This window comes from Gordonia malaquae NBRC 108250 (genome assembly GCF_000344135.1).
Classification (GTDB): domain Bacteria; phylum Actinomycetota; class Actinomycetes; order Mycobacteriales; family Mycobacteriaceae; genus Gordonia; species Gordonia malaquae.
In genome coordinates this window covers 229,912-276,671 of the sequence record NZ_BAOP01000002.1, presented here as the reverse complement: position 1 = coordinate 276,671, position 46,760 = coordinate 229,912, and the positions used below count along the sequence as shown (strand labels likewise).

Annotated in this window: 43 protein-coding genes (1 of these 43 running past the window's edge); 32 read left to right on the top strand and 11 right to left on the bottom strand. The window is 66.6% G+C overall.

All coding sequences use genetic code 11. The annotated features are described in order from the left end of the window. Window positions 1-311: 311 nt before the first annotated feature. Window positions 312-608 (top strand): EthD family reductase, encoded by a 297-nt coding sequence (locus tag GM1_RS01890; RefSeq protein ID WP_008376139.1) that lies wholly within the window; start codon window positions 312-314, stop codon window positions 606-608. A gap of 23 nt (window positions 609-631) precedes the next feature. Here the strand turns inward: GM1_RS01890 and GM1_RS01885 are convergent, their stop codons facing one another. From GM1_RS01885 to GM1_RS01875, 3 genes are all read right to left on the bottom strand, one after another. Beyond that, window positions 632-1,690 (bottom strand): isochorismate synthase, encoded by a 1,059-nt coding sequence (locus GM1_RS01885; RefSeq protein WP_008376138.1) that lies wholly within the window; start codon window positions 1,688-1,690, stop codon window positions 632-634. After that, on the bottom strand, window positions 1,687-2,397 hold the full coding sequence (locus GM1_RS01880) for an SDR family oxidoreductase (RefSeq protein ID WP_040519248.1): 711 nt from the start codon (window positions 2,395-2,397) through the stop codon (window positions 1,687-1,689). Before GM1_RS01880 ends, GM1_RS01885 begins: the two co-directional genes overlap by 4 nt. A gap of 88 nt (window positions 2,398-2,485) precedes the next feature. Further along, window positions 2,486-3,703, bottom strand: a complete 1,218-nt coding sequence (locus tag GM1_RS01875; RefSeq protein ID WP_008376134.1) for an acetyl-CoA C-acetyltransferase — start codon at window positions 3,701-3,703, stop codon at window positions 2,486-2,488. Between the two features lie 201 nt (window positions 3,704-3,904). Between GM1_RS01875 and GM1_RS01870 the strand changes: the two genes are divergently transcribed. Further along, window positions 3,905-4,708: an SDR family oxidoreductase gene (locus GM1_RS01870; protein WP_008376132.1), complete on the top strand. Its 804-nt coding sequence runs from the start codon at window positions 3,905-3,907 to the stop codon at window positions 4,706-4,708. A 7-nt stretch (window positions 4,709-4,715) separates the two neighbouring features. Here GM1_RS01870 and GM1_RS01865 read toward each other — a convergent pair whose 3' ends face one another. Continuing rightward, window positions 4,716-5,600: a PaaI family thioesterase gene (locus tag GM1_RS01865; RefSeq protein WP_008376131.1), complete on the bottom strand. Its 885-nt coding sequence runs from the start codon at window positions 5,598-5,600 to the stop codon at window positions 4,716-4,718. Between the two features lie 96 nt (window positions 5,601-5,696). Between GM1_RS01865 and GM1_RS01860 the strand changes: the two genes are divergently transcribed. The 9 genes from GM1_RS01860 to GM1_RS01820 all read left to right on the top strand — a co-directional run bounded on the left by GM1_RS01860 (window position 5,697) and on the right by GM1_RS01820 (window position 16,256). After that, window positions 5,697-6,479, top strand: coding sequence for a TIGR03084 family metal-binding protein (locus GM1_RS01860; protein ID WP_008376129.1), 783 nt, complete (start codon window positions 5,697-5,699; stop codon window positions 6,477-6,479). 1 nt (window position 6,480) lies between these two features. Then, on the top strand, window positions 6,481-8,178 hold the full coding sequence (locus tag GM1_RS01855; RefSeq protein ID WP_008376127.1) for an acyclic terpene utilization AtuA family protein: 1,698 nt from the start codon (window positions 6,481-6,483) through the stop codon (window positions 8,176-8,178). A 116-nt stretch (window positions 8,179-8,294) separates the two neighbouring features. Then, window positions 8,295-9,455: an acyl-CoA dehydrogenase family protein gene (locus GM1_RS01850; protein WP_008376126.1), complete on the top strand. Its 1,161-nt coding sequence runs from the start codon at window positions 8,295-8,297 to the stop codon at window positions 9,453-9,455. A gap of 34 nt (window positions 9,456-9,489) precedes the next feature. Next, complete coding sequence (locus tag GM1_RS01845; RefSeq protein ID WP_008376124.1) at window positions 9,490-11,085, top strand: acyl-CoA carboxylase subunit beta; 1,596 nt, start codon at window positions 9,490-9,492, stop codon at window positions 11,083-11,085. A gap of 8 nt (window positions 11,086-11,093) precedes the next feature. Then, window positions 11,094-13,091 carry an acetyl/propionyl/methylcrotonyl-CoA carboxylase subunit alpha gene (locus tag GM1_RS01840; protein ID WP_008376123.1) on the top strand — a complete coding sequence of 666 codons (1,998 nt, stop codon included), beginning with the start codon at window positions 11,094-11,096 and terminating at the stop codon, window positions 13,089-13,091. A gap of 20 nt (window positions 13,092-13,111) precedes the next feature. Beyond that, entirely contained in the window at window positions 13,112-14,269 is a 1,158-nt protein-coding gene (locus GM1_RS01835) for an acyl-CoA dehydrogenase family protein (protein ID WP_008376121.1), read from the top strand. A 1-nt stretch (window position 14,270) separates the two neighbouring features. After that, complete coding sequence (locus tag GM1_RS01830) at window positions 14,271-15,068, top strand: enoyl-CoA hydratase family protein (protein ID WP_008376119.1); 798 nt, start codon at window positions 14,271-14,273, stop codon at window positions 15,066-15,068. Then, window positions 15,047-15,670, top strand: a complete 624-nt coding sequence (locus GM1_RS01825; RefSeq protein WP_008376118.1) for a TetR/AcrR family transcriptional regulator — start codon at window positions 15,047-15,049, stop codon at window positions 15,668-15,670. The genes GM1_RS01830 and GM1_RS01825 overlap by 22 nt, the downstream gene beginning before the upstream one ends. 118 nt (window positions 15,671-15,788) lie before the next feature. After that, entirely contained in the window at window positions 15,789-16,256 is a 468-nt protein-coding gene (locus tag GM1_RS01820; RefSeq protein WP_008376117.1) for a hypothetical protein, read from the top strand. Between the two features lie 619 nt (window positions 16,257-16,875). Here GM1_RS01820 and GM1_RS01810 read toward each other — a convergent pair. The 3 genes from GM1_RS01810 to GM1_RS01800 form a co-directional block, all read right to left on the bottom strand. After that, on the bottom strand, window positions 16,876-17,988 hold the full coding sequence (locus tag GM1_RS01810; RefSeq protein ID WP_008376115.1) for an NDMA-dependent alcohol dehydrogenase: 1,113 nt from the start codon (window positions 17,986-17,988) through the stop codon (window positions 16,876-16,878). A 30-nt stretch (window positions 17,989-18,018) separates the two neighbouring features. Next, window positions 18,019-19,515 carry an aldehyde dehydrogenase family protein gene (locus GM1_RS01805; protein ID WP_008376113.1) on the bottom strand — a complete coding sequence of 499 codons (1,497 nt, stop codon included), beginning with the start codon at window positions 19,513-19,515 and terminating at the stop codon, window positions 18,019-18,021. 148 nt (window positions 19,516-19,663) lie between these two features. Next, window positions 19,664-21,271: a helix-turn-helix domain-containing protein gene (locus GM1_RS01800; RefSeq protein ID WP_008376112.1), complete on the bottom strand. Its 1,608-nt coding sequence runs from the start codon at window positions 21,269-21,271 to the stop codon at window positions 19,664-19,666. Between the two features lie 98 nt (window positions 21,272-21,369). On the opposite strand from GM1_RS01800, the gene GM1_RS01795 reads away from it, so the two are divergent. Next, complete coding sequence (locus GM1_RS01795) at window positions 21,370-22,254, top strand: exodeoxyribonuclease III (protein WP_040519313.1); 885 nt, start codon at window positions 21,370-21,372, stop codon at window positions 22,252-22,254. On the opposite strand, the gene GM1_RS01790 is transcribed toward GM1_RS01795, so the two are convergent. After that, window positions 22,255-23,991, bottom strand: a complete 1,737-nt coding sequence (locus tag GM1_RS01790; protein WP_008376108.1) for a cytochrome c biogenesis protein DipZ — start codon at window positions 23,989-23,991, stop codon at window positions 22,255-22,257. A gap of 138 nt (window positions 23,992-24,129) precedes the next feature. Here GM1_RS01790 and GM1_RS01785 point away from each other — a divergent pair, with 138 nt between their 5' ends. The 7 genes from GM1_RS01785 to GM1_RS01755 all read left to right on the top strand — a co-directional run bounded on the left by GM1_RS01785 (window position 24,130) and on the right by GM1_RS01755 (window position 30,973). Continuing rightward, window positions 24,130-24,798, top strand: a complete 669-nt coding sequence (locus tag GM1_RS01785; protein WP_008376106.1) for a fasciclin domain-containing protein — start codon at window positions 24,130-24,132, stop codon at window positions 24,796-24,798. A 46-nt stretch (window positions 24,799-24,844) separates the two neighbouring features. Next, window positions 24,845-26,188 (top strand): TIGR01777 family oxidoreductase, encoded by a 1,344-nt coding sequence (locus GM1_RS01780; RefSeq protein ID WP_008376105.1) that lies wholly within the window; start codon window positions 24,845-24,847, stop codon window positions 26,186-26,188. 105 nt (window positions 26,189-26,293) lie between these two features. Continuing rightward, on the top strand, window positions 26,294-27,574 hold the full coding sequence (locus GM1_RS01775) for an NAD(P)/FAD-dependent oxidoreductase (protein WP_008376103.1): 1,281 nt from the start codon (window positions 26,294-26,296) through the stop codon (window positions 27,572-27,574). Continuing rightward, a complete protein-coding gene (locus GM1_RS01770) occupies window positions 27,571-28,320 on the top strand; it encodes a DUF1365 domain-containing protein (RefSeq protein ID WP_008376101.1) in 750 nt (249 codons plus the stop codon). The genes GM1_RS01775 and GM1_RS01770 overlap by 4 nt, the downstream gene beginning before the upstream one ends. Continuing rightward, the gene (locus tag GM1_RS01765; protein WP_008376099.1) at window positions 28,317-29,597 is read left to right on the top strand and encodes an SAM-dependent methyltransferase; all 1,281 of its coding nucleotides are present in this window, start codon (window positions 28,317-28,319) and stop codon (window positions 29,595-29,597) included. Before GM1_RS01770 ends, GM1_RS01765 begins: the two co-directional genes overlap by 4 nt. Window positions 29,598-29,688: 91 nt before the next feature. Continuing rightward, on the top strand, window positions 29,689-30,252 hold the full coding sequence (sigK, locus tag GM1_RS01760; RefSeq protein WP_223291407.1) for an ECF RNA polymerase sigma factor SigK: 564 nt from the start codon (window positions 29,689-29,691) through the stop codon (window positions 30,250-30,252). Then, window positions 30,245-30,973, top strand: a complete 729-nt coding sequence (locus GM1_RS01755; RefSeq protein ID WP_008376096.1) for an anti-sigma factor — start codon at window positions 30,245-30,247, stop codon at window positions 30,971-30,973. Before sigK ends, GM1_RS01755 begins: the two co-directional genes overlap by 8 nt. A 3-nt stretch (window positions 30,974-30,976) precedes the next feature. Here GM1_RS01755 and GM1_RS01750 read toward each other — a convergent pair whose 3' ends face one another. Then, window positions 30,977-32,224: a CynX/NimT family MFS transporter gene (locus GM1_RS01750; RefSeq protein WP_008376094.1), complete on the bottom strand. Its 1,248-nt coding sequence runs from the start codon at window positions 32,222-32,224 to the stop codon at window positions 30,977-30,979. Between the two features lie 57 nt (window positions 32,225-32,281). On the opposite strand from GM1_RS01750, the gene GM1_RS01745 reads away from it, so the two are divergent. The 7 genes from GM1_RS01745 to GM1_RS21475 all read left to right on the top strand — a co-directional run bounded on the left by GM1_RS01745 (window position 32,282) and on the right by GM1_RS21475 (window position 40,614). Next, on the top strand, window positions 32,282-32,947 hold the full coding sequence (locus tag GM1_RS01745; protein WP_008376092.1) for a FadR/GntR family transcriptional regulator: 666 nt from the start codon (window positions 32,282-32,284) through the stop codon (window positions 32,945-32,947). A gap of 356 nt (window positions 32,948-33,303) precedes the next feature. Then, window positions 33,304-33,675: a 30S ribosomal protein S12 gene (gene rpsL / locus GM1_RS01740; RefSeq protein ID WP_008376090.1), complete on the top strand. Its 372-nt coding sequence runs from the start codon at window positions 33,304-33,306 to the stop codon at window positions 33,673-33,675. A gap of 3 nt (window positions 33,676-33,678) precedes the next feature. Further along, window positions 33,679-34,149 (top strand): 30S ribosomal protein S7, encoded by a 471-nt coding sequence (gene rpsG / locus GM1_RS01735; protein WP_008376088.1) that lies wholly within the window; start codon window positions 33,679-33,681, stop codon window positions 34,147-34,149. 103 nt (window positions 34,150-34,252) lie between these two features. Further along, window positions 34,253-36,370, top strand: coding sequence for an elongation factor G (gene fusA, locus GM1_RS01730; protein ID WP_008376086.1), 2,118 nt, complete (start codon window positions 34,253-34,255; stop codon window positions 36,368-36,370). Between the two features lie 175 nt (window positions 36,371-36,545). Next, window positions 36,546-37,736: an elongation factor Tu gene (gene tuf / locus GM1_RS01725; RefSeq protein WP_008376084.1), complete on the top strand. Its 1,191-nt coding sequence runs from the start codon at window positions 36,546-36,548 to the stop codon at window positions 37,734-37,736. 84 nt (window positions 37,737-37,820) lie between these two features. Further along, on the top strand, window positions 37,821-38,636 hold the full coding sequence (locus GM1_RS01720; RefSeq protein ID WP_008376083.1) for a hypothetical protein: 816 nt from the start codon (window positions 37,821-37,823) through the stop codon (window positions 38,634-38,636). Window positions 38,637-38,709: 73 nt separating this feature from the next. Then, a complete protein-coding gene (locus GM1_RS21475) occupies window positions 38,710-40,614 on the top strand; it encodes a vWA domain-containing protein (protein ID WP_008376081.1) in 1,905 nt (634 codons plus the stop codon). Window positions 40,615-40,630: 16 nt separating this feature from the next. Here the strand turns inward: GM1_RS21475 and GM1_RS01710 are convergent, their stop codons facing one another. After that, window positions 40,631-41,575 (bottom strand): EamA family transporter, encoded by a 945-nt coding sequence (locus GM1_RS01710; protein ID WP_008376080.1) that lies wholly within the window; start codon window positions 41,573-41,575, stop codon window positions 40,631-40,633. A 55-nt stretch (window positions 41,576-41,630) separates the two neighbouring features. Here GM1_RS01710 and GM1_RS01705 point away from each other — a divergent pair, with 55 nt between their 5' ends. From GM1_RS01705 to GM1_RS22595, 4 genes are all read left to right on the top strand, one after another. Next, on the top strand, window positions 41,631-42,383 hold the full coding sequence (locus GM1_RS01705) for an alpha/beta fold hydrolase (RefSeq protein WP_040519243.1): 753 nt from the start codon (window positions 41,631-41,633) through the stop codon (window positions 42,381-42,383). Window positions 42,384-42,421: 38 nt separating this feature from the next. After that, a complete protein-coding gene (locus tag GM1_RS01700; RefSeq protein ID WP_040519301.1) occupies window positions 42,422-42,877 on the top strand; it encodes a flavodoxin domain-containing protein in 456 nt (151 codons plus the stop codon). 75 nt (window positions 42,878-42,952) lie between these two features. Then, on the top strand, window positions 42,953-43,345 hold the full coding sequence (locus tag GM1_RS01695; RefSeq protein WP_008376074.1) for a VOC family protein: 393 nt from the start codon (window positions 42,953-42,955) through the stop codon (window positions 43,343-43,345). Window positions 43,346-43,465: 120 nt separating this feature from the next. Continuing rightward, entirely contained in the window at window positions 43,466-43,699 is a 234-nt protein-coding gene (locus tag GM1_RS22595) for a hypothetical protein (RefSeq protein ID WP_008376073.1), read from the top strand. A gap of 95 nt (window positions 43,700-43,794) precedes the next feature. Here GM1_RS22595 and GM1_RS01690 read toward each other — a convergent pair whose 3' ends face one another. Continuing rightward, window positions 43,795-44,712 carry an oxygenase MpaB family protein gene (locus GM1_RS01690; RefSeq protein WP_008376071.1) on the bottom strand — a complete coding sequence of 306 codons (918 nt, stop codon included), beginning with the start codon at window positions 44,710-44,712 and terminating at the stop codon, window positions 43,795-43,797. Window positions 44,713-44,813: 101 nt separating this feature from the next. Between GM1_RS01690 and GM1_RS01685 the strand changes: the two genes are divergently transcribed. Beyond that, window positions 44,814-45,869, top strand: a complete 1,056-nt coding sequence (locus GM1_RS01685; RefSeq protein WP_081604216.1) for an o-succinylbenzoate synthase — start codon at window positions 44,814-44,816, stop codon at window positions 45,867-45,869. Between the two features lie 188 nt (window positions 45,870-46,057). Continuing rightward, a protein-coding gene (locus GM1_RS01680; protein ID WP_008376068.1) for a cytochrome P450 crosses the window boundary here: on the top strand, window positions 46,058-46,760 show its 5' portion. It continues 638 nt past the right edge of the window; 703 of the gene's 1,341 nt are visible here — the first part of the coding sequence; it begins with the start codon at window positions 46,058-46,060; the stop codon falls past the right edge of the window.

Genomic DNA, 46,760 nt, shown 5'->3' with positions numbered 1-46,760 from the left:
GCCGCTATGAGGGTTGGAGACTGGAGCATCCTTGGTGGGATCGGATCCTGACGATGATCGTGTTCATCGCGGTTCTCATCGGCCTCGATCAGCTGCTGGCGATGGTCTGGTAGTCCAGCGAATCGTCCCAGTCTCCATCTCGGCTTCGGAATGCTGGGATTCACCGACAGTCAGCGAAGTGTGCTGCAGCCGTTCATGCTGGAGGCGACCGGCCGCGACTACGTCGCAGACGTCGGAACCCTTCGGTCGGAGCAGCGCGACGGCGCGCACACGCATTGACCGGCCCGCACGCGAACAACTCAGGAGCGCCCATGTATCGAGTCGCAGTCATCTACGGCCAGCCCACCGACGCGGCGGCTTTCGACGAGTACTACCACGACACCCACATGCCGATCGCGCAGAAGATGCCCGGACTGCAGGGCGCGACGGTCACCAAGTGCGAGACGCTCGACGGCAGTGAACCCGCGTTCTACATCATCACCGAGTTGCAGTTCGAGTCGCGCGAAGCGGCGGCTGCGGGCCTCGGGTCCCCGGAGGGGCGAGCGGCGGGCGCGGACGTGGCCAACTTCGCCACCGGCGGGGTGCAGATGGCGTTCCTGCCCGGGTGACCGGTGAATGGGGTCGTCCCAGTTCAGGTCGAGACAGCGGCGAGGAACGTCGACAGCTTTCCGGACGTCTCGGCGAGTTCGGCGTCAGGTTCTGAGCCGACGACGATCCCGGCGCCCGCGTAGGCGCGGATCCGGTCCGACCACACGTCGCCGCACCGGATGCTGACGGCCCACTCGCCGTCGCCGTGGGCGTCGGACCATCCGACGGCACCGGCGAAGAAGCCGCGGTCGAATGATTCGGCCTCGCTGATCAGGTCGTATGCCGCCATTCGCGGGGTGCCGCAGACGGCGGGTGTCGGGTGCAGCAGTGCGGCGAGTTCGCCCACGGGCAACTCCGGATCTCGGAGTTCCGCGGTGATCTCGGTGCCGAGGTGCCACATGCTGTCGGTGCCGAGCAATCCCGGTTCGGGAGCGCTCAGACGCGCGCAGTACGGGGCGAGCACGTCGCAGATGGCGTCGACCACGTACGCGTGTTCGCGGCGGTCCTTCTCGGACGCCGTGAGCGCGTCTGCACGGGCGCGGTCGGTCGCCGAATCCGGAGAGCGTCGCGCTGAGCCGGCCAACGGATGAGAACGGACGCTCGTTCCGGATTTGGCGATCAACAGTTCGGGGCTGGCGCCGACGAGATGTCGGCCGTCGGCCACGGGCAACGCGAAGACATATGCTGCCGGATTGTCGGCGGCCAGACGTCCAGCGATCGCCAGCGGATCGCAAGGCTCGGTGCACGACAGATCGCGATACCGCGCGAGCACCGCCTTCTCGACGTCTCCGTCGGCGAAAGCCTCGAGCAGCAGGCGGACGCCGTCACGGTAGTCGTCCGGCGACGACTGGCCTCCATCGCGAAACTCCGATTCCTCGATCGCCCGGCGCTCCGGTTCAGGACCGATCGGGAGAACAATCGTCGACGCCTGATCACGACGGAAGGGAAGTGCGGCGAACACCCGCCCGCGGTGGGCGTCGGCGGCCGCGGCCTGCATTGATTGTGCGAACCGGGTGTGATCGAGTGCGGCCGGTCCTTCGCTGAGCAGGGCGCTCGCCGACAGGTCGACGCTCGCCGACCTCCATCGCATCGCCGCCGTCATAGCGTTGCACCTCCGTCCACGTACAGCTCCTGAAGGGTGATGTGGCGGGCGTCGTCGCTGATCAGGAACGCCACGGTGGCTGCGATGTCTGTCGGTTCGGCGATCCGGCCGAGTGGGATGCCGAGCCGATGAGCGGCGAGGTCGCCGCGAAGTGTCGCTTGTTCGTCAGCAGGCGACGACCACAGGCTCTCGAGCATCGGCGTTCGTGTGGAACCCGGCTGAACGACGTTGCCTCGGACGCCCGACGCCGCGTTCTCCAGCGCGAACGAGTGAGTGAGCATGGCGGCGGCGGCCTTTGTCGCGCCGTAGGCGCCCAATGACATGCGCGGTGTTCCTGCAGCGTTTGACGCGACAGTCACCACTGCGCCTCGATTGTCGACGAGTTGTTCGGCGAACCCCTGCAGGGCGTGGAGTACTCCGAGCACGTTGACGTCGAGCATGGCGCGGATGTCGCCGGCGGAGATGTCGGCGACACGGGAAGGCCGGAGGACGCCTGCCACATTGACCAGGGCGGAGCATCCGCCCAGATCGGCGACGCGTGCGGCGACCCGCTCCACGTCGGTCAGCGACGTCACGTCGCACGCCCACGAGGTGTCGCTGTCGTCGACGTCGAGCCCGATCACCGTCCAGCCTCTGTCGTTGAGGGTGGAGACGCACGCGGCCCCGATCCCTCCTGCGGCTCCGGTCACGACAACGGTTCTGCTCACAAAGGTGAGCCTAGCCTAAATGTTGCCGGTGGGGGTGGCCGGGTGCTGCGGGAAGAGGCCGAGGCCGTCAGCTGTCAGCTGCTGGAGGTCAGCTGAGCCGCTCCAGGACCATCGCCATGCCCTGGCCGCCGCCGACGCACATGGTCTCGAGACCGTACTGCTTGTCGTGCGTGCGGAGGTTGTTGAGGAGAGTTGCGGTGATGCGCGCACCGGTCATGCCGAAGGGGTGACCGAGGGCGATTGCGCCTCCGGACACGTTCAGTCGATCCTCGTCGATCTTCAGCTCGCGTGCGGAGCCGATGACCTGCACGGCGAAAGCCTCGTTGATCTCGACCAGGTCGATGTCGTCGATGCCGAGCCCTGCGATCGCAAGGGCGCGCTTGGACGCCTCGATCGGGCCGAGGCCCATGATCTCCGGCGACAGGCCGGACACGCCGGTCGACACGATGCGCGCCAATGGCGTCAGGCCGAGTTCCTTCGCCTTCGTGTCCGACATGATCACGAGTGCGGCAGCGCCGTCGTTCAGCGGACAGGCGTTGCCTGCGGTGACCGTGCCGTCCGGGCGGAAGACGGGCTTGAGTCCGCTGATGCCTTCGTATGTCGTGCCTGCGCGCGGGCCGTCGTCGGTGGAGACGACGGTGCCGTCGGGCAGCGTCACCGGCGTGATCTCCCGATCGAAGAATCCTGCCGCAATCGCCGCTTCGGCCCGGTTCTGCGAGCGGACCGCCCAGCGGTCCTGCTCTTCACGGGTGATCCCGGTGATCTGGGCGACGTTCTCGGCCGTCTGGCCCATTGCGATGTATGCGTCGGGGACGTTGCCAGACTCGCGCGGATCGGTCCACTCCTGGCCGCCCGCGGCGAGTTCCTTGGTGTGGGCTTGCGCGTCGTCGTAGAGCGGATTCTGGGTGTCGGGGAGGGAGTCGGAGTTGCCCTTCACGAAACGCGACACCGTCTCGACGCCTGCCGAGATGAACACGTCGCCTTCGCCTGCCTTGATCGCGTGCATCGCCATTCGTGTGGTCTGGAGTGACGACGAGCAGTAGCGCGTGACGGTGGTGCCGGGGATGGAGTCGTAGCCCAGTTCGATGGCGACGTTGCGGCCCAAGTTGAAACCCTGCTCGCCGCCGGGGAGGCCGCATCCGAGAATGAGGTCATTGACGTCGTTCGGGTCGAGGGACGGGACCTTGTCGAGTGCGGCCTGCACCATCTGGGCGGCCAGATCGTCGGGCCGCATCCCGACGAGTGATCCCTTCATGGCGCGGCCGATGGGGGAGCGGGCGATGGAAACGATGACGGCCTCGGGCATGGTGACTCCTGGGATAGAGCAACTAGTGGAATATGCATACGCATAGTTTCTATGCTGGTGCATATATCTAGTCAGACGGTTGACGCGTTTGTCAAGGATTGGTTTTGTAGCCATTGACCTGCGCTGATCGAATGTGGCACGCTGCGGGAACGGCTGCCGAGTGAGCGGTCGGTCATCGGATCAGTCGTTGGAGGAGGAGTTATGAAGGTCTCGGGCAAAGTCGCCGTCGTCACCGGAGCGGGCAGCGGAATCGGTGCCGCCATCGCCCGGAGGCTCGTCGCCGACGGAGCGCGAGTCGTCCTCTCCGACCTCGACGAGGTCGGCATGGGCGAGGTGATCGCCGGGATCGAGTCCCAGGCTCCGGGCGCCGCCGTCGCCGTGCGTGCCGATGCATCCTCGGCGGCCGACATCGCCGATGTCATCGCCCGTGCCGAAGAGCGATTCGGGCCCGTGGACCTCTACTTCGCCAACGCGGGGATCGGGGCGGGCGACGGACTCGAGCAGGACGACGCCGTGTGGGACCTGGTGATCGACGTGAATCTGCGCGGCCACATCCGTGCGGCGCAGCTGCTGGTCCCCGGGTGGGTGGAGCGCGGCGAGGGCTACTTCGTCAGCACGGCCTCGGCGGCGGGTCTGCTCACCCAGATCGGCTCGGCTCCGTACGCGGTCACCAAGCACGCCGCCGTCGGGTTCGCCGAATGGCTGTCGGTCACGTACGGCGATCAAGGCGTCCGAGTCAGCTGCCTGTGCCCGATGGGCGTCAACACGAAACTCCTCACCGACGACGCGGCGCTGTCGACAACCGCGGCCAAGGCAGTCACGTCGGCCGGCGCGGTCCTCGAACCCGCCGACGTCGCCGACGCCGTGCTCGCCGCGATGGACGAGGAGCGGTTCCTGATCCTTCCGCACGCCGAGGTGCTCGAGATGTACCGCCACAAGGGTTCGGACTACGACCGCTGGATCCGCGGCATGCGCCGTTTCCAGAAGGTGCTGCAGGGAGAGTGATTCTCGCTCAGAGGTCGAAGCGGACGTCCGCGGTGGCACGGGCCAGGAGTGTCCCCTCGTCGTCGCGGAGTTCGGCGTCGAAGATCGAGAGCCTTCGGCCGAGCTTGACCGGCGTGGCGCGGACGTGAACGCTCCGTCCGTCGACCTCTGGTGAGCGAAGGAAGGCGACGGTGAAGTCGACGAGTTGATACTGGCCGCCCGGCCGCATCGCGGACTGGGCGGCGAATGAGCAGCCCTGTGCGACTATCGCGCCGATGACTCCGCCGTGCATGGTGCCCATCACGTTGCCCATCCACTGCTCGCCGACGCAGCTGAACGTCAGGCCGTCATCGGCGACCGCGGTGATCGACCCGTTGAGCAACTCGCTGAGTGGACCGATCGGCGCGTCTCCTGCCACGATCCGGTCGATGACGGCGCGTCCGGACAGGTCGGGGTCGGGTGCGCCGACGATCGCCGCCTCGTTCGGCGTCACGGGTGCCGGCAGGTGAGGGACGCCGTCGCCCGCGACGACCAACTCCCGCTGAACGCGCACGTTGCGGGCATTGCCGATGCACAGAAGTCGTCCGGCGTCGCCGGTGATGTCGACGGTCGTCGACCCGTACAGCTTGTTGTGCAGGCGCAGATCGGCGACTGCGGTCAGCCGCTCGGTCACGTCGGGTCGGTCGAGCATCGACATGGACAGTCGTGCCTGCATCGTGGTGGCGCTCTGGTCGGCGACCCAGAACGGGTAGCCGCCGAGGTCGTCGAACAGCACCGCGAGAGCGGGCAGGTCAATGAGGCCGCGGTGGTCGGTCATCCGCGTGCCGAGGGCCTGCGTCATCTGGACCATCGGACTGTCGTCTTCACGCCCGACGGCGAAGGCGTGGAAAGCGTCTGTGGGCGTGAAGGTCATGGCTCGTGTTTAGCACATTCCTGAGCGAACGCTTACTCGGTGAAGAAACAATCAGGCGTGCTTGATTTATTGTGGCGGCTGTGTGACGCTCGACGCATGTCGATTGCAGAGGACCTGCGGGACGAATACGAGTCGTTGGACGGTCTGGTCGCGGAACTGACCGACGACCAGTGGGCCACGCTCACGCCCGCGGAGGGATGGACCATCGCTCATCAGATCGGGCACGTCGTGTGGACTGATCGCGTCTCGTTGCTGGCGGCCACTGATCCGGACGAGTTCGCGGCGCAGCTCGCTGAAGCAGGTCAGGATCCGCTCGGCTTCGTCGACGCTGCGGCGGAGGCAGAGGCGCAGCGGACTCCAGCTGAACTCCTCGCCGACTGGCGACGCACTCGCGAGCAGTTGCTGATCGCGCTCGCAGCCGTCGAAGACGGGGTGAAGCTCCCGTGGTTCGGTCCTCCGATGTCAGCGCCGTCGATGATGACGGCGCGCATCATGGAGACGTGGGCGCACGGACTCGACGTCGCCGACGCTCTCGGTGTCCAGCGCACGCCGACCGACCGGATACGGAACGTCGCGCACATCGGTGTCCGCACCCGCGACTTCGCGTACATGGTGAACGGACAGAACGCGCCCGCCGAACCGTTCCGCTACGAACTGACCGGTCCCAGCGGCGCGGTCTGGACGTGGGGCCCTGAGGACGCATCGAACATCGTGCGCGGCAGCGCCGTGGACTTCTGCGAACTGGTCACCCAGAGGCGTGCGGTGGCCGACCTCGATCTCGAACTGATCGGCGACGATGCGCGCGCCTGGTCGCGCATCGCTCAATGCTTCGCCGGTCCGCCCGGAACCGGCCGCGCACCCTCCACGGAAGGCAACTGACATGACGAACGCCGTCCGCATCGGCAACGCGTCCGGTTTCTACGGCGACCGGCTCACCGCCGTGCACGAGATGCTCGAAGGCGGTCACCTCGACTATCTGACCGGCGACTACCTCGCCGAGCTCACGATGCTGATCCTCGGTCGCGACCGTCTCAAGGACCCGTCGCGCGGATACGCCAAGACCTTCCTTCGGCAGATGGAGACGAGCCTCGGACTGGCCGTCGACAAGGGTGTCAAGATCGTCGTCAACGCTGGCGGACTCAACCCGCACGGCCTCGCCGTCGCGCTTCGTGAGCTGTCGGAGAAGCTGAGCGTGGATGCACAGATCGCCTTCGTCAACGGCGACGACCTGCAGCCGCGCGCGGCTGAACTCGGTCTCGGAACCCCGATCACGGCCAACGCCTACCTCGGTGGGTTCGGGATCAAGTCCGCTCTCGATCGTGGTGCCGACGTTGTGGTCACCGGCCGGGTGACGGACGCGTCGCTCACCGTGGGAGCTGCGGCCTCGGCCTTCGGGTGGGGCTACAAGGACCTCGACGCGATCGCGGGTGCGATCGTGGCCGGCCACATCATTGAATGCGGCACCCAGGCCACCGGCGGCAATTACTCCTTCTTCAAGGAGATCCCGATGGGCCGCCTCGGATTCCCGATCGCGGAGGTGGCCGCCGACGGGTCGTCGGTCATCACCAAGCACGAAGGAACCGGTGGGGCGGTCACCGTCGGGACCGTCACGGCGCAGCTGCTGTACGAGATCCAAGGCCCGCGGTACTACAACCCCGATGCGACCGCACTCCTGGACACCATCGAGGTGACGCAAGAAGGGCCCGACCGCGTCGGCGTCAGCGGCATCCGGGGCGAGGCCCCGCCGTCAGAGCTGAAGGTGTCGCTGAATCACCTCGCAGGCATCCGCAACCAGATCGACGTGGTCCTCACCGGGCTAGACATCGAAGACAAGGCAGCGCTGTTCCAGGAGCAGTTCGAAGCCGCCCTGCCGACCTCGCCCGCCGAACTCACCTGGGAACTGTCTCGCCTGGACCGGCCGGACGCAGACACCGAGGAGCAGGCCAGTGCCCTGCTCCGGTGCGTCGCTCGCGACACCGACCCGAACGCAGTCGGCCGCGCCTTCAGCGCGACCGCCGTTGAACTGGCGTTGGCCAGTTACCCGGGCTTCACCCTCACCGCCCCGCCCGGGAACGGCGCACCGTACGGCGTGTTCGTCCCCGGCTACGTCGACGCAGGCGTGGTGGAGCATCGGGTGACCCAGCCGGACGGAGTCTCCGTCCTCATCGAACCGTCGCCAATGCGGACCGAACCGACGCGTGACGTGAGCGTGCCCGACTCCGGACCGATCGGCGACTGGGGCCCGACCCGACGTGCTCCGATCGGTGAGATCGTCGGCGCGCGGAGCGGCGACAAGGGCGGGAGCGCGAACATCGGGGTCTGGGTCAGGTCGGACGACGAGTTCGCCTGGCTCGATCAGACGCTCACCGTGGACCGGATCAAGGAACTCCTCCCGGAGATCGCGGCCCTGACCGTCCATCGATACCGACTGCCCAAGATTCGCGCCCTCAACTTCGTCATCGAAGGCGTCCTCGGGCGCGGTGTCGCCGAGAACGTCCGCTTCGACCCACAGGCCAAGGGGCTCGGCGAATGGCTCCGCTCCCGCGTCGTCGACGTGCCTGAGCGGTTCGGTCGCTGACCTTTCGACTCGCAAGCTCACTCAAGGAGCGGGGAAGACGCTCGCTCAAGGAGCACGACAGAAGCTCGCCTCAAGGAGCAGGAACAAGCTCGCTCGTGGAGCGGGAGAGGAAATTCATGCCCATTCCCAGTGACATTTGGGATTCCGAACAACGTCGTGACCTGCGCAGTCTGGCCGCAGACTTCGCGACCAAACACATCCTGCCGTTCCAGGACCAGTGGGAACGCGACGGACTGATCCCGCGAGAACTCCACAAGCAGGCGGGTGAGCTCGGCCTCCTCGGTCTCGGCACACCCGAGGAGAAGGGCGGAAGCGGCGGCGACGGGATCGACGCGCTCATCGTCTGCGAGGAACTGCACTACCGCGGTGTGTCCGGCGGTGTGTTCGCGAGCCTGTTCACGTGCGGCATCTCCACGCCGCACATCGCGAACAACGGGACCCCGGAACAGATCGCGAAGTGGGTCGCGCCGGTCCTCGCCGGCGACAAGATCAGCAGCCTCGCGATCACCGAGCCCAGCGGCGGCAGCGACGTCGGCCACCTGCGCACCACGGCGAAGCGCGACGGCGACCACTTCATCGTCAACGGCGCCAAGACGTTCATCACCTCGGCGGTGCGCGCCGACCACATCGTGGCCGCAGTCCGCACCGGCGGAGACGGCGCGGCAGGCGTGTCCCTCCTCGTGATCGAGAAGGGGACACCCGGCTTCAACGTCGACCGCAAGCTCGAGAAGATGGGGTGGTTGGCGTCCGACACCGGCGAACTGTCGTTCGTCGACTGTCGGGTGCCGGTGGAGAACCTCATCGGCCCGGAGAACTCGGGCTTCGCGCAGATCGCGCAGGCCTTCGTGTCCGAGCGGGCCGCGCTCGCCGTGCAGGCGTACGCGCAGGCCCAGCGGTCGCTGGACCTGACCCTGGAATGGGTACGCAACCGCGACACGTTCGGCAAGCCGTTGATCAAGCGCCAGTCGGTGCAGGACACGGTCACCGAGATGGCCCGCAAGGTCGACGTCGCACGCACCTACACGCGGTCTGTCGTCGACCGGCACATGATGAACGGCGATCCGATGCTCGCGGAGATCTGCTTCGCCAAGAACACCGCCGTCGAAGCAGCCGAATGGGTCATCGACAAGGGGGTCCAGCTGCACGGCGGCATGGGCTACATGCGGGAGTCGGAGATCGAGCGCCAGTACCGCGACATCCGCATCATCGGAATCGGCGGCGGAACCAACGAGATCCTCACGGGTCTCGCGGCCAAGGTGCTGGGGTACCAGGGATGAGCACGACCGCACGAGCGAAGGGAAAGGGCACACGATGACTGTTCTGAGAAGCAAGATCGACACCACGTCCGACGAGTTCGTCGCGAACGTCGAGGCGATGAACGCCAAACTCGCCGAACTCGACGTCGAGTTCCGCAAGGTGCTCGTCGGCGGTGGTGAGAAGTACGTGGAGCGACACCGCAAGCGCGGGAAGCTGACGGCGCGTGAGCGTATCGAGCTGCTGATCGACGAGGACTCGCCGTTCCTCGAACTGTGTGCGCTCGCCGCACACGGATCGCAGTTCACCGTCGGCGCCTCCGTCGTGGTCGGCATCGGCGTGGTCGAGGGTGTCGAGTGCCTGGTCGTCGCGAACGACCCGACGGTCAAGGGCGGCACGTCGAACCCGTGGACTCTGCGCAAGGTGCTGCGCGCCAACGACATCGCGATGCAGAACCGTCTGCCGGTGATCTCGATGGTCGAGTCCGGAGGCGCCGATCTCCCGACGCAGAAGGAAGTGTTCGTCCCCGGCGGACGCATGTTCCGCGACCTCACCCGACTGTCGGCGGCAGGCATCCCGACGATCGCCCTCGTCTTCGGCAATTCGACGGCCGGCGGCGCGTACATCCCCGGCATGAGTGATCACGTCGTGATGATCGACGATCGCTCGAAGGTGTTCCTCGGAGGTCCGCCGCTGGTCAAGATGGCAACCGGCGAGGAGAGCGACGACGAAGAACTCGGCGGCGCCAAGATGCACGCTCGGGTGTCGGGTCTCGGCGACTACCTCGCCGCCGACGAGCAGGACGCGGTCCGCATCGGACGTCGGATCGTCGCACGCCTCAATTGGCGCAAGCAGGGACCGACGCCCTCAGCGGTCGTCGAGCCCCAGTACGACGCCGAGGATCTCTTGGGCATCGTTCCGTCGGACCTCAAGATCCCGTTCGATCCGCACGAGGTGATCGCGCGCATCGTCGACGGAAGCGACTTCGACGAGTTCAAACCCGAGTACGGCACATCGCTGGTGACCGGGTGGGCCACCGTCCACGGGTACCCGGTCGGCATCCTCGCCAACGCACAGGGAGTCCTCTTCTCCCAGGAAGCTCAGAAGGCGACTCAGTTCATCCAACTCGCCAACCGCAGTGACACTCCGCTGCTCTTCCTGCACAACACCACCGGCTACATGGTGGGCAAGGAGTACGAACAGGGCGGCATCATCAAGCACGGCGCGATGATGATCAACGCGGTGTCGAACTCGACGGTCCCGCACATCTCGATCCTGATGGGCGCCAGCTACGGCGCAGGCCACTACGGCATGTGCGGCCGCGCCTACGATCCGCGGTTCCTGTTCGCGTGGCCGAGCGCCAAGAGTGCCGTCATGGGCGCGGCACAGCTCGCGGGTGTCATCTCGATCGTCTCCCGTGCGGCCACCGAGGCCCGCGGCGGCGTCGTCGACGAAGAGGCGGACGCAGGCATGCGCGCCATGATCGAAGCTCAGATCGAGATCGAGTCGGTCCCGACGTTCCTGTCCGGAATGCTCTACGACGACGGTGTGATCGACCCGCGCGACACCCGAACGATTCTCGGCCAGACCCTGTCCGCCATTGCTACCGCCCCGGTCGAGGGCACCAGCAACTTCGGCGTCTTCCGGATGTGAGGCATCAGATGACCAACCCGATCACCCCCACGCCGATCACGTCAGTCCTCGTCGCGAACCGCGGTGAGATCGCGTGCCGCGTGTTCACCACCGCGAAGGCGCTCGGCCTGCGGACCGTGGCCGTCTACTCCGATCCCGACGCCGACGCCCCGCACGTCCGGCAGGCCGACGCCGCCGTTCACCTGCCGGGCTCGACATCGGCCGAGACCTATCTGCGGTCGGAGCAGATCATCGCCGCCGCGCAGGCGGCGGGCGCCGACGCGATCCACCCCGGCTACGGATTCCTGTCGGAGAACGCCGAGTTCGCCGAGGCAGTCGTCGCCGCCGGGCTCACCTGGATCGGTCCGCCCGCGGGCGCGATCACTGCGATGGGGTCCAAGGTGAACGCCAAAGAACTGATGGCGGCCGCGGGAGTCCCCGTGCTGACCGACATCGACCCGGAGAACGTCACCGCCGACGATCTTCCGCTGCTCATCAAGGCCTCCGCGGGCGGCGGCGGACGCGGAATGCGTGTCGTCCGCGACCTGTCCGAACTCGCCGACCAGGTCGCCGGCGCACGCCGAGAAGCCGAATCGGCATTCGGCGACCCGACAGTGTTCTGCGAGCCGTACATCGAGCGTGGGCACCACATCGAAGTCCAGGTGATGGCCGACGCGCACGGCACGGTCTGGGCGGTCGGCGAGCGTGAATGCTCCATCCAGCGTCGTCACCAGAAGGTGGTGGAGGAGGCGCCTGCACCCCTCGTCGAGCGGATCGGCGGCGACATGCGGGAGCGCCTGTACGCCGCGGCGCGCACGGCCGTCGAGTCCATCGGCTACCGAGGTGCGGGCACGGTGGAGTTCCTCGCCGATGAGAACGGGAAGTTCTTCTTCCTGGAGACGAATACTCGGTTGCAGGTGGAGCATCCGGTCACTGAACTGACCACCGGCACCGACCTCGTCGAATGGCAGATCCGCGTCGCCGAGGGCGAAGCGCTGCCTGCGCAGGAGCCGACCACATCGGGCCACTCCATCGAGGTCCGTCTCTACGCGGAGGACCCGGCGAACGATTGGCAGCCGCAGTCGGGCACGATCACCACGATCGACCTGCCCGCCGACGCCCGTTTTGAACTCCTCGACCGGTCCGGCGTGCGTGTGGACTCCGGCATCGCCGACGGCAGTGAGATCTCGACGTTCTACGATCCGATGCTCGCCAAGGTCATCTCGTTCGCGCCAACCCGCGATCGCGCGGCGGCCATCCTCGCGAGGGCACTGTCGGACGCGAAGATCCACGGCCTCGTCACCAACCGCGACATGCTCGTCAACACTCTGCGCGACGAGACGTTCCTGTCCGGCGAGACCGACACCGCGTACCTCGACACCGTCGGGCTCGACGTCCTGTCCGCACCGCTGGCCTCCGACGACGCCACGCGAGTCGCCGCCGTGGCAGCTGCTCTCGCTCAGTCGGCTGCCAACCGTTCGTCGGCCCGCATGCTCGGTTCGCTCCCGTCGGGATGGCGCAACATCGCCTCCGACTTCCAGTCGAAGAGCTACACGACCGCTGCGGGCGACGAGATCGTCGCACGGTATCGGATCGGGCGGACCACAACAGAGGTCCCCGATCTCGCCGACACCGCCGTCGTATCGATCGCTCCGACCGAGGTAGTCCTGTCAACGGCGGGCGTGACGCGCCGGTACCGGGTCACCGTTGTCGGAGACGCGGTGCACGTCGACTGGCCCGGAGCTTCGGTGTCGTTGACGCGGGTCCCGCGCTACGTCGACCCGGCCGCGCAGGAGCGCCCGGGATCACTGCTCGCCCCGATGCCCGGCGCCGTGATCCGTGTTGCGGTCGGCGAGGGTGATCGTGTCACCGCGGGGCAACCGCTGCTGTGGCTCGAGGCCATGAAGATGGAGCACACCATCAGTGCACCCGCCGACGGCATCGTGTCGGTGCTCGCGGTGGAAGTGGGCCGCCAACTGTCCGTCGGCGATGTGCTCGCCGTGATCTCGTCCGAATCCGACGACTGAAGAGTAGGGGAACAACACCCATGAGCTTTATCGAGACAGAAGAACGCGCTGCCCTGCGAGAGGCTGTTGCCGGGTTGGTCAAGAAGTACGACCACCAGTACTTCATCGACTGTGCGCGTGCCGGTCGCAAGACTGACGAACTCTGGAAGGAGGCAGGCGAGCTCGGCTTCATCGGCGTCAACCTGCCGGAGGAGTACGGCGGCGGCGGTGCGGGCATGTACGAGCTCGCGATCGTCATGGAGGAGATGGCGGCCGGTGGCAGCGGCCTGTTGATGATGGTCGTGTCGCCTGCGATCTGCGGCAACATCATCGCTCGGTTCGGCACCGACGAGCAGAAGCAGAAGTGGATCCCGGGACTGGCAGACGGCTCGATCACCATGGCGTTCGGCATCACCGAACCCGATGCCGGCTCCAACTCGCATCAGATCACGACAACAGCCCGGCGCGACGGGGACGAGTGGCTGCTGTCCGGTCGGAAGGTGTTCATCTCCGGTGTCGACCAGGCCGAAGCAGTCCTGATCGTCGCCCGTACCGAGGACTCGAAGACGGGTCGCCTCAAGCCGGCGCTGTTCATCGTGCCGACCGACGCACCCGGCTTCGAAGCCCAGGTGATCGAGATGGACATCATCAACCCGGAGAAGCAGTTCACCCTCTTCCTCGACGATGTCCGTCTGCCGTCTGACGCTCTTGTCGGTTCCGAGGACGCCGCGCTGTCGCAGCTGTTCGCGGGCCTCAACCCGGAGCGAATCATGGCGTCGGCGTCGGCCGTCGGCATGGGGCGCTACGCACTCGAACGTGCCGTCGAGTACGCCAACGAGCGGAGCGTCTGGAAGACGCCGATCGGCGCGCACCAGGCGATCGCCCACCCGCTCGCGCAGGGCAAGATCGAGCTCGAGATGGCGAAGCTGATGATGCAGAAGGCCGCGACGCTGTACGACGCGGGCGACGACTGGGGGGCGGCGGTGCCGGCCAACATGGCGAAGTACGCCGCAGGCGAGGCGACCGCGAAGATCGTCGATCAGGCAGTGCAGACGCTCGGCGGAAACGGGCTGACAGTCGAGTACGGCCTCGCCGCGATGCTTCCGCTGTCTCGACTGACGCGGATCGCGCCGGTGAGCCGCGAGATGATCCTCAACTTCGTCTCGCAGACCTGCCTCGGTCTCCCGAAGTCGTACTGAGATGGCCGACGACATTCTGGTCCGGAGCGAGGTGGACGCGGCGGTCGCCGTGATCACCCTCGACTCGCCAGGCAATCGGAACGCGTTGAGCTCGGTGCTCGTGTCCCAACTGCGGTCGGCCTTGGCCGATGCTGCCGCAGACGAGGACATTCGCGCGGTTGTGCTCACCCACACGGGTGGAACGTTCTGCGCGGGAGGCGACCTGCGCGAGGCACTGGGTCGGGGACTCAGTCCCGAGGAGGCCACAGCCGAAGGCGCCGAGGCGATGATCGGTTTGATGAGCGCGATGCTCGAGATCACCAAACCGGTGATCGCCGTTGTGAACGGGCACGTTCGTGCAGGCGGGTTCGGACTCCTCGGAGCGGCCGACATCGCGCTCGCCGGTCCTGCTGCCACCTTCGCGCTCACCGAGTCGCGGCTGGGTCTCGCGCCGTCGATGATCTCGATCGTGCTGCTGCCGAAGATGACGTCGCGTGCGGCTGGACGTTACTTCTTGACCGGTGAGACGTTCACCCCGCAGCAGGCGGAGTCGTTCGGCCTGGTCAGCAAGGCCCTCGGATCAACCGACGAGGTGTCGGACGAACTGCACGCGATCTGCGAGGGCATCCGAAAGGCGTCGCCGCAGGGGCTGGCGGCGTCGAAGCGTCTCACAACGGCCGCGCTCCTCGCAGACTTCCGCGAGAGCGCATCCGCGCGGGCATCTGAGTCGGCGGCGCTGTTCGCCTCCGACGAGGCGCGCGAGGGGATGACGGCGTTCCTGACCAAGCGGAAAGCCGCGTGGGACGCGAGTTCGTCGTGACCCAGCCGTCGCGGGAACCACAGCAGGACCGCTCCCGGATCACCCGGGAGCGGCTCCTGTCCTCGACCCTCGACATCCTCGCCGAGCACGGGTGGGCGTCGGCCACGGTCGCGCGGGTCGCTGAGGAGGCCGGGGTGTCGCGCGGGGCTGCGCAGCATCACTTCCCGACAAAGGAAGCGTTGATCACCGCGGCGCTGGAGGAGATGTTCACGCAGCTCACCTCGATGGCGGAGTCCCGCGCCGAACTGCCGGCTGGGCCCGAACGGATCCGGCTCGTCGTCGACCGCGCCGTCGACATCTACACCGGTCGCGAGTTCAAAGCCGCCCTGCAGGTGTGGGCAGCTGCGGCGTCCGACGAATTGCTTCGTGAACAGATCACACCATTGGAAGCGAAGTTCGCGCGTGCCGCGCACCGGATGACGCTCAACGGTTTCGACCCCGATGGAACCGATCCGCGCGCCTTCCGACTCGCCCAGGCCACCCTCGACCTCGCGCGAGGTCTTGGGCTGGCCGACACTCTCACCGACGACTCCAAACGCCGCGCCCAAGTGGTCGACACCTGGACCGAGCAGCTGACCACAGCACTGACGCTGACCGACTGAGCGTGTGATCTGTTCGATGCAATTCGCTCGAGGTTGGTCCGAACTGTGGAATCGAGACGCCCACGCGTCGAGTCGGGCGATCTAGTCTGAGCTTCCAATCGAGCCGGAGGTATGTCAGATGAAGTACAGAAAGTTCATGATCGCGCTGCTGGGTTCTGTAGCAGCTGTTGCGATGTTGATCGCGCCGGGAACCGCCGAGGCGTCGCCCACTGTGCCGATTGGACAGCATCAGGCGAAGAACGTGGGTCCGGCGGGCGCCAAGTTCACCGGCGTGTGGGTCGGGCACACGCGAAAGATGTCGCTGAACAGGAACGGCTGGGGCTACATGACTGTGTTCTCCGGCGCGTCGAACGGTGCGAAGCATCTCGTCTCGTGGGGGACGTATTCGAACGGGAACCGTATCCGCGTGCGACTCAACAAGCGGGTTCAGACCTGGGGCGCAGGCGTTCCGATGCGCAGCGGGCGCGCCTACACCGGCGGCCTCGTGCGTTCGACAAGAGACGGAACCGTGTTCATGAACCTCAGTGGTTTCGCCACGTGGTGCAATCAGCAGCGATTCGGATATGCCATGGAGTGCGGTGCGTGATCCCGGCGCGCAACCCTGCCTCATATCGCACGCCCCTGCCTCAACTCGTCTTCCCTGCCTGAGCTCAGGCAGGGAAGACACAATGAAGCAGGTGAGTGAGAGATGAAGCAGGGGAGTTCGTGCTTCAGCTCAGGAAACGTGCCTCAACATCACTGACCAGCCTGAGCTCAGGCTGGTCAGTCACGTTGAGGCACGTTTGTGAAGTTGAGGCACGGGACTGGGGCCCGCGGGGCAGCCGTGATCTCATCGCCTGGATCTCAGCGGATCTCGTGCCCACGACACACGTTGTCGGTCAAACGGTCGACAGTCGCGGCTCAGGCGGCTAGCGTCGAGCACATGAGCCTCCCGGTCACCCACTCGACGATCGAGTCGTCGAAACGACGCGTTCGGATGTGCCGTTCCTGATGCGGTGCGTCGACAACACGCCTGTCGTCGCGGCATCGACAAGGCTGCCGCTGTTCGATCGGATGGTCGTGGCGAGTGAGAGACTGCGCGACGCGCCGCCGGATGCCGACCTTCACCGTTTTGTAAGTCGGTCGCACCGTTTCTGAACCCGCAACCGCGAGAGCGGGTGCCGCCGATCGGACGATCAGCGGCGCCCGCTCACTCGGTTTCTGGTCTAGGACGCGTGGTCGATGACGCCGCGGACGTTCAGACCGTTGCGAAGGTCCTCGTATCCCTGGTTGACGTCTTCGAGTGAGTAGCGCTTGGTGACCAACTCGTCGAGCTTGAGCTCTCCCGCGTCGTACAGGCGAAGGAGGCGGACGATGTCGTACTGCGGGTTCATCGAACCGAACAGCGAACCCATGATCGTCTTCTGATTCAGGGTCAGGTCGGTGCCCGACACCTGGACGGTGAGCTTGGTCGGGTCGGCCAGGCCGGTGATCACGACTCGTCCGCCCTTGCCGATCACCGCGGTCGCGGCTTGAACCACCGGCACGTCGACGGTGCCGACGAGGATGAGTGCGGCGTCGGCGCCCTGGCCCCACGTGAGTTCGGTGACCTTCTCCTGCGCCTCTTCCGCGGTCGCGAAGGCGTGGGTCGCGCCGAACTTGAGCGCCTGGTCGCGCTTCATCGCGATCGGGTCGACGGCGACGACATACTTGCAGCCTGCAGCGACGGCACCCTGAACGGCGTTGATGCCGAGGCCGCCGATGCCGTAGATCACGGCGGTGTCGCCCGCGCGGAGGTTGCCCGCGTTGACCGCGGTACCCCAGCCGGAGGGGACGCCGCAGCCCACCAGAACGGCGGTCTCCAGCGGAAGCCAGTCGTCCACCTTGACCACCGAGTGCTGCGAGATCGTCGCGTACTCGGAGAACGTGCCCAGCATGCACATCGCGCCGAAGTCGACGCCGTGGCCGTGGAACCGGAACGTGCCGTCTGGCATCGATCCCTCCAGGATGGTGGCGCCCATGTCACAGAGGTTCTGGCGGCCCGTCGAACAGTAGCGGCAGGTGCCGCAGTTCGGGATGAAGCTGCACACCACGTGGTCGCCCGCCTTGACCTTCGTGACACCGGGGCCCACCTCCTGGATGATTCCCGAGCCCTCGTGGCCTCCGACGATCGGGTAGCGGGGCGGGAGGTCGCCGTCGGTGAGGTGCAGATCCGAGTGGCACAGGCCCGCGGCCGTGTACTTGATCAGCACTTCGCCCGGGCCGGGGCCGTCGAGTTCGAGTTCCATGATCTCGAACGGCTTGCCTGCTTCGAGGAGTACAGCTGCCTTGGTCTTCATGGGGAGTCCTTCTTGGTGGTGGGGGTGGGGTCAGAGCGCGATGTTGACGGACTTGGTCTGCGTGTAGTGATCGACGGCGGAGTCGCCGAGTTCGCGGCCCCAGCCGGACTGCTTGAAACCGCCGAACGGCAGGGCGGTGTCGAAGCCGTTGTACTGGTTCACCCAGACCGAGCCGGCCTGCAGTTTGGCGGCCGTGCGGTGGGCCTTCGAGACGTCCTTGGTCCAGATGCCTGCGGCGAGACCGTAGATCGAGTCATTGGCCGCGCGAGCGACGTCCTCTTCGTCGTCGAACGGCAGCGCGACCACCACGGGGCCGAAGATCTCCTCTTCGACGATCGAGAACTCGGGCTTCACGTCGACGAACACGGTGGGTTCGACGAAGTAGCCCTCATCGCCCCACCGGCCGCCGCCGGTCAGCGCCCGGGCGCCGTCGGCGAGACCCTGCTGGATGTAGCCGCTTACACGATCGAACTGCTCCTGTGACACCAACGGCCCCAGCTCGGTCGTCGGGTCGAGCCCCGGACCGATCTTCGCCTGCGAGGCTGCGTTCGCGACGGCCTGCGTGAAGTCGTCGAAGATGTCCCGCTGCACGAACATGCGGGTGCCCGCGACGCAGCACTGACCGTGGTTGAACATCCACGCGGCGACCGAACCCGCGACGGCGGCGTCCAGATCGGCGTCGTTGTACACGATGTTCGGGCTCTTGCCGCCGAGTTCGAGAGTGACCTTCTTGAGGTTTCCGGTGGCTGCGTGAACGATCTTCTTTCCGACCTCGGTGGAACCGGTGAACGCGACCTTGTCGACGTCCATGTGCGCGGACAGTGCGGCGCCGGCGTCACCGAAGCCGGGCACGATGTTGACGACGCCGGGCGGGAATCCGGCCTCCTCGAACACCTCGCCGAGCAGCAGTGCGCTGAGCGGCGTCTGCTCGGCAGGCTTGAGCACAACGGTGTTGCCCGCGGCGAGTGCCGGCGCCAACTTCCACGTCGCCATCAGGATGGGGAAGTTCCACGGGATGATCTGGCCGCAGACGCCGATCGACTCGCGTCGGGTGTAGGCGTGGAACTGCTGGTCGGGAGCGAACGGCATCGACGGCGTGACCGACGATCCGGTGATCTTGGTGGCCAGGCCTGCGTTGTACCGCCACACGTCCGCCGACCATCCGACATCGACAGCAGTGGCGATGGCCACGGACTTGCCGTTGTCGAGCGCCTCGAGCTGCCCGAAGATCTCGGCTCGCTCGGAGAGGATGTCGCCGACCCGCCAGATGAGACGCTCACGCTCGTTCGGCTTCATCCGCGACCACGGCCCCTCGTACGCTGCGCGGGCCGCCGCGACGGCACGGTCGACGTCGGCGGCCTCGCCCTGGGCGACGTTGGTGATGACGCGGCCGGTGGCCGGATCGTTGGTGGCGAACGTGCGTCCGGACGCCGCGTCGACCCACTGGCCGCCGATCAGCATCTTTCGGTCAGTGGAGACGAAGTCGGCGACGGCGGGAAGCAGTCCCGGAATCGTGGTCGTGGTCATCGGAGACCTCCTGGCGAGAGTGTGTGAAGCGCGCCACTGTGACGCACATCATTTCTCGCATGAGGTCGAGCGCCCGCCGTGTACGGAAACTGAACACCACCTCTGGACAGGTGCTCGAATGACGGCCAAAACGGATGATCAGTGCAGGTCAGCCGATTATTCCGAGCGCCCGGATGCGGGCGTACAGCGTTGTCCTGCTGATGCCGAGAGCTCTTGCCGCAGTGCTCTTGTTGCCCTCCGCAGCGGCCAGCGCCGCCACGATCGCCTGACGTTCGGCCTGCTCGAGTCCCATCAACTTCGACGCGCGAGTCGACGACCGATACCCGACGGGAAGGTCGATCGAAGCGACCGTGCGTGAGCCGCGGGCAGCCGACGCGTCGGCTGCCCGTCGGAGGACGTTGGTCAGTTCAGTGAGATTCCCGGGCCATTCCTGACAGACGAGTGCATCGGCGGCGTCGGATCCGAGGTCCAGGCGTGGGTCTATTCCGGCGAGTGCCTCCTGCCCCAGCGCCGCGAGTTCGGTGAGCCTTTCGCGTAGTGGAGTCAGGACGATGCGTCGTCCGCAGCACGCCGTCAGCGCGGCGGCAGTCGGGGCGAGTGATTCTCCAGGTCCGGTGACGACGACGATCGGAGGATCGGAAGGGCTGTTCGCCGCGACAGCCGAGTGCATGAGCCGCAGCGACCTGTCGTCGAGGAGGTCCGCGTCGTCGAAGATCACCCCGTTGCCCGACAGTCGAGCCTGCCGCAGGACGGCCGTCACGTCGACCGGGGAGCCGTCGAGAATGGCCGCGGCCACGTCGACGACCGTCACCCGGTCGTCGGCAAGGCAGGCGCGAGCTCGCGTCGATCGGCCTGTCCCCGGCTCGCCGCAGACAGCAGTGGTCGCCCCGACGGCGACTGGCACTGTGAGGGACACCGCGGGCGCCGATCCGACCTCCGGGCGCAGACGGAACACGGCTGCGTGCGCTACACCGGGAATCCGGTCGATCGCTATCTGGGCCACCGCACCGGAGACGAGGGTGATCGTGGACGGCGTGAGGCGATCGTGGAGCAGGAGACGAAGGGTGCCGAAGTCGGCAGGGGCGAGCAGCCCCGCAGCCAGAGCGTTGGTGAGTTGGAGATCGTCGCCGACGGCCGCGACGGCGTAGTCGCGTCGGGCAGACGCCTGTTCGAATGCGGCGATCACCGTGCGGTGCTCGGCGTGCGAACGGCTGAGGAGTCGGTCGGCGATGTCGTCGACCAGTCCGCGCACGAGTGGGACTGACAGCGGGTTGATCCGGTCGGCGACCTCAGTCATGCAGATGATGCCTGCCACGCGACGGGTCGCGGGATGGATGATCGGTCTGCCGAAGCAGCTCAGAGACCGGAACTGCTCCAGGTAGTGCTCGCCGCTGTTGATGATGACGTCGCCCCGGACTTCGGCGGTCGTACCGAGTGCAGTGGTTCCCATCGCCTCTTCGTGGAACGACGCGCCGTCGATCGCCCCGATGTCCTCGAGACTCCGTTCGAGCGTCGAGTCCGACGACACGCGTGCCACCATCCGGCTCTGACTGTCGACGAGCAGCAGCGCGGTGGACGTCCCGCTGAGCACCTCGGCTGCGCGAGCCAGCACTGGGCGGGCGGCGTCGAGCAGGGGATCGGCGGACGCGATGTCCGACAGGACGGGCTCGGGTCGGTCGTCGGGGAGCAACCCGGACGACTGGACCCGCCGCCACGAGGCGGCGATCACGTCACGGTGTGGCAGGGCGGTCGGCACGTGTCCACTGTGGCATGGATTACACCCGACGTGGAAGGTTCGCCGGTCTCGACGTCGCGTGCACGGGTGCCGTCGGACCGACGACTACGGTGGTCGGCATGCGTGTTGCGACTTGGAATGTGAACTCGGTGAAGCAGCGAGTGCCTCGGCTGTTGCCGTGGCTCGACGAGCGGAAACCCGATGTCGTCTGCTTGCAGGAGACCAAGGTGTCCGACGAGGCGTTCGCCGCCGAACTCGGTGACGAGTTGGCCTCGCGCGGATACGAGTTCGCACATGCGGGCCAGGGGCAGTGGAACGGTGTCGCCCTGCTCAGCAAGGTGGGACTCGACGACGTGCGCGTCGCGTTTCCCGGTGCGCCCGGTTTCCCCGATCCGGCAGGAGCCCCCGAAGGGCGCGCGATCTCCGCGGTGTGTTCGGGCGTCCGCGTCCACTCCCTGTACGTGCCGAACGGCCGCGAGGTCGACTCGGATCACTACGAGTACAAGCTGAACTGGCTCGAAGCGCTCCGCGCGAGCATCGCCGACGAAGCCGAGACGACGATGATCTGCGGTGACTACAACATCATCCCCACGGACACCGATGCGTTCGACCCGTCGGCGTTCGTCGGCCATACCCATGTGACTCCGCGCGAACGTGACGCACTCGCCGCGCTCGAGGCGCTCGGCCTGCACGACGTGATGCGCGACCGCTGGCCCGACGAGCGCATCTACACCTACTGGGACTATCGCGCGGGGATGTTCCACAAGGACCTCGGAATGCGAATCGACCTGATCCTCGCGGGAGCCCCGATCGCCGAACGCGTCCAGGCCTCGTGGGTGGACCGGAAGGCCCGCAAGGGCACCAAGCCGAGCGACCATGCGCCCGTGTTCGTCGACCTCGACACCGCACCCGACGGCGACGTCGGCCCCGTCGTCCCGCCGCCGTCGCGTCCGGCGAAAGTCGCCGCTGGGTCGGTGAAGCTGCCTCACACGGTGGCCGACTGATCAGCCGTAGGTGAACGAGTACACCTGCAGTCCGTCCGGGACGGACACGTCGACCCGGCCGCTGTCGCTGCCCGCGGTCGACACGATCTGGTGGAGCGTCGGAGGACCCTCGATCGGGACCGTCGACGTGACCCCGTCGCGGGTCACGCGCAGGGTTCCGGTGCCGCCGGCGACGATGAACACGTTCTTCGCGCGGTAGCGCAGTGAGATCGACGAGTCGGCCACCGCGGTGGCGCCCTGATAGTCGAGCGTCCATCGACCGTTCAACGCGAACGAGTCGGCCGCCTGATCGCCCGGCACCGTGAATGAACCGGTCCCGGCCTCGTACTTCCCGCCGCCCGCGAAGTTGACCACCTTGCCGACGCCGAGATACGTCTCCGGTGTGGTCGGGTCGGTCGGGGTGGTGTCGTCCCGCTCGGACGAGTCCGGAAGGGAGACCCCCGGACGGGCCTGGGTCAGCAGCTCACGAATGAGACGTTCGGAGGTCGCGTAGCCGCCCTCGCCGAACTCGATGTGGCGGACGGTGCCGGTAGCGTCGATCAAGTACTGGGCAGGCCAGTAACTGTTCCGATACGCCGTCCACGTCGAGAACGACGGGTCCAGTGCGATCGGGTACGAGATGCCGAGGCGACGCGCTGCGGCGGACACATTGGACGGGACTTTCTCGAACGCGTACTCGGGTGTGTGGACGCCGATAACCTCGAGGCCGCTGGCACGGTACTTGTCGTACCAGTCCACGACGTGCGGGATCGATCGCTGGCAGTTGATGCACGAGTACGCCCAGAAGTCGATGAGCACAACCTTGCCGCGAAGGTTGTCGAGCTGGAGAGGCGCACCGTCCGGGGTATTGAACCATTCGCTGATCCCGGACAGCGCGGGCGCCCGGCCACAGCTCTGAAGCTCCTCGGCGCCGTCGTCGCATTTGGACAGCTCTCGATTCTCATCGGTGACTATGCCGCCGAGCTGGAGCCGCGACGTCAAGTCGTCCGCGCCCCCGACCGAGTCCTGCAACGTCCCTGCGTAGTCGGGAATGGCTCTCTGCAAAGCAGCCGGGACATCGAGCACGAGTGCGACGGCCAGTCCGATCATCATCACGCCGCCCGCGATTCGGATACCGCGCTGACGGCGTCGGAACGCCGACACACGTTCGACGATCCGCCGCCCGGCGAGCGCGAAGACCAGCAGTGGGAGAGCGGCGCCGAGCGCGAACGCCAGGGTCAAGGCGACCGTCTGCAGTCCGATCTCGCCGGTGGCTCCGGCGACGACGATGGCAGCCAGGACCGGCCCTGCACACGGCACGTAGAGGACGCCGAGGGCCAGGCCGAGACCGAACCCCGACTTGTTCGCTCCGACCTGTCGCGTCGGCAGTCGCGAGAACGGTTTCTCGAGCAGCCGTTCGACGGCCGGGAAGATCAGGCCCACGCCGATGGTCGTCAGGACGATCAAGCCCGCCCACCGGAACGTGTCCTGCGGCAGTCGGAGCAGTGACAGCAGGCTCGAACCGACCAGGGTCACCGTCGCGAAACTGACCACCAACCCCGCTATCACCCGGTACGGGCGAGAGGTCTCCTCGAAACGCTTCCTCGGAGAGCTGTCTGGAGCGTCGGAATCGGGATCGGCCGTCTCACGGGAGCTCTGCGCGCCGGAGAAGAAGATCACGGGGAGGACGGGGAGGATGCACGGAGAGATGCCGGTGATCAGGCCGCCGACGAATCCGATGAGCACGACTGTGTACATGGTCGGCATTCGGCACGGGCGGCGTCTCGGATGGGTTGGAGAATTCGCACCCATCCGATCACCGGGCGGTTCCGAATGGCTCCTGTCACACCAGCTGATCTCGGCGACGGGCCGTGGATCAATGACATAGGAGAACCGATGAGCATCAAGCAGACGACCGGAGCGAAGATCGCCGCGATGGGCTTCGCGATCGCACTCACGGCGACCATGGCAGCGTGTTCGAGCGACGACTCGTCCACGGAAGCCACCGACTCGGCGGCGATGACGTCGACCGCGATGGCGACGTCGGGGACGATGGCCGATCCTGCGGCCGACCTCGTCGGTCCCGGCTGCGCCGCTTACGCGGAGAAGGTGCCGACGGGCCCGGGATCGGTGACTGGAATGTCCACCGAACCGGTCGCCGTCGCAGCGTCGAACAACCCTCTGCTGACCACGTTGACGTCAGCGGTGTCCGGCAAGCTGAACCCGGACGTGAACCTCGTCGACACCCTCAACGGCGGCGAGTTCACCGTCTTCGCGCCGGTCGACGACGCCTTCAAGAGGGTTCCCGCGGACACTCTCGACGCGCTCAAGACCGACGACGCAGGCCTCAAGTCGCTGCTGACGTACCACGTGGTCAGCGGGCAGGCATCACCGTCCAAGGTCGCGGGAGAACACAAGACCGTTGAAGGCTCCACTCTCGAGGTGACCGGAAGCGGCGACGATCTGAAGGTGAACGGCGCGAACGTGATCTGCGGCGGCGTCCGCACCGCCAACGCGACCGTCTACCTCATCGACCAGGTGCTCATGCCCCCGGCGAAGAAGTAACCACCACAGGTGGCGCCCCACCGTTTCCACGAGCAGGCTGGAGTCCATGGGCATCGAGTTCACAAGCACTGTCGACGCGTCGATCGATGAGGTGTTCGCCTGGTTCGGAAGGCCCGGCGCGCTCCGTCGGCTGCTGCCGCCGTGGCAGCCGATGCACGCGATGAGCGAAGCCGACTCGCTCGCGGACGGTCGGGCGGTGCTCGGCCTGCCCGGCGGGCTGCGCTGGCAGGCGCAGCACGTCGGGTCCGACTACTCACCGCCGCACCGGTTCGTCGACGAGCGCGTCGTCGACGGGGTGACAAGCATCCCGCCGTCCCTCGCCGGACCGTGGCGCCACGTGCACGACTTCCGGGAGGCACCGGACGGCCGGACAGTGATGGTCGACCGCGTTCACACCGCGGTGCCCGCAGCACTGCTGCGCCCGACATTCGAGTATCGCCACCGGCAGGTGGCCGACGACCTCTCGTCGCACCACACGGCGCGGGAGAGGGGTTTCGCGCCGTCGGTCATCGCGGTGTCCGGGGCCTCCGGGATGGTCGGTTCCGCGTTGTGCGCCTTCCTCACCACCGGCGGACACCGGGTGATCCGGCTCGACCGGCACGCGCACGACGGGCACGGGGACGATGTGCGCGCATGGGATCCGGCCGCGCCGGCGTCCGACCTGTTCGCCGGAGTCGACGCGGTGGTCCATCTGGCCGGGGCGCCGATCGCCGGCCGGTTCACCGACTCGCACAAGGCGAAGATCCGCGACTCCCGAGTGGAGCCGACGCGGCTGCTCGCACAGGCCGCCGCGGCTTCGTCCACGGTCCGGACCTTCGTCTCCGCTTCGGCCATCGGTTTCTACGGGTACGCCCGACCGGACGAGGTGCTCACCGAATCGTCGTCGAAGGGCGGCGGCTTCCTCGCCGACGTCGTCGGCGACTGGGAGCACGCGGCCAGGGTGCCGGGCATCCGAACCGTTCAAGTGCGGACCGGCATCGTGCAGAGTCCGACGGGCGGGACGCTACGCCTGCAGCGCCCGATCTTCGCCGCAGGCCTCGGCGGGCCCATCGGCGACGGCAGCCAGTGGCTGTCGTGGATCGATCTCGACGACCTCGTCGACGTCTACCTGCGTGCGCTGTTCGACGACCGCCTCGACGGCCCGGTCAACGCGGTCGCGCCGGCGCCGGTCACTGGCCGGGAGTACGCGAAGACGCTCGGGCGGGTGCTCCATCGTCCGGCGGTGCTTCCCGTTCCCGAGTTCGGGCCGGCGCTGCTCCTGGGCCGGCAGGGAGTCCGCGAACTGGCGGCCGCCGACCAGCACGTCGACAATCGTGCGCTCGACGACGTCGGGCACCGATTCCGACACGCCACCCTCGAGGAGTCGTTGCGACACCAGCTGGGTCGCTGACGGCGTCCGGGGCCGGGCGGAGATCGGACCCATCCGATTCCCGCCCGGCTCCGAACGCCTAGCGTGAACACTCCGAAACCACTCTCGCCAGGGTCCTCCATCGCCGTGATCGGCAGCGGCGTCGCGGGTCTGACCTCGGCTCATCTCCTCTCCCACGAGCACGTCGTCACGCTGATCGAAGCGGACGGTCGGCTCGGCGGACACGCCCACACCCAGCAGCTTCCCACCTCGGACGGCCGCGTCCACAACGTCGACACCGGGTTCATCGTCCACAACGACCGGACGTACCCGACGCTGTTGCGACTGTTCGACGAACTCGGCGTGCCCACCCAGGAGACCGACATGTCGATGTCGGTCTCGTCCGAGGTCACCGGCCTGGAATACGCCGGTGCGCTCGGCGTCGGAGGTCTCTTCCCGAGCATCCGCAACGCGCTGAGCATCCGCCATCTCCGGATGCTCGCGGAAGTGAAGCGCTTCCACGCCCTCGCCCGCGAGGTTCTCGACCACCCGTCAGACGACGTCCCGCTCAGCAGTTTCGTCCGGACGGCAGACCTGTCGGACTATTTCGTCGACAATTTCCTGCTCCCGCTGGTTGCGGCGGTCTGGTCGTGCGACTCTGCCACCGCAGCCGATTACCCGGCGCGCTACCTGTTCGCCTTCCTCGATCACCACGGAATGCTCACGGTGTTCGGGTCTCCCACCTGGCGGACGGTCGTCGGCGGCTCGGACACCTACGTTCAGGCTGTCTCTCGCGGCATCACCGAGTCCGGCGGAGCCGTGCGCACGTCGTCGCCGGTCATCGCCTTGCGCGAAGACACAGACGGTGTCGTCGTCCGGACCGCGACCGCCACGGACGTCTACGACGCGGCGATCGTCGCGACCCATCCGCATCAGGCGCTAGCGCTTCTCGAGCAGCCGTCGGACGCGCAGCGCACCGTGCTCGGTGCGATGCGCTACGCATCGAAGCACGCCGTGCTGCACACCGACGAGAGTCTCCTCCCGAAGGCGAAACGGGCTCGCGCATCCTGGAACTACCAGATTCGGACCGACGGCGACGAGGTCGCCGTGACCTACGACCTGACACGCCTGATGCGGCTGCCCGACGGCCCGGAACGAGCCCTGGTCACGATGGGGCGCACCGACCTCGTCGACCCGTCCACCGTCGTCGCCGAGATGACGTACGAGCACCCGGTCTACGACGTCGAGTCCGTGTCGGCGCAGCAGCGCCTCGCCGAGGTGGACACGCCGCGGGTCGCATTCGCCGGCGCCTACCACGGGTGGGGATTCCACGAAGACGGCGCGTCGGCGGGCGCGTCGGCTGCTGTCCGGTTCGGTGGACGCTGGGGCCGAGCAGGCGACGATCTCCTCGCCGGAGCGGTGCGATGACCCGCGCACAGATCGTTCCGGTGCGGATCTCGCACATCCGCCGATCGCCGGTGGATCACAGGTTCACCCACCGCAGTCTGCAGTGGCTCGTCGACCTCGACGGACTGCCGAGGTTGCCGTTCGGCGTGCGCGGACTCGCGCGGTTCGCCGCCGCCGACCATTTCGCTCGTGAGACCGGACCGCACGAGAGTCTGCGTGCCAAGCTCGACGACGCCGTGCGCGCACTGGGCGTGCCCGCGCCGACCGGCCGGGTCACCGCACTGCTGTCCCCGCGTGTGGCCGGCTACACGTTCAATCCGCTGAGCGTCTACTGGTGCCACGATCGGGCGGGCCGTCTCGAGTACGTGGTCGCCGAGGTCCACAACACCTACGGCGGACGTCACTGCTACGTGGTGCGTACCGACGAGGGCGGCCGTGCGACGGTCGCCAAGGACTTCTACGTCTCGCCCTTCAACGATGTGGACGGCGACTACCGTCTGCGCCTGCCCGAACCGACCGCGGACGGGCGGGTGTCGGTCGCGGTGGTGTTGGAGCGTCCGGGAATGCCGCCGTTCACCGCCACGATGACCGGACGAGCCAGGCCTGCCACTGTTCCCGCGGTGCTCATGGCGAATCTGACGTCTCCGTTCGCACCGTGGATGGTCGCGGCGCGCATCCGCATCCACGGCATCCGCCTGTGGGCGGCCGGACTCCCGATCGTCCCCCGAGACAGAACCCGAACCACCGACCGAGAGGTAGCCCGATGACCGTCGACCGAGACGACCACCCGTCCACCCTTCTCGCGGACCGGACGAGGCGTCCGGCACTCGCTCTGCCGGAGGCGCCGGCCACGGCGACGTCCGGGTTGCGGGGCGCCGCGGCGCGGGTCCTGTTCGAGCGCGTTGCGCGCCGACTGCCGATCGTGGTGGATTACGGGCCGTCGGACACCCGGACCCGTGGAGACCTGCCGACGATGACGATCACCGAACCAGACGCGTTCTTCCGACGCATCGGCTCGGACGGCCTGATCGGTCTCGGGGAGTCGTACATGGCGGGGGAGTGGACCGCAGACGATCTCGTCGGTGTGCTCGTCCCGTTCGCCGAGCGGATCGGGACGGTTGTTCCGCCCTCACTGCAACGACTGCGACGCCTGCTGCTCCCGACTCAACCGTCCGACGAGGAGAACTCCGTCGACAACACGCGGTCGAACATCTCTCGTCACTACGACCTGTCCAACGACCTGTTCGCATTGTTCCTCGACGAGACGCTCACCTACTCGAGTGCGCATTTCGGATCGGACGAGCAGGCCGCCGTCGCCGAATGGGTCGAACTCGCCGACGCGCAGCGCGCCAAGATCGACCGTCTCCTCGATCACGCGCAAGTCGGGGCGGGCACACGCGTCCTCGAGATCGGGACCGGCTGGGGTGAACTCGCCCTGCGCGCCGCGGCCCGCGGGGCGACGGTCCGTTCGGTGACGCTCTCCGCTGAGCAGCGCGCGCATGCCCTGCGCCGGGCGCGCGAGGCAGACTTGAGCGACCGCATCCGGGTCGATCTGCTGGACTACCGTGCCGTCGACGGCGAATACGACGCCGTGGTGTCGGTGGAGATGATCGAAGCCGTCGGCATGGAGTATTGGCCCGTCTACTTCGAGACCGTCGAGCGTCTTCTCGCACCGGGCGGTCGGGCCGCGATTCAGGCGATCACGATGCCGCACGACAGGATGCTCTCGTCTGCGCGAACCTACACGTGGATCCACAAGTACATCTTTCCTGGCGGGCAGATCCCGTCTGGCGAGGCGATGCGTGACGCCGCGGCGAGCGCGGGCCTGCAGTTCGACGCCGTCGAGGAGTTCGGGATGCACTACGCGCGGACGTTGCAGTTGTGGCGGGAACGGTTCGAGGGGCAGTGGCCGCTGATCGCCGATCTCGGTTTCGACGAGACCTTCCGACGGATGTGGACGTTCTATCTCGCCTACTCCGAGGCAGGCTTCGCCGCGCGCTACCTGGATGTGGTGCACCTGCGTTTCGTGAAGAACAAGAACTGACCCGGGATGGTGAGTGATGGTCGGTGTGGCTGTCGACAGGAGACCGGACGGCGGGGTTACTCTGGTCGCTGATGACTTCTGGAACCTCGTCGTGACCGGCACGGACACCGACTCGACCCTCCTCGCCGACCTGCTGTCGCGGTCTGCCGCGGGCGATGTCGAAGCGTTCGCCGATCTGTACGACCGGACCAGCGCACGCGTCTACGGGATGGTGCTGCGTGTGCTCCGAGATCCCGGCTACTCCGAGGAGACCACCCAGGAGGTGTACCTGCAGGTGTGGCGCGGCGCGGCTACGTACAACGCGGCCGAGGGCGCGCCCGTCGCCTGGCTTCTGTCGATCGCGCACCGTCGAGCGGTCGACCGGGTCAGATCGGAATCGTCGGCATCTCGCCGCGAATCGGACTACGGCGCTCGAGAGATCACCGCGATCGTCGACGACGTGAGCGACGAGGTTCAGGCGAGAGAGGCGGGAAGACGGGTGCGCCAGTGCCTGTCCACGCTCAGCGCGCTGCAGGCCGAAGCGGTCGGGCTCGCCTACTACGGCGGCCTCTCGTACAGCGAGGTCGCCGACCGGCTGGCCGTGGGTCTGCCCGCGGTGAAGAGTCGGATCAGAGATGGACTGAAGCGACTGAGGGGGTGTTTGGGGGATGACTGACATGTCTGAGTCGAACGAGCACGACGACCTGCTCGACATGGCGGTCCCCTATGCACTTGATGCGTTGGACGAACTCGGAATGGCGCGCGTCGAGGCCCGTGTCGCGGCCGCCGACGCTTCCGTGCGCGACGCGTTCCGTGCCGAGGTCGCCTCGGTTCGCGACGTTCTCGCCGACCTCAGTGAGGCGACAGCTCAGGCGCCACGTGCCGGGCTGCGCGACGAGATCCTCGATCGGGCAGCCCGCGAATCCGGAAGAGGACGCCGCCTCGATTCCCGGCGGCCGCGGTGGATCGCTGCCGCAGCAGCCGCGGCGGTCGTCGTCGCGATCGGCGGCGGGATCATCGGCTACGCAGCGTCACGGCAGGAGCCGCCGTCGCAGACGACTGCCGAGCGGGTCTTCGGCGCGGACGACGTGCGAACCACCACAGGCGCGTTGGCCAGTGGACGGGCGTCGGTCACGTACTCGGAATCGGCCGGCGCCGGTGTCCTGGGGATGAACGACGTTCCGCCACCCGCCGCGGGCACCGTGTACCAGCTGTGGTTGGTCGGACCGAACGGGGCTCGCCTCGGCGGTGTCATGAGGCCCGACGACGTCGCGCCGTCGACCACAGCCACCGTCGACGACCTCGGCGACGCCACGTCGATCGCGTTCACCGTCGGCGACGCGGCGCGACCCGAGACGATGATCTCCGACCCGGTGGCGAGTCTGCCGCTCGGCTGACGCTCAGGCGTTCAGCTGGTCTTCGAGGTACCGCGGACGGCAGATGATCCAGGCGCCGCCCAGCATGACGACGGTCATCGCGGTGAGGAGCAGGAACGGTGCGCCCCATCCGTTGCTGACATCGTGGAGCACTCCGAACAGCATCGGGCCCGCGCAGGCGAGCAGGTAGCCGACGCCCTGCCCGAAGCCGGACAGCGACGCCGAGCCGGAGCTCGTCCGGGTGCGGACGTTGATCAGTGTCAACGCCATCGGAAAGGTCGTCGGTCCGAGACCGCACAGCAGGGCCCACAGCAACGGTGCCGAGAGCGGCGCCCACATCAGTCCGGCGAAGCCTGCGAGCCATGACGCCGCGAACACGACGGTGAACCCGAAAGGGTTCGCGAACCGGGTGCAGAGCCACGGAGCGATCAGCGTCGCCGCGAGCCCGATCGCAGAGAACGTCGCGACCATTCCGCCGCCGAGCGATTCGCTTCCACCTGCGTCGGTCACGATCTTCGGCATCCACGTGAACATGGCGTACGTGCAGGCGGATGTCATGCCGAACATGAGGGTCAGACCCCATGCCATGGGCGTGCGCCACACGGGCAGCTTCGCGGCCTCCGAGGGCGCGCCGTCGGACTGCTCGGCCGCTCGGCGCAGCGCCGCCCGGCGTTCGCGGACCACCCAGATCCACGGGCCGAGTGCAGCGAGCGGGACGATGGCCCACACCGCGAGGGACGTGCGCCAGTCCGTCGCGTCGGCCAGGGGGATGGCGACGGCGGCCGGGATCATCGTGCCCATCTGCACGAACACGATGTACGCGGTGCTGATCGACGCGATCCGGTCGGAGAAGTACCGCTTCACCAGCGGCGGAATCAGGATGTTGCCGATGCCCATGCCGAAGAGGGCGACGCACGACAGGAGGACCAGCACGGGAACGCTGCCGCTGAGGGCGCGTGTGCCGATGCCGACGCCGGTGATGATCACCGCGGCCAGGGTCACCTGCTCGATGCCGAACCGGCGACCCAGCGCTGGGGAGACGACTCCGGCGATGCCGAACGCCAGTGTCGGGAGCATGCCGAGCAGGCCGCTGACCGTGTCGCTGAAGCCGAGGTCGTCGGAGATTCGGCCGAGGAGCGGGGTCAGCGACGTGACCGCGGTGCGGAGTGTGAACGCGAACACCACGATGGCGACCAGGGTGGTGATGCGTCCACGCCAGACGCCCATGAGCGGTGTCGACGCGTCGGTCGCGGTGGAGGCAGTCGCAGTCATGCCAGAAATCATAGGATGAATGGTCGAATCGCTGCAAAGTGATTTACGCTGCAGGGTGTGCAGACCATCAAGCGACAGAGTCTCATCGCCCAGGTGACCGACCAGCTGCGTGCGGAGATCGCGTCTGGGCGCTGGTCGGTCGGCGACCGGATCCCGACCGAGCCCGCACTCTGTGACATGACCGGGACCGCCCGCAACACGGTCCGCGAAGCAGTGCAGTCGCTGGTGCATGCCGGCCTCCTCGAGCGACGGCAGGGATCGGGCACCTACGTGATCGCCACCGACGAGCAGGAGGTCGCGTTCGCCGACTTCTTCGCGGCGGCGCGCCGGCAGGATCTCATGGAACTGCGCGAGGCCCTTGAGGTGACGGCGGCGGGTCTGGCGGCCCGGCGTCGCGACGACGCCGACATCAACACGCTGCGAGTGGCGCAGGAGCTGCGCAACCGCGCATGGACCGGTGTGGTCGATCCCGGCGTCGCGGTCGACACCGACGCGCAACTGCATCGTGCCATCGTCGCGGCCAGTCACAACGACGTGTATCTGGAGTTCTACGACTCACTGCTTCCGGCGCTCCGGCAGTCGGTGGCGCAGCGTGATGTCGCGAGCGGGCCGTCGTACACCGAGTTGCACGACGCGGTCGTCGACGCGGTGATCGCAGGCGACGAGAATGCTGCCCGCACCGCAGCGCGTGACCTGCTCGCCGGGGTTGAGGAATTCGACTGATCACCCGTTGTCATCAGACGTTCACGAGCCGTTGGGTGAGCTGTGTCAATGATTTTGACCTCGGTAAATCCGGGCGGTAAAGTATTTCGTCGGTGCCTGCCCACGGTAGGTGCTGCCCTCGATCGGGTCGGCGACGACAACACCGAACGAGGGTGTCGCGAATCCGCGCGAGCGTGTCTGACACGCCCGACCTCGGGGTAGCGATTCCATAGTTGACCGGCGCAAACGTGCCGGTGGGGCGAGTTGCGGACATCGCTCGGAGCGCAGAAATGCGACACCGACTGACGTGCCCGGAGCACCAACCGTGACTACACATCGGACTGGCGGGAGCCGGCCCACAAGGAGAAAAGAACTCAGTGCCAACGATTAACCAGCTGGTCCGTAAGGGCCGCAAGGACAAGGCGTCGATCAAGAAGACCGCCGCCCTCAAGGGGAGCCCGCAGCGACGCGGCGTGTGCACTCGCGTGTACACCACCACCCCGAAGAAGCCGAACTCCGCACTTCGTAAGGTCGCCCGCGTGCGCCTGACGAGTGGCGTCGAGGTCACCGCCTACATCCCGGGTGAGGGCCACAACCTGCAGGAGCACTCGATGGTGCTCGTCCGCGGCGGTCGTGTGAAGGACCTCCCGGGTGTTCGTTACCGCATCATCCGCGGCTCGCTCGACACCCAGGGTGTCAAGGACCGCAAGCAGGCACGCAGCCGCTACGGCGCCAAGAAGGGAAGCTAAGTCATGCCTCGTAAAGGACCCGCTCCCAAGCGCCCGCTGATCAACGACCCGGTTTACGGTTCGCCCCTGGTCACCCAGCTCGTCAACAAGATCCTGCTGGACGGCAAGAAGTCGACCGCCGAGCGCATCGTGTACGAAGCCCTCGAGCAGGCTCGCGAGAAGACCGGCACCGATCCGGTCGTCACCCTCAAGCGTGCGCTCGACAACGTCAAGCCCACCCTCGAGGTCAAGAGCCGCCGCGTCGGTGGCGCCACCTACCAGGTGCCGATCGAGGTCAAGCCCGGTCGCGCCAACACCCTCGCGCTCCGCTGGCTGGTGACGTTCAGCCGTCAGCGTCGTGAGAAGACCATGGTCGAGCGTCTCGCCAACGAGCTCCTCGACGCGTCGAACGGTCTCGGCGCTTCGGTGAAGCGTCGTGAGGACACTCACAAGATGGCCGAAGCCAACCGCGCCTTCGCTCACTACCGTTGGTGACTTTCTAGGACTGCCGGCCCGCCGGAGACATCACTGTCTCCGGCGGTCGGGCATCCTGGAGACCACCCGCAGTCTTTAGCCCGAACTCTTCCGAAGGAACCACATGGCACAGGAAGTGCTGAACGACCTCAACAAGGTCCGCAACATCGGCATCATGGCGCACATCGACGCCGGTAAGACGACCACCACCGAGCGAATCCTGTTCTACACCGGTGTGAACTACAAGATCGGTGAGACCCACGACGGTGCGTCGACCACCGACTGGATGGAGCAGGAGAAGGAACGCGGCATCACGATCACGTCCGCCGCGGTCACCTGTTTCTGGAACAAGAACCAGATCAACATCATCGACACCCCCGGCCACGTCGACTTCACCGTCGAGGTCGAGCGTTCGCTGCGCGTCCTCGACGGCGCCGTCGCCGTCTTCGACGGCAAGGAAGGCGTCGAGCCGCAGTCGGAGCAGGTCTGGCGTCAGGCCGCCAAGTACGACGTCCCCCGCATCTGCTTCGTCAACAAGATGGACAAGATGGGCGCGGACTTCTACTTCACCGTGCAGACGATCATCGATCGTCTGGGCGCGAAGCCGCTGGTCATCCAGCTCCCGATCGGTGCCGAGGACGACTTCGTCGGCGTTGTCGACCTCATCGAGATGCGCGCACTGGTCTGGCCGGGCGACGCCAAGGGCGACGTGACGATGGGCGCCTCGTACGAGGTGCAGGAGATCCCCGCGGATCTCGCCGACAAGGCCGCCGAGTACCGCGAGAAGCTTCTCGAGACCGTGGCAGAGTCGGACGAGGCCCTCATGGAGAAGTACTTCTCCGGCGAGGAGCTCTCGATCGAGGAGATCAAGGGCGCCATCCGCAAGATGACCGTCAACTCCGAGCTCTACCCCGTCCTGTGCGGCTCTGCGTTCAAGAACCGCGGTGTGCAGCCGATGCTCGACGCTGTGATCGACTACCTCCCGACTCCGCTGGACATCGGCGAGGTCCACGGTCACGCCGTCAACAACGAAGAAGAAGAGCTGGTCCGCAAGCCCAGCAAGGACGAGCCGTTCTCGGCTCTGGCCTTCAAGATCGCGGCTCACCCCTTCTTCGGCAAACTGACCTTCGTGCGCGTCTACTCGGGCATGGTGGAGCCGGGCACCCAGGTGCTCAACGCCACCAAGGGCAAGAAGGAGCGCATCGGCAAGCTCTTCCAGATGCACGCCAACAAGGAGATGCCGGTCGACGACGCCGTCGCAGGCCACATCTACGCGATGATCGGCCTCAAGGACACCACGACCGGTGACACCCTGTGTGCCACCGACGCGCCGGTTGTCCTCGAGTCGATGACGTTCCCGGACCCGGTCATCAACGTCTCGATCGAGCCGAAGACCAAGGCGGACCAGGAGAAGCTGGGTACCGCGATCCAGAAGCTCGCTGAAGAGGACCCGACCTTCTCGGTCAACCTCGACGAGGAGACCGGCCAGACCGTCATCGGCGGCATGGGCGAGCTCCACCTCGACATCCTCGTGGATCGCATGAAGCGCGAGTTCAAGGTCGAGGCCAACGTCGGCAAGCCGCAGGTCGCGTACCGCGAGACGATCCGCAAGACCGTCGAGAAGCATGAGTACACCCACAAGAAGCAGACGGGTGGCTCGGGCCAGTTCGCCAAGGTCATCGTCAAGCTGGAGCCGTTGGTCGACGCCGAAGACGGCGCGACCTACGAGTTCAACAACGCTGTCACCGGCGGCCGCGTTCCGCGTGAGTACATCCCTTCGGTGGATGCCGGTGCGCAGGACGCGATGCAGTACGGCGTTCTCGCCGGCTACCCGCTGGTCAACCTGAAGTTCACTCTCGTCGACGGTCAGTACCACGACGTCGACTCGTCTGAGATGGCCTTCAAGATCGCCGGTGCGCAGGCTCTGAAAGAAGCCGCACGCATGGCGCAGCCCGTCATCCTGGAGCCGATCATGGCCGTCGAGGTCACGACTCCGGAGGACTACATGGGCGACGTCATCGGCGACCTGAACTCCCGCCGTGGTCAGATCCAGGCCATGGAGGAGCGGAGCGGTGCTCGAGTCGTCAAGGCTCAGGTTCCGCTGTCGGAGATGTTCGGCTACATCGGAGACCTTCGGTCGAAGACTCAGGGCCGTGCAAACTACTCCATGGTCTTCGACTCGTACGCTGAAGTTCCGGCGAACGTGTCGAAGGAGATCATCGCCAAGGCGACAGGCGAGTAATCACTCGTCTGCCATCTCGGCGGAACCACGCCTCGGCGTGAAAGATCTAGAAATCTTCACCGGCGACGCCCTGTCGTCGCGGGTGGGGGACAAGTAAAGCCTCTCCGCGCACTGCGGAGAACCCATACGACTGTCGGGAACCACCCGGCACTCTTACAGTCCAGGAGGACAAAAAGTGGCGAAGGCGAAGTTCGAGCGGACCAAGCCGCACGTGAACATCGGCACCATCGGTCACGTCGACCACGGCAAGACCACCACCACGGCTGCCATCACCAAGGTTCTGGCGGACCAGTACCCGGACCTGAACGAGAGCTTCGCTTTCGATCAGATCGACAAGGCGCCTGAGGAGAAGGCTCGTGGTATCACGATCAACATCTCCCACGTCGAGTACCAGACGGAGAAGCGTCACTACGCTCACGTCGACGCCCCGGGTCACGCCGACTACATCAAGAACATGATCACCGGTGCTGCCCAGATGGACGGCGCGATCCTGGTCGTGGCAGCCACTGACGGCCCGATGCCGCAGACCCGTGAGCACGTCCTCCTGGCCCGCCAGGTCGGCGTTCCCTACATCCTCGTCGCACTGAACAAGGCCGACATGGTCGACGACGAAGAGATCATGGAACTCGTCGAGATGGAGGTCCGCGAACTGCTGGCCGCTCAGGAGTTCGACGAGGACGCACCGGTCGTTCCGATCTCGGCGCTGAAGGCGCTCGAGGGCGACGAGAAGTGGGTCAAGTCGATCCAGGACCTGATGGCTGCTGTCGACGAGTCGGTTCCGGACCCCGTCCGCGAGACCGAGAAGCCCTTCCTCATGCCCGTCGAGGACGTCTTCACGATCACCGGTCGTGGCACCGTCGTCACCGGTCGTGTCGAGCGTGGCGAGATCAACGTCAACGCTGAGGTCGAGATCGTCGGTATCCGCGAGAAGTCGCAGAAGACCACCGTCACCGGCATCGAGATGTTCCACAAGCTCCTCGACTCGGCACAGGCTGGCGACAACGCCGGTCTGCTGCTCCGTGGCCTGAAGCGTGAGGACGTCGAGCGCGGCCAGGTCATCGTCGCCCCCGGCACCACGACCCCGCACACCGAGTTCGAGGGCCAGGCGTACATCCTGTCGAAGGACGAGGGTGGCCGCCACACCCCGTTCTTCAACAACTACCGCCCGCAGTTCTACTTCCGCACCACGGACGTGACCGGCGTCGTTACCCTCCCCGAGGGCACCGAGATGGTCATGCCGGGCGACAACACCGAGATGAGCGTTGTGCTCATCCAGCCGGTCGCCATGGACGAGGGCCTGCGTTTCGCTATCCGCGAGGGCGGCCGCACCGTTGGTGCCGGCCGCGTCACCAAGATCATCAAGTGATCTTGCTCTGACCTAGCGTCAGCAACACGGAACCCCGCTTCGACTTCGGTCGGAGCGGGGTTTCTGCTGTTTTACACTTCAACGATGTCGCCGTTCCTGAAAGTGTTCCTCAAGTCGTTGGCATTCATGCTCGTCGCGGGTGCTGTCGGACCCGCGTTCTTGATCATCTACTTCCTGATGGGCGACGAGGGGCCGTCGTGGATGCTGTGGAACGGAATCGGTTGGACGGCCGTCGACATCATCGCGGCGTATGCCTTTGCGAGATTCTCGGTGAACAGCGCTGCACGGACCAGCGTCTTACAGGCGTCCGGTGTTCCGGGTCTCGGCCACATCGTCGGCATGCATGAGACGGGGATGTTGATCAACGATCGCCGCGTCGTGAAGTTCACGCTGCGGGTCACCGGGCCCCGGGTCTCGGAGTTCACCACCGAGGTGTCATCGGCACTGCCCGTCATCGCCTCGGGTGCCATCGCAAAGGGAGTGCTGGGTGTGTTCGTCGGCGACGACGGCGCGAGTGCATCGATCGATTGGGACGCGACCGGCCTCTACGCGGGGACGATGCCCGCGAAGTTCGAATCGACCGCAGACGGACGCACATACGATCTGACCGGCAACGCCGAAGCCCTGGTGCAGATCGTCGACGTGCTGCGACGCAACGGCATCGCGTTGAACACGATGATCGACGTCCGAAGCAATCCGGCCGTCCGCGACGAAGTGATGGGGATAGTCCGCCGATACGGTGATGTCCCTGCTGCTGCCGCGCCGTCGTCGTCGACTCCGCAGGCCGACACCCGGACCCTCACCCAACGCCTCACGGAACTCGACGCGCTCTTCTCCGGCGGCCGCATCACCCGCGAGGAGTACGACCGCCTCCGAGCGAAGGCGATCGACACGGCGTGACTGTCGACCATGTTGAGTAATCCGTCGTCGAATCCTGTGATGTCGTCTAGTCAGCAGACTAGGTTGGCGAACTATGAATCGTCGTGTGCTGGTGGCGCTGTCGACTGTGTTTGTAGTGCTGGTGGCGGCGTGCTCGACCGGCGGGAGTCCGGAGCGGGCGTCGTCTGAGTCGACGGGCGCGGCCATCCCGACGATCGTGGTCCTCGACGCGTCGGAGTCGATGCAGAAGGATGACGCTCCGGGGCCGCGTTGGACGGCAGCAATCAGGGCGGTTGACGAGTTGGTCGGTGGGTTGCCTTCGGGCACCGACTTCTCGATGGTGCTGTTCGGCGCGGACATGTCGGCTAAGACCACTCCGAGGGCGCGGGGCTGCACGGACGTGCGGACCGCGATTCCGATGAGTGCGGCCGACCAGGCCGCGGTATCGCGAGCGCTCGCGGATGTGACACCGCAGGGCTTCACACCGATCGGGACAGCGCTCGACAAGGCGGCCGAGCAGTTGCCGTCGTCGGGCCCCGCGTCAGTGGTCCTGGTGTCCGACGGGGCTCCGACCTGCGACCCGGACCCCTGCCAGGTGGCTGAGCAGATCCGCGCGCAGCACCCGGAGACCGCGGTGAGCGCCATCGGGTTCCGGACCGATGCGGCAGCCTTGCAATGCGTCGCTCGGGAAGGCGGCGGGGTCTTCCTGACCGCAGAGAACGCGGCTCAGCTGTCGGCCCGCCTCGCGGCACTGCAGAACACGAAGGTCGCGACGGAACGGTTGACGCCGACGTCGCGCGGTGGGGTCGAACTGGGGAAGACACTCGACGAGATCCGGTCCGCGGAACCGTCGTTCCCGACGACGGGCACCGCAGCCGGGGACCGCCTGGTCGTGGTGTGGCGCGATTGCACATACGTCTTCGACAAGGACCGACGGCTGGTCGAGATCGCGCCGGGCGACCGCGCAGGCTCGGCCGGTGTCACCATCGACGGCGTCGGCAAGGGGACCCCCGGGCGGCGGGCGGTCGAACTGTACGGGAAGCCGGTCAGCGATGCCGACAGCACCGCAGTGTTCGTCGCCGACAAGGAGGCGGGGACCGGCTACCGGATCGGGTACGAGGGAGGATCGAAAGTCGCCGACGGGACGGTGACCGGTGTGGTGTTGTGCCATTGCCTACCCGCAGATGAGCCGGCGAAGCCCGATCCGGTGCTCGGACGGGACAAGTTCGACTGGGCTGCCTACAATTTCGGGACGGTCCGGCCGACGGGATTCTCGATCGCGTCTACGGCGGCCAGTTCGGTCGGCGAGATCGTCTGGGAGTCATGGGGCGAGGCAGAGGCGGTTGGATCGGGGACAAGCCAGCAGAACGGTGCGGGTGAGCCGAAGAGCAAGGTCTGGATGCTTGCGTCGGATCTCGGCTGGTGCGACGGGAAGTGGGCATACCGTGGCCTTCAGCGGGCGATGGACCGGGGCGCACTCCGCACGAATGAAGAAGTTCTCGACATCTGCAATGCCGACCGCTCGACACCGAACCCGGCGGCGCGCGTTACCCTCAGCCCGTCGAGCGTGCTGACGTTCGGCGGCGCCGGAGGCGTGTATGTCGGCGACCCGGTGTCGAAGATCCCGAACACCTACGTGCGTCGGGAGGAAGCCGGGATGGGTATGTACCCGCCAGGTACCGTCTTCTTCTATTTCCGACCGGGCACCGGGGCAGACACCGCAGACGCGGAGATCTGGGTGAATCCGGAGGGGCGGATTCATCAGATCAGTTGGTTCGTCACCGATCGCGGTATCCGAATCGGCTCTCGGGAGAGCGACGTCGACCGCGCCTACTCGAGGGACCGGCGATCGACGTGCACGATCGGCGACGGCAGCTCCACACCGGTCTTCTCCGACCCGTCGGGTCGAACGATCGTCGTTGTCATTCAGAATGGTGTGGTCACGCGACTGCGCGCGACGCAGGCGGTGTCGAACGGCGCGCATTGCCCGTTCGAGTGATGCCGCGGCGTATCCTTCAGACGGCGATCGTCTCCGGGGCACCGGGCCGCTCGCCGAGTTTCACGACCACAACACCCGCGACGATGAGAGCGCCGCCCGCGAGTTGGATGGCCGCGGGGACCTCGCCGAGGAACATCCAGGCGGCGATGATCGCTGCGAGCACTTCGGCGAGCGCGACGAAAGATGCGAGACGCGGACCCAGACGTCGGGTGGCGGCGATGCCGGTCGCGTAAGCGAGGGCCGCGGTCACCAAGCCGAGGATCGCCATCGGCACCCACCACGGAGTGGTGTTGCCTGCTAACTGGACGTCGTCGGTGGACATGGACATCGGCAGGACTCCGACCGCGCCGGACAGTCCGAGCATCACAGCGGCCGACAGCAAGCCGCCGGCTGCCATCGCAATGCCGGGAATCTCGGACGCCGAGTTCCCTGACATGACGAAGTACCATGCGGCGCCGACCATGGCGCCCAGAGCCCACGCGACGCCCGCAGCGTCGAGGGACACCGATCCGAATATCTGGAGGACGAGCGTCAGTCCCGCCGCGGCGACGACGGCGCCGACGAAGGTGAGCAGAGTCGGTCGTTGGCGATGGCGAATCCACATCCACGCAATCACCACGACCGGCGCCGTGTACTCGATCAGGAGTGCGACGCCCACTTGAAGCGTCTGGACGGCATAGAAATAGCAGAGTTGCGGAACGGCGACGGCCAGGACGCCGTAGCCGACGAGGGATCCGATCACGCGTGGCTCGCGGAACGCGTGCCATCGCCCTGTCATCGAGATGGCCGCTGGGATCATCAGGGCCAGTGCACCGATCGTGATTCGAAGAGTCACCGCCGCGCCTGCGGTCCAGCCGATGTCGAGCAGGCTGCGCGCCATCGCCCCCGACAGCCCGAACGAGCAGGCCGACACGAGGGCGAATGCCAGGCCCGCGGTCAGGCGGGATGTGGAACTGAGCATTGACTCAGTATATGCCGAAGTGCGGTGTCGCCCGAACGAGTTCTACGCTTGAGCAATGCGTGTGGATCATCAGGTGTCAGGTCGCGGTCGGCCGCCGTTGGCGATGACGCTGTCCGGACCGCTCGATGGGACTGTCCCGGTGATCCTCGTCCACGGCATGGGTGGGGATCGGTCGACCTGGAGGCCTCTCGCACGCGAGCTGCGCGGTCGTGGACGGACGGTTGCCAGCTTCGATCTCCGTGGCCACGGGCTGACCGGCCGGAGCGACTCCTATCTCCTCGACGACTTCCGAGATGACCTCGGTGCCGTCGTCGATCACCTCGGAGCGCACAAGGTGGACCTCGTCGGCCACTCGCTGGGTGCACACACGGCTCTTCGATACGCGATGGCGCAACCGGACCGAGTGCGCCGGATGGTGCTTGAGGAAGTGCCGCCGATGCCGCGAGACGACCACGATCTCGCAGAAGCGATCGCCCCGTCGGCGACCCTCGGGGAGCGGATTCGCGGTGTCGGAGCCCTGGTCCGCAACCCGGGGCCCTTCCTGCGATTCGACCGCGCCCTCGGCGGCCCGGTGACCGATGCGTTCGCCGTTGTCGAACCGGATTGGTGGTGTGCCCTGTCGCGGGTGACCGCACCCACCCTGGTGGTCTCGGGTGGTCAGCGAAGCTTCCTGCCGCCGCGGCACCTTCGCGACGTCGCCTACGCGCTCCCCGCCGGTGATTTCATGACGATCGATGCAGGTCACAGTGTTCATCGGGATCGCCCTCGGGAGTTCGTCGGCGCGACGGTGGCGCACCTCGACGTCTGACGGTGGCGGTTCGGCTGTTCGGATGCGACGATCGAGCCATGACTGCGCTCATCATCTGCACGTCCAAGTCGAATGGAAGCACCATGCGCGTCGCCGACGAGCTGGCGTCGGTGTTGGATGCGAGGGTCGTGTCGCCTGAGACTGTCACCGACTCCGACATCGAGCGGGCCGATCTGGTGGGGTGGGGATCGGGCATCTACTGGATGTCGTTCGCGCCGGAACTGGTCGCCAGGGTCGAAGCGTTGTCGGAGCGCGATCGCGGTCGGGCGTTCGTCTTCGCGACCAGCGGGATGCCGGAGACTCCGCTGCGCCGCTACACGGCGAACATGCGTTCACTGTTGGCCAGTCGCGGCTTCTCGGTGGTCGACGACGTGTTCCACTGCCGCGGCCTCGACACGATGGGGCCGTTGGGTTGGATCGGCGGTGTCAACAAGGGGCATCCGTCGGAAACTGACCTCGCCGCGGCTCGCGAGTACGCGCGGAGACTCGCCTGACGTGCGCCACACTCTCGACACGTCCCCGCTCGGCGTCATCTCACGGCGCTGGCCGATCAACTCGAATGGAGCAACATGAAAGCGCGCATCGAACTCACGAGCGTCTTCGTCGACGATCAGGCCAAGGCTGAGGCCTTCTACACAGAGAAGCTCGGATTCGTTGTCAAGAACGACGTCCCCACCGGCCCGTTCCGGTGGCTCACGGTGGTCAGTGGCGACGTTCCCGACGGTCCGGAGCTGCTTCTCGAACCGAACGAACATCCGGCCGCGCAGGCGTATCAGGCTGCCTTGGTTGCGGACGGGATCCCGTGTGCGTCGTTCAAGGTCGACGACGTTCGGGTCGCCTGCGCCGAGTTGGTGGCGGCCGGGGTTGCAGTAGTGAGCGAACCGATGGAGTCGGGGCCCGTCACGGTGGCCGTCATCGATGACACGTGCGGCAACTTCATTCAGTTGGTCAGCGATAATTGAGCCCTGAACTGGGGTTTTGATATTCACACCTTTGCCTCAGGTGTCGCGGTCCGTCCGTCGTATTCAATGGCGGCAGACGGAAGCCACTGGAGTTTCCGGCGTCGAGAAAGAAGGTGTGTGATGTTTGTTTCGGTTCTGGTCGTGATGGGGATCCTCGCCTTCGCGGCGATCGTCGGCAGCGCCGCGGGGCGTGCCGAGCCGCGGCGGTCGTTCGGCTCTGGGGCGCGTTGGGGGTCCGACTCCGGAAGCAGTTGGGGCTGGGGTGGTGACGGCGGCAGCGGCTGGGGCGGCGGCGGAAGCTGCGGCGACTCCGGTGGCGGTGGCGGTGGCGGTGATGGAGGCGGCTGCAGCTGACGCTTCGCTCGAATGATCCTGAGATCGGTCCGTTCATCGATGTTCGACGACACATTGTCGTCGGTGCTCGGTGAGCGGACCGATCTTTGGACTGACTAGCCGTTGTGAAGCTTGCGTGGGTCGACGCCGACTCGATCCCAGCCCTCGTTGGCCCACGACAGGTACAGCCACTTCCGCGGCAACCGGTTGATCACGGGGTTGATCGACCGCATGAATCCTGCGAAGCGATCGAAGTTGCGCTGCCTGCGCTCATTCCACTCCAGTTCGCAGACGTCCCGCATCTGCTGGGGAAGTGTTCCGACGACGACTGTCCGAATGAACCCGTTGAGCGGGGCGCTCGCGATCCGCCACACAGGTGCCGGGATCCATTTCGGCCCGGGCACGCCTTTCCGGATGTATCCCGTCGCGTAGACGATCGTCCGAGTCGGCACGAACTTGTCGAGCATCGAGTTCCAGTACTCGACGAACTCGTCGTATGTCTGCGGTTGGCTTCGCGCGGACACGCCGTACAGCTGGTACCAGACCTTGCTCTCCTCGAAGATCTGCACCTTCTCGTCGTACGAGAGACGTCGGATGAAGGTGTCCGTGATGAACAGCGCCTGGTCGAGGAACGTCGCGTGCGCCCAGTAGAACAACTCCGGGTTCAGTGCGTGATAGCGCGAGCCGTCGCTGATCGTCCCCTTGATGTCTCGATGGAAGTCGCGAACCATCCGGCCCCACTTGTGCGGGTCGTCGGAGTAGATGGTCCGCATGATCGGCGGCCCGCTGCGCTGGGCGCGACCGATGAAGTCGTTGAAGATCACCGAGTGGTCCTCAACGCCCTGGGCGAGCTGCTCGATGCAGTTCTCGGTGCCGGCGAGTCGCTGGAAACCGAGGACGCCGCGAACGTCGCCGTAGAACTTCCACACCAGCGAGTCCGCGCCGAGTCGGAGATCGAGGGTGTCGATGTCGACGTCGTCGACCGGCGCGGGCTCCGCTTCACGGACGTGCGCGTCGAAGTCGGTTGAGGTCATGTCGTGACACTATCCCCAGTTTGGAACAAAATCCAGAGTTCGTTTCAAGCGAGGTGGATGTGTACCCACGGCCGCCGCGAATTGACCGATACCCTGGGCGCATGGTGTTCTCGCAGCCCTCAGGGAAGAACAAGGAGTCGTTGTTCGGCTCGTCCGACAAGCGCAACCCGACACCGACGTTCCGGTTGAAGCCGAAAGACACGCCTCCGCCGTCGATGCCGACGGCCGACGACCTGATCGACACGGCACGTGTGGTCGCACTGCCGATGCGGACGAAGTTCCGCGGCATCACCGTCCGCGAGGCGCTGCTGTTCAAGGGCCCTGCGGGGTGGGGTGAGTTCGCGCCGTTCCCCGAGTACAACGACGCCGAGGCCAGGATGTGGCTCGCGGCCGGAATCGAGGCGGCATTCCTCGGGGCGCCCGATCCGCTGCGCGACACCGTGGCGGTCAACGCGACGGTGCCCGCGGTGCCTGCCGATGAGGTGGCCGCGATCATCGCACGCTATCCCGGGGCGACCACGGTGAAGGTGAAGGTCGCCGAGCCCGGTCAGACTCTCGCCGACGACGTCGACCGAGTCGCGGCCGCACGCGAACTCGTCTCCACGGTGCGCGTCGACGCGAACGGGGCATGGACCGTCGACGAGGCTATCGAGGCCATTGCCGCCATCGGCGACGTCGAATACGTCGAGCAGCCGTGCCGGACGGTCGAGGAGCTCGCCCAGGTGCGGAAGTCGGTCAAGGCGTTGATCGCCGCTGACGAGTCGATCCGCCGGTCGACCGATCCGATGCGCGTCGCGAAGGCGGGCGCGGCGGACATCGCGGTCCTCAAAGTCGCGCCCCTCGGTGGGATGCGTTCACTGATCAAGCTGGCCGGTCGGCTGCCGATGGACGTCGTGGTGTCGAGCGCGCTCGACACGGCTGTCGGGATGTCCGCCGGTGTCGCCGCAGCCGCCGCGTTGCCGAACCTGCACCGAGCATGCGGACTCGGCACCGGCGCGATGTTCACACGCGACGTCGCAGTTCCGTTCCGCGTCCACGAGGGCGCCGTCGAACTGCGGAGCGTCGCGCCGTCGGACGACGTGCCGCTCGCTTCGCCCGACCGCACGGCCTGGTGGCACGACCGTCTTCGTCGGTGCCACGCGGAACTGATGCGTTAGGAGCGCTGTTTTTGTTCCCCGAGCGCAGTCGAGGGGTGTACGGCGTGGCGTCTCGACTGCGCTCGACGGGCGGGGGACTGCGCTCGGTGGGCGCCGATGAGACGAACACTAGAAACAATCTCAAGAATCTGTTCCAATGGGTGAGAGCGGAGTCACAGGTGACGACGCGCCCGTAGGAGGAGATCTCAATGGCGACACCGATTCTCGCGCAGCCCGACGTCGACAGCGGCTTGCGTCCCGTGCCCGTCACCAACCGCAACGGAGTGCTCGAGATCCTGCGGATGCGCCGCGACCCGTTCTCGTTCGCCGATGAGAAGCGACTCCGATTCGGTGAGGTGTCGGGCATGAACGCGCTCGGCATCCGCATGGTCACGTGCAGCGGACCGGAAGCGGCGAACGAGATCCTGATGAACAAAGACCGTGCGTTCGCCAACGCGCCCGCGTGGAGCTACTTCATCGGCCCGTTCTTCAATCGGGGCGTCATGCTCCTCGACTTCGACGAGCACCGGCACCATCGCCACATCCTGCAGCAGGCCTTCACACCGAAGGTGCTCAAGGGCTACATGGACGAGATGCAGCCGATGATCGCCGAGCGGATGACCCGCTTCCCGACGGGCAAGGTGTTGATGCTCAGCGAGTTCAAACAGTTGACCCTCGACGTCGCGCTGGAAGTGTTCCTCGGACTCGAACTCCCCAAGCCGGAGGCGGACCGCCTCAACAAGGCGTTCATCGAGACCGTCCGGGCCGGAGTCGCATTCGTCCGCAAACCGGTGCCCGGCGGACGGTGGTGGAAGGGCGTCCGGTCCCGCAAGATCCTCGAAGACTTCTTCTACGAGCACATTCCGGCCAAGCGGGCCGAGCAGACGCCCGATCTGTTCTCGGTGCTCTGCC

Bases quoted from the DNA above. Each gene is read 5' to 3' on its own strand.
- GM1_RS01890 (WP_008376139.1), top strand. From the start codon at position 312: ATGTATCGAGTCGCAGTCATCTACGGCCAGCCCACCGACGCGGCGGCT.
- GM1_RS01885 (WP_008376138.1), bottom strand. From the start codon at position 1,690: ATGACGGCGGCGATGCGATGGAGGTCGGCGAGCGTCGACCTGTCGGCG.
- GM1_RS01875 (WP_008376134.1), bottom strand. From the start codon at position 3,703: ATGCCCGAGGCCGTCATCGTTTCCATCGCCCGCTCCCCCATCGGCCGC.
- GM1_RS01870 (WP_008376132.1), top strand. From the start codon at position 3,905: ATGAAGGTCTCGGGCAAAGTCGCCGTCGTCACCGGAGCGGGCAGCGGA.
- GM1_RS01865 (WP_008376131.1), bottom strand. From the start codon at position 5,600: ATGACCTTCACGCCCACAGACGCTTTCCACGCCTTCGCCGTCGGGCGT.
- GM1_RS01860 (WP_008376129.1), top strand. From the start codon at position 5,697: ATGTCGATTGCAGAGGACCTGCGGGACGAATACGAGTCGTTGGACGGT.
- GM1_RS01855 (WP_008376127.1), top strand. From the start codon at position 6,481: ATGACGAACGCCGTCCGCATCGGCAACGCGTCCGGTTTCTACGGCGAC.
- GM1_RS01850 (WP_008376126.1), top strand. From the start codon at position 8,295: ATGCCCATTCCCAGTGACATTTGGGATTCCGAACAACGTCGTGACCTG.
- GM1_RS01845 (WP_008376124.1), top strand. From the start codon at position 9,490: ATGACTGTTCTGAGAAGCAAGATCGACACCACGTCCGACGAGTTCGTC.
- GM1_RS01840 (WP_008376123.1), top strand. From the start codon at position 11,094: ATGACCAACCCGATCACCCCCACGCCGATCACGTCAGTCCTCGTCGCG.
- GM1_RS01835 (WP_008376121.1), top strand. From the start codon at position 13,112: ATGAGCTTTATCGAGACAGAAGAACGCGCTGCCCTGCGAGAGGCTGTT.
- GM1_RS01830 (WP_008376119.1), top strand. From the start codon at position 14,271: ATGGCCGACGACATTCTGGTCCGGAGCGAGGTGGACGCGGCGGTCGCC.
- GM1_RS01820 (WP_008376117.1), top strand. From the start codon at position 15,789: ATGAAGTACAGAAAGTTCATGATCGCGCTGCTGGGTTCTGTAGCAGCT.
- GM1_RS01810 (WP_008376115.1), bottom strand. From the start codon at position 17,988: ATGAAGACCAAGGCAGCTGTACTCCTCGAAGCAGGCAAGCCGTTCGAG.
- GM1_RS01805 (WP_008376113.1), bottom strand. From the start codon at position 19,515: ATGACCACGACCACGATTCCGGGACTGCTTCCCGCCGTCGCCGACTTC.
- GM1_RS01795 (WP_040519313.1), top strand. From the start codon at position 21,370: ATGCGTGTTGCGACTTGGAATGTGAACTCGGTGAAGCAGCGAGTGCCT.
- GM1_RS01790 (WP_008376108.1), bottom strand. From the start codon at position 23,991: ATGTACACAGTCGTGCTCATCGGATTCGTCGGCGGCCTGATCACCGGC.
- GM1_RS01785 (WP_008376106.1), top strand. From the start codon at position 24,130: ATGAGCATCAAGCAGACGACCGGAGCGAAGATCGCCGCGATGGGCTTC.
- GM1_RS01780 (WP_008376105.1), top strand. From the start codon at position 24,845: ATGGGCATCGAGTTCACAAGCACTGTCGACGCGTCGATCGATGAGGTG.
- GM1_RS01770 (WP_008376101.1), top strand. From the start codon at position 27,571: ATGACCCGCGCACAGATCGTTCCGGTGCGGATCTCGCACATCCGCCGA.
- GM1_RS01765 (WP_008376099.1), top strand. From the start codon at position 28,317: ATGACCGTCGACCGAGACGACCACCCGTCCACCCTTCTCGCGGACCGG.
- GM1_RS01755 (WP_008376096.1), top strand. From the start codon at position 30,245: ATGACTGACATGTCTGAGTCGAACGAGCACGACGACCTGCTCGACATG.
- GM1_RS01750 (WP_008376094.1), bottom strand. From the start codon at position 32,224: ATGACTGCGACTGCCTCCACCGCGACCGACGCGTCGACACCGCTCATG.
- rpsG (WP_008376088.1), top strand. From the start codon at position 33,679: ATGCCTCGTAAAGGACCCGCTCCCAAGCGCCCGCTGATCAACGACCCG.
- fusA (WP_008376086.1), top strand. From the start codon at position 34,253: ATGGCACAGGAAGTGCTGAACGACCTCAACAAGGTCCGCAACATCGGC.
- GM1_RS01720 (WP_008376083.1), top strand. From the start codon at position 37,821: ATGTCGCCGTTCCTGAAAGTGTTCCTCAAGTCGTTGGCATTCATGCTC.
- GM1_RS21475 (WP_008376081.1), top strand. From the start codon at position 38,710: ATGAATCGTCGTGTGCTGGTGGCGCTGTCGACTGTGTTTGTAGTGCTG.
- GM1_RS01710 (WP_008376080.1), bottom strand. From the start codon at position 41,575: ATGCTCAGTTCCACATCCCGCCTGACCGCGGGCCTGGCATTCGCCCTC.
- GM1_RS01705 (WP_040519243.1), top strand. From the start codon at position 41,631: ATGCGTGTGGATCATCAGGTGTCAGGTCGCGGTCGGCCGCCGTTGGCG.
- GM1_RS01700 (WP_040519301.1), top strand. From the start codon at position 42,422: ATGACTGCGCTCATCATCTGCACGTCCAAGTCGAATGGAAGCACCATG.
- GM1_RS01695 (WP_008376074.1), top strand. From the start codon at position 42,953: ATGAAAGCGCGCATCGAACTCACGAGCGTCTTCGTCGACGATCAGGCC.
- GM1_RS22595 (WP_008376073.1), top strand. From the start codon at position 43,466: ATGTTTGTTTCGGTTCTGGTCGTGATGGGGATCCTCGCCTTCGCGGCG.
- GM1_RS01690 (WP_008376071.1), bottom strand. From the start codon at position 44,712: ATGACCTCAACCGACTTCGACGCGCACGTCCGTGAAGCGGAGCCCGCG.
- GM1_RS01685 (WP_081604216.1), top strand. From the start codon at position 44,814: ATGGTGTTCTCGCAGCCCTCAGGGAAGAACAAGGAGTCGTTGTTCGGC.